Here is a 57,671-nt window from a genome sequence, read left to right as displayed (position 1 = left end):
AGAAGTTAGCTCTATTAGTAGCAACATCTTGAAAGCAACTCAAAACTGGTTTATTTCGCATCTTAATAATGAAGATGAGATTAAAGAATTGCGAAAATATTATGATTTTAGCGATTTTACTGAAAGCTTAATTCGCTTTAGCCAAAATACAGATAAGGGATTTGTGCGGATGAAAACTTACAGTAATCCATTTGTAATTCCTGTTCAAATCGACCGTTTTCCGCCAGAAGAAATATCAGCTACTTAATAGTATAAAAAGTGTATGGGCTATTCTAGTAAAAGTAACCGTCGTCCGTTTGAGGCTGCAAGTAAAGCATCTCATCATCACCTCATTAATGATTCAGAGGTGCAAGCATTGATGGAACGTATTTACATACCACCTCGTGCAGAAGATATTCCCTTATCAGATTTAATTTTTAACTTTACACCACCTGATAATAATCCGGTTGAAGCAATTATAGCCGTGGATGGAGGCTATACTGAAGCTATTTTAGATAAGGATTTCCCCTCTCGGAGTATCCATTTTTTACAATTTGGTGCATTATTTTTTAAACAGGAAGATTTAATTCAGATTGATTCTAGTGCTTTTATTGCGCCAGAAGACATGGTAAAACTCAAGAATATTAACAGGCTTAAACTAGCATTGCCTACTAAAAATATTCGTCTAAAAGATGAAAATACGCTTCAAGGAAGTGTTTTAAAAACTATTTTTGAATTTTTTACTAAAAATACATTAGATGAAAGTAAAAGTTTAATTGATACTTTAGCATGGTTTGTTTTTCGTCGTTATAAAGGAGGACAAAGAACTGAAGAAGATAAAAACTGGCTTTTAGCTACCAATCCTCTCAGCCCAACTGGTAATCCAGTTACTTTATCAGAGAAAAACATGAGTAAAGATTACACCTTCCCTTGTCCAGAGACAGGAGGAATAATTTATTTGACGGATATTTTTCGTTTAAATGAACTTATTGATGAGGAAACAGGGGCTGGTGGAATATTAGGTTATCTAGTAAATGTGATTGAACATATCATTATTATTCATTTGATTCGCCAGTTATTTAACACTCAGCCTGATATACTGAAAAAAATCTTTTTTATCAAAGACGGTTCAACAGGCTTTTTTGGTCAGACAGCTGGTTTACATAGACCAATGCGTGATCTAATAAACTGGCTTTTGAATAAACAGAATATTCTTCTTGCTGGTTTGGAAAAAAGTGGTGCATTTGTAGATCACGCTCATGAAATCCAAAAAACTTTAAACTTTGGCGAAGCTGTAATCTTAACAGATGAATACATATATCGATACATCTTACCCGGAGCAGGAGATCCCAGCCGTCCGTATGCCTCTACTAGCAACTACGGACATAAGGTTATTTTTAAAACTCGTGGTGGACAGATGCACATTGTTTCAGTACCAGTTAGAGAACTCAAAAAGACTCCTACTGAAAATGATTTACCAAATTTACAAGTAATATTGGCAAATGTAGAGGCTCTCCACTGTGATATGTATGACTCTGCACTTTTCCCTGTAGCTCTTGTCAATAAATTGGTCAGTCTCTCTGCTCATCCAAGTCAACGTATACTTCAAAAATTTGCTAGTCAAGCAATTGGTAAATAAAAATCATATCTTGCAAGTTAAAAAGTGAAAAGTAATGGCATACTGGCTATTTCAAGGCAACCCCAAGTATTACCGCATCATTGAAGGTATCCGCGACTTTGAGCAGATGCCGTGGCTGGCAACGCGCTATGCAAAGGACATGGTTGCTGGTGATGGAGTACTGATTTGGAAATCTGGGGATAAGGCTGGGATATATGCGATCGCAGAGATTACTGAATCCCCTAAGATTATCACTAACCCTCCTGACATTGGCTACTGGATAGATAGCAGCCGTATTGGTGTAACACCTTGTAGCAAGATTCGCTTTACTAGCAAGTTGATAGAAAAGCCACTGCTACGCGAAGACCTCAAGCTTGATCCTGTATTGAAAAATTTGATTGTAATTCGTCAGCCGAACGCCACAAATTACAAGATTACACAGCAAGAATGGCAACGTGTACACGAGTTGAAAGGATAGTTATTGTTTTAAATTATTAGCTAGAGAATAGATAATTAAGCATAATTTATATTTTTAATATGTATTAAAAATATAAATTATATATAAAAGTAAAGAATACAAATTAGTGACTCTAAATGAAGAAATCATAAAAATGATCATTGTTAGTATAATTGCTCTGTTTAATTTTCTACTTACTAAATTAATTTCATCATTTTGTTAATCATAACTATAATTTGGGAAATATAAGAAAGCAAGTATGTATCTACTTTACTACTGAACTATCATGAATGCTTTTCATACGAATTTGATTGAACTTGTCAATCAACAGGATGGGAAAAAGACTGCTCACAGTGTTCTTAAGTTTCTATCACGACATTTGTTTCTCATCCTAGTTTTGCTGTGGACACCCTTAATCCTAATGCAGACTTGGAATATACAACATTCTTGTTTTCCTTTGGTAAACTGGGGAGGAGATCGCTGCCCTATTGAGAAAGTCACTGTCAGCCCTAAAGAATTAAATTTAAAAGTAGGAAAGTCACTACAACTTAAAGCTGATGTACAACTCAAAAATGAACTTAGAAATGCAAGAGCAGTAGATCGAGGAGTAAAATGGATTTCAAGTAATGAAAAAGTTGCAGGGGTTAATTCTCTAGGACAAATTATTGCAGTTGCCCCTGGTACAGTAAGGATTACAGCAACTTCTAAAAAAGACAAAACTAAAAGTGACACTGTTAACTTTTTGGTGGAAGGTATTACCAATATTGAAATTCAACCTAAAAGTCTTGCACTTGAGGTAGGTCAAACTCGAACATTAATCTCTAAGGTTAATGGTTTTGGTAGCTTTGATACTAGGGTTAATTGGTCATCCGCTAACAAAGAAATTGCTACTGTTGATAACAGTGGTTTAGTTCAAGCTGTTGCCCAAGGTGAAACTACTATTCAAGCGGTTTCCAAAGAAGATAGTCACAAAAGTATAAGTACTAAACTTAAAATTTCTCATAATGTCATTATTGATGAAGTCATTATTAATGATAATGAACCAATCAATGATTGGAGAGTCGGAGAAATTAAGACAATATCTGCAACAGTTATAGGGTTAGGAAGTGATAGCGAAGATATTACTTGGTCTTCTAGCAATTCAGATGTAGCAATAATTCTTGGACACGGACACACAGCAGAATTAGAGGCAATGTCACCTGGCAGTGTCACGATTACAGCAATATCTAACCAAAATAATAGTAAAAAAGCACTAATTCAGTTAGAGGTTTTGCCAGCGATTGTTAATTATATTGCTGTGTATCCTAAACAACTTGAGCTTGACATTAACAATACAGCTAAATTGTGTTCGACAGTTAAAGGTATAGGCTCGATTGATAAGACTGTATATTGGTCTTCTAGTAATGACCAAATTGCAACTGTTGATAGCGACGGTTTTGTAACTGCAAAATCTAAAGGGGAAGTACAAATTATTGCTACTTCAACACAAAACTCTGACCAAAGCGCAAGTATTAAGCTCAAAATTCCTAGAGGAATAGATTGGCTTGCTATTAGTACTGGCTCAATTGTAACTGCTGGAGCAACATTAGTTGGTGTACCCTTACCAGCCGCTATAGCTTTAGGTTCAGCAACAGCTACAGGAATACATAATTGGCAAGCGGTAGACCCATTCTTTTGCCGTTGAGTATTATCTTGACTTTTCTCTTGACTTTTGAAATTTCATGTCGTTTAAGGCACAATCATGAACTCCCAAGACAATTCAAATCAAAACTCTCAATCAAGCTCTATTATTTCAACAGATTTAATTAGAATTATTGTGATTCTAGCTTTTGCAGCTAGTATTATCTACTTGATTAGCTCCCATTCTGATTGCTGGTTTAGTATTTCCTGCCAACCTGACATTCATAAAACTGGATACGAGCTTTCAACAATTATTGTTGGATTTTTAACAACTATTTCTCTGACAGCAGTTTTTGGTACTCCTTTGGCCCCAGCAGCAGTTGTAGGTGTACTTGCTTGGGTTGCTCTTAGATTTTGGCTCTAAAAAGTTTTTAGGATTATTACTCATGAATATCGTTGAACTTAAGAATGTTACTAAATCTTTTGAGGAAAGTGGAAAGCAGCGTAAAATTCTAGATAATGTTAACCTGTCTATCCAAGCTGGCGAATTCATTATCCTCAAAGGTGAAATGGGAGCAGGAAAAACAACTTTAATTAACCTAATATTAGGTTTACAAATGCCTGAATCAGGTACAGTTACAGTTTTTAATTACTCTCCTGAGCAACCAGAATCTAAGCTTAAGCTCGGTTTAATGTTACAAAAAACTAGAGCGCCAGAAAGTTTGAAAGTTGAGGAAACTATTAATCTTATTCGGAGTTTTTATCTAAAATCATATTCTGTTCAAGAACTGCTAACGAGAAGTAAATTAGAGCATAAACGCTATAGTTGGGCTTCTTCTGACAAGCTAAGTGGAGGAGAAGAAAGATCGCTTTATTTTGCACTAGCAATTGCAGGTAATCCTGAGTTGTTAATTTTAGACGAGCCAACTACAGGGCTAGATCCTCAAGCACGGGCTAGAGTTCTACAGCAAATACGAGATTTTACGAATGAAGGAAAAACTATTCTGCTAGTTAGTCATATTGAATCAGATGCAGATGCTATATCTGATTTAGCCACTCGAACTTTGACACTTAGTAATGGGCAGATTCAAGAAACTCGTACTGAAAGGTTTGAACAAATTCAACAGTCATCACTAGTAACTACAGATAATTGCTCTCATTTTGAAAACCCTGTTGCCAAAGCATTACATTTATTATCTATGTTGTTTGGTCAGACAAAGGTAGAGTTATTAAAATTAATTCGTCAACCTGGATTTTTGCTAAGTATGTTGGCATTATATAGCGTTATAGCACTTATCCCAAGAAATGATCCAAATGCTATATCTTATATGATAGGTCTTGCAACTATCACCCTGCTTATAGTTGCAATTCAAACGCTTAGTATACAAATTGCAAATGAGCGTAAACAAGGGTGGATTAAACTGCTCAGAATCACTCCTTTACCAGCTTGGATATATTTAACCTCAAAAGTTGTTATTGCTTTTATTATCTCTACTTTAGGCATAAGCTTAATGTTTAGCTTGGGAATATTCAAAGTTGGTATTAATCAACCTTTTTTAAACTGGGTAATATTATTCTTTAGCCTAATTTTAGGGATTATTCCTTTTGCCATCTTTGGTTTCTTTATTGGTTATATATTGGAGGCAAATATTATTTCTTTAGTCAGTGCATTTATTATTGGTCTGGCTATGTTTAGTTCTGGTAGTATACCATTACCTGGAATGCCAGAGTGGTTACAGAATTTAATCCCCTTCTCACCCTTTTATCACTACGCTCAAATTTTAATTTGGGCAGGGCATCTACAAGCTTCTGAATTTTACAATACTTATCTAGCGATACATCTAGAATGGTTTGCCTGGAGTATATGTATTACTAGTTTTCTGGCAATCTGGGCATATCAGCGCAATCGTGCAATCAGTTGATATGACATCAATAAATTCTCAGCGTCTTAGATTAATAAGTAATAAATATTGCAATTATACAATGCGTAAACAAATACCATAATGATTCTCACGCCTGCTGCGTAAACAATCTACATATAAATATGTGGCGGATACAAAAGTAACCAAATATACTGATTTAATGCCCTTAACTAGACCCATAAGTTATCTAATGGATATAACGACAAGCATCACCAACATTATTGAAAAGCGTAAACCTCTGGCTCAGAGAATTGAAAGAGTAGAAGGGAATTTAAAAATTATTTCTGCTGCGATACAACAACTTGATGAGCGCCGCAATTATCTTTTAACCCAAGTTGATGATTTGGCTGTAATTGGTAGACTTAAAGAAATTGATTTTTCTAAAATTCAATTAACTATTGCCTCTGAATTAGAAACTTTAACTAAGCTAAAAAATCGTTTTTCTCGTGATAGTCTAAATATCGGAGTTATAGGGCGTGCAAGACAAGGAAAAAGTCGTCTCCTACAAAGTCTAACTGGTTTAAGCCCAGCAGAAATTCCCGATGGAGACAGGCAGCATTGTACAGGAGTTCGGAGTACTATTCATCACAATCCAAATGTAGATACCTATGGCGAAGTATGGTTTCATAGTGAACTATCATTTTTAAATGAAGTAATTGCTCCTTACTATGAGAAACTTCGTTTAGGAGCGAAACCTCTTAGCATAGAGGAATTTGCAAGCAGCCCTTTACATCCATTGCCTGAAGATATCCCTGGTTATGCAGAGCCAGGAGCAATGTATGAACACCTGAAAAGATATCATTCTCACTTAAATAAATATCGTCATCTTTTAAAAGAAACTTCCCCTTTAACAATTAAAAAACATCAAATTCGAGAATATGTAGCTCAAGACACACCTGATGGACAAAGGGTTTTCTTTAATTATTTAGCGGTTAAAGAAGTTAAAATTACTTGCACATTTCCTAATTCTCATGTTGGTAAAATTGCTTTAGTAGATATGCCAGGATTAGGCGATACAGGACTTGGAGATGAGAATAGGCTAATTAAAGCATTAGGCAACGACATTGATTTTGTCTTGTTTGTTAGAATGCCTAAGTCTGCTGGAGACTATTGGGCAGATGTAGATGTTAAATTATATGATGCTGCTCGTTCAGCTTTAATAGATTTACCTATTAATTTATGGTCTTTTCTAGTACTTAATCAAACTCAGCCACAATCAAGTAATGGAGATAATTTGAAAAATTGTCAAGATTTGTTGGAGTCAATTACAGAAAAATATATTACAGTTGAGAAATCTTTAATTGTTAATTGCGCTAATGACCAAGAAACTAATCAACTATTAAATAAACTTCTAGAATATCTAACCCAAAATATTGATGTTCTAGATCAAAAATATTCTAGTGCTTGCCAAAAGCGTTTAGTAGAAATTTATGAATCTATTAATGCCGTCTTGAGCAAAGCAAAAATGGTTTTACCTAAAGACTCAGAAAACGATTATATAGAAGTGGAAGAGACTTTCAGCGAACTTTTTGGGAATGATAATAGTGGTTGGTGGAAGGATATAGCTTTAGGACTTCAAGAATTAAGAGTACATCTTTGGTATCAGCGTCAAGTACCTGATGAAGAATTACACGAAGGGGTTATCTCAGCTATTGAAAGTTGTGAAAAAGACAAAGGTATTTTGTCATCAGAATGTGCGTTACAAGAGATTAATAATCGCATTATGATCAGCAGCGCATTTAGAGCTTATCCCGATTATCAAGATGAACTCAGAGTGTTAATATCTCATAATTTTTTGTCTTTAGATGAAAATCTAACACGTACAGTTGAGTTAGTTAAAAATCAAGTTGTTGAAGTTTTAAAGTCAAAAGGAGGCTTAAGCGTTTTAAGTGAATCTGAAGGCTCAGATTTTTTTGTAGAAATAGCTAATATCATTCCCGAACGTTTAGAAAAATTAAAATCTGGCTTTCAAATTTTCGCAAATTTTAGACTATCTTATCGTGGCTTAATTCTTCCACGAATTCGTCAGCATTTAGATGGACTCACAAATATAACTCCTATGACAGGGCAGCATGAACAATTTTTAGAACAGCCCGATAAAACACTTGCTGTTTCAAAAGATACTACTGCCGAGGATATTTTAACAGCTTTGGAAATTGACTATGATAAAGCAATTAATACTATCAAACCCGCTTTAGAAGAGTTACTATGTGAACCAAATGAAGCTGTATATGCAATGATAGAGGAATTTATTGATAATGTTATTCGTCAAAAAGATATTCAGAAGGAATGGAGAAATTTTTTAAGAGGAGTTCGTGGAAAAATCTGGTCTGATGTATTTGGTAAACAAGAACAGGAGAGACAGATAAGAGAAGCATGGATGAAAGAAATTAATCAAGTTAGTCTAATTAATCAAATTGAATCTTTGCATTTTATTCAATAAAAACTCGTAGAAAATACTATGAATGAACCTGAAGAATTAAAAATTTTAATGGTTGCTTTAAGAGGAATTGGTAAAACCAGCCTTTTGGCTGCAATGCACGAAGAATTTAATAAAACCTTTGAACGTGCTAATCTTCAAACTTGGATGGATGATACCAACACCTTACGTGCAATAGAAGAATGTAAAGCTATTCTCAAAAATATAGATCCACGCTTAAAAAAACAAGTTACACCAACGCAACCTAAAGAAAACCCTTGGAATGATCAAGGTTTTTATTTTGAGCTTGGAAGTAACGGCAAAAAATTCATGAAATTGAGGTTTACAGACCCCTCTGGTGAATACTTTAATCCTCATGCAACTTCTGAACAAAAAAATTATATTAAACAACAGCTAAATCAATGCGATGCAATAGTTATTCCTATTGATGCTACTGCGCTTATGCAAAAAAAGACAGGTAAAGTAAGTTACGGAGAAATTGGAACATGGCATGAAGAGAAAAACAATTCTCAGCGTATTACTCAGCTATTAAAGGATGCCTTTTCTAAGGTGCAGTCACCTCGGTTAGTCATTCTAGCTCCAATGAAGTGCGAAACTTATACTAGAACAGCTAGAGATGCTGAAAGTTTATTATACCACCTCAAAATAGCCTACAGTGAGTTGCTTGATTTTTTAAAATCAGATTCTTTAATCAATAATGTTGCTGTTGTAGTAACTCCAGTACAAACTATTGGAAATGTAATATTTTCTCATTATAAAACTGATGAGAATAACTTTACTAAATTTTACTATCATAAAACACCAATTAATGCCCCATACGAGCCAAAAGATGGAGAACAGCCGCTTCGGTATATTTTACTATTTCTTATTAATGTTTATTTAGAAAACAAAAAGAATATTTTAGTAAAAGAAAAAGAAAATCTGGAAAAATTTGAAACGAACTTAGGTGTAGAAAAATATCATTTAGAAATTGCTAAACAGGAATTCGATAATAAGCAAAAGCTTTTAACTGAACGTAATAATATGTGGTGGTTGTTTAGAGAAGTTGCTAACTTATTTGATGACCGAGAAACTCCCTATCATACCGCAAAAAATCAAGTTGAACAAAAACAAGCTGGCGTGCAAGAAATCCAGAGTCGTGTACGCTCAAGTTTGCTTAAAGTAGAAGCGACTCAAGAACAGATTAACACTTTCAATAATGCCTTATTTAGATTTGCTATTGGCTCTAAAAATAATGATGGCTTTGCAATCATCCAAGGGCATAAATGGTTAGAAGTTCCCCAGCCGATTTTTTAAAAAATTATAAAGGTATTGAATGATGAGTAGCTTTGAAATTTATGTAAAAACTTCGGCTTTGGGCAAAACAGGTATTCACTGGCGTAAAATTGAGAGTGAAGAATATCAGCCTGTAGAAGTTCCTAGCTTAATTAAACGTCAAGTTATAAGTGACGAGAATAATCAAGCAGTTATCGTTAACGATTTAATTGATGAAGTAAAGCCGTCTCTTATTATTTTGAGAGATAATGAGGAAAATAAGCTTTTATTAGAAGTCACAGGTATTGAGTCACCCAATCGATCTAATAAGCTAGGAAGGAAGGTACTAAATTCTATAGTTTGGATAGCTGACGATTTAGAAGACAATGAAGAAGTTTTACGTAAAATTGCCTGTAGTGCAATTTCTAGCATTTTAGATAAAGATTTATCTTTTTGTAAAATGGTAGAAGAATCAATTGATTTTTTTGAAGTAGAAGAATTTAGAGCTAATTTAAATACGATTAATAAATTTACTCAGCAAATTGAAACAACCTTTAGCTCAGATAATAGCCATGTAAAATCTTATCAAGAATATTACATAGGAAACAAATCAACTTCTCATTTAGAGAAATTAGCCGAAGAAATACAAAACCATCCTTTACCTAAATGTTGGATTAGCTGGGATGGGCAAACAAAAACTGGTGGTGTTTTAGTTGTTGTAACAGAAAATTTAGAAAAACGAAATATTTTGTACAAAGCTGGTGTGTGGAGAGGCTTTGCATCCGTTGTAGAGGAACCAGTTAGAAACAAGCCTCTATTAACGGAAAAAAAAAAGGAAACAATATCCTCAGCCGAACCTCATCAACACAAGAAATCTCCTGCTCCTCGAAAGAACCAGAAGACTCGTTTCATAATAGTGTTATTGATAATAGCGATAACAATTGTGGTGATAGCAATCAGTTTCCAACTTCTGTTCCAACCCCAAACACAGCAGAAACCACAACCACAATCACAGGTAGAGCAGACTTCCAAGACTCAAGCGGAACAGACTTTGGAACTTCAAACACAACCAACTCCGACTTCAGAAGCTCAATCACAGGGAGAACAGACTCCAGAGATTCAAGCGAAACAGATTTTAGAACCTCAAACACAACCAACCCCAACTCCATAAATTCTATCTTTGATTCAGTCAAATCTCTAGTTTATGTTGCTAAAGATATGGTTTTCTCACTGACTGGAGAAACAATAACAAGTTTGATGCATCGGCTAGATTATGATAACAATTTAAATTTATTTTATATTATTAATTTTCTAGCTAATTACCATTTATCTAATATTGATCAATCACAAAAGCATTACCGAAAACTTATGAATAGTTATGGCAAGCTTATTGGTAGAATAAATTCTATTGATTATTATCAATGTAAAGTTGGTATTCTTCCTAAAGAATTTCGCGTTGAGCATACAGCTAACCTACCTGAGTATCTTCTGTTAGTTAATAATTTTAATGAATTACCTAATTACCAACAGAGAAACATAAGCAATCTAATTTGGTTTATTTTATATTGTAAAAAATATAAATTGGACTCACCACAATCGTATAATATTTGGAAGCATTACGCTAGATTAGCTGAAGAAATTAAATTTGTCTCTGAAGATTTTGAATAAAACAAAGATAAATTATAGTTTTAAAACTCAACATTTATATCAAAGAAGCTCTGTAAGTTTTGATAGAGATTCAACAGCAGTATCTGAAGACTTATCGGTATTGACAGAGATGAAACAAGCAAACTTTGCTGAGTATCCTCTAATAGGATTTGCATTTAGAGAAACTCTGACTTCAAGATTACACGAAATTGAAGCCCCGCTTATAAAAAATCTCACTTCAATTGTCTCCACACGCCAACCTTTAATGCTACTGCCATCTTTTGGGCATTCTCAAAAGCCAACTGATTCGGGCATTCCACATTGAATTGCCGTGTTATAGCCAAACCATGCTTGAGCAATTCCTCTTGAAAACTGACCTCAACACCACCCTTGCCATAAGCCATCACTTCTGCCATAGTCTTTCCATTGCTATCTTTTTGGACTGGAATGATCATCACTTGATTATCGTTAATGGCAACAAGCGATCGCAATTTCTCTTTGGCTTGATTACTTAATGCTTGCCCTGCTGCATCAATACCACAAAGTCGAACTGGCATTTGATGTCCATCGGTTTGTCGAACAGTCATGCTTTCGCCATCTGTCACTTCTATAACAACCCATTCTTCTGCGAAAGCGATAGGTGAGTTATTTTGTGAGTGGACAATCCAAATTATAGTGCTACCCAGGGCGATCACACTAAAAATAATTCCAGTTTTCCATAATAGGTTCATGTTACTGGGGCTGTGTAATGCAGGAAACCACAATCTTAACCGCAGTTTATTTGATGCACACGATCGCCTTGTATTTGTTCTGCTCTAGGTAACGATGTACACTGTTTGGGGCAACTGTACAGAAACTTATTTCTCCAAAATCGCTACTGGTTAACGATTGGGCTTGTCGTGTAAATATGTGTGTAGGCAATTGTATAGAAAGTATTGCCCCACTTGCCTTTCAGAAACCACATCAGATGAGTAATATATGTATACATGGTACAGAAAATTGTCTATACAGTAATAATTTATTCGCGTTAAGAACTTACTACGAATTTGTCTGTCGGTTCGCAGACTAATTGAAAATAACCTTGTGTAACCCTGATTCTTTAGCCCAAGAGCGATGGCTACGACAAGCAGAGCCAGAAAGCTGATGATTTCGTTGAATTTTTTCAATTACTCTGCGAACTGATATGACAAGTGCGTGTAGAGGAGTGTATAGAAAGTTTTGCCATTCCTGAAAAGAAGCTTCAGAGCCTAAAGTATAAGGTAAGCAAACATACTCACACATCAAACGTTAAAACTTTGCTTGGCTATAGCTGTAATGTAAGGGTTGAGCCAAAATAAGTTGAGCAGGCGTGCGAAGCCCAATCAACTTAGTCCTGCGGGATGCCAGTGGAGAGCGATCGCCTCCAGAAGGATTCACATCCTCATTGCTACAGAGATCGCAGTTGCCAATCGCGCCCGTAATTTTCATTACACTTTTTTTCTCTAAGACGTGTTTAGGAATACTGGATATTAAGCGGTAAAATAGTTAAAACTATTTATATAGTTTATTGTGTTTATATAGTTTTTATGATTTATAGAGTTTATTTCGTTTAAATTCAACCCAGACTGTAGCACTTACGCCTGAAAAAAAGAGCGATCGCCAGTTGGTTAAAACAGGCAAGATATAAGTTTAATAAAGTAGAATTTGTAGAATTGCGAGATGATTATCAACCGACCCCAATGGCAACTATCACTAATAGAATCCGACAACAGAATCAGTGCGGAGTTAGTGGTATTCGATGAGCAAATCTTCTCCAACATCTTAGCAGCAATCCAACATGATTGGCAACAGCAGGTTCAGGACTTTTACACTGCTGAAACAAGAAATTTCAACCAAAGCCCCTTATCGCCTAACTTTCCCTATCTATGCAACACTTCTCTCACTGTTTGGGCAGTCCAGTTAAAGTGCGCTGCTATCTTCTCTACATACCAACCATGTGCGCTCAATCTAATCACTTCGGCTCTATCTTTCACCTTTTATCGCTCGTTGTTGAGAAGAAGGCACAACGGCAACAGCCACGCAGACAAGAACTAGCTGGTGAACTCGCTGACATTTTGTTTGCTGTCATCTGTCTAGCTAATTCTCAAGGAATTGATTTGCAAGAAGCTTTTGAGCAGATGATTGCTAAATACAACACAAGAGATAGCGATCGGTACTAATAGAGGTATAGGTAAAACTGTTAAATTTTAGCCGACAATATTGGACACTCATAATAAACTAAAGCATTATTAAATCACAATAATCCAGTAGCGATCGCAACTACTCCCAATAGAATATGGCTAACAATGACGCTATATAAATTTATGAACCGAGTATAGTGATATCCCCAAATAAAACCGATTACTAGAGTGAACAGTAGAGTTGGTAAGTCCCAGTAAATTGCATGGACAAAACTATACAAAATAGAAGAAGTAACAAGAAAGTATTGAGAAAAACCAACTTTGGAGAAAAGATAAAATAAGTAACCTCTATATAAAAACTCTTGCAAAGGTGCAGACACAATAACAAAGAATAAATAGAAGTACCATTGGATAGCAGAATTATCAATTCGTATTCCTTTTATAAAATAATGAATTATTATTAATCCTGTCAATCCGAATGTTACGGGTAAAACACTCTTTATTGCAGGTATTGTGTTATTGTGTTTGAAACCTAATTCTTCTAAAAGAATTCCTGTATTTTTAGCATACAAAATTACTGAAATGGCAATGATTATTAATAATATAAACCGAAAATTAAATGGAATGATGCCGACGAGTATCAAGATTACTGGCAAAATATATATTAGGAGAACAATTAATATAAATTTAGCTTTCTCACTTCCTAATTCTGCCATTTTTATATTTCGGTTACTTTGTTGTCAATTAAGTAAATAACTAAAATAAATATAAAAACAAAAAAACTAATTGAACCAATCCAAGTAATAAAAGTACTATGACTACTAATTCCAAACATCTGATCAATTAGAAATGCGCTACCATGAATTATCATTAAATTAGTTAGTGCTACTATAGCAATAACAATAAGACTTAAAATGTGGCGGTATTTTGCTACTTTAATCTGACTCATGGTTACGACAAGTGTCATAACTAATAGAGAAAAAATGAATAAATAGACAAGTCCTGCAAGATTAGTTAACTCTGTATTTATATCAAATAATAATGACTTAATTTGGTCTGTATAGTAATAATAAAAGGGATACCACAACAGAAGCCCTGTATCACAGATAATCAAATAACTAATATACTTATGCTTCTTAAATACTGAATTAGGAGCAAGTAAGTTTTGCATCAGTAAAGCAAAAATTTCTGCTGCACAAAAAAAGATAATAAAGTAACTGAAAGCATAAAACCAACGACTGAATGAGAATTGTCCTTTCCAGATATGATACTTCAAGACATTTCTTAAAAAGCTATTATAGCCTTGATAGTTTCTGTTTTCTTGCTCCTGGCGTTGAGTACTAATAAATTTTTTTAGAGATTCTTCGATATTTTGCTTTTTGGCAGTAATATTACCTCGTGAATCAATTATTTGAGTAATATCTAATAAATCTTTAGGAATTGTTTTTAGATCATTTTTAAATACTCGCTGCTCGTTAAATTCTTGGGCAAATTTTTGTGGATATACAACTGTTGTGGCGTTCGGCTTTAATTCAAGTAATAAGGTGGGATCAGTATTTAAATCTAAAGCTAGAGCAATGCAGCTTAAAACAAATACTACTGCTGTAAAACCCCAAAATATCTTTGCTTTTTGCCGAATTAGGCATATTGCTCTGTATAGTCCATATAGTGATATCCAAAGAAATAAAGATGGATAAATGACAAGGTGTGGATAAAGTTGAGCATAAAGCTTTAAAGTATTAATATTCCCAAACTCTGCCCAAATGCTCAATGGTAGTCCTATGATTGCTATCAGCAAGATAGTAAAAAGAAGGAACTCCCATTTTCTATCTAATCGACGCTCGGTAAACATTCCATCCCATGTTAGAGGCCGAGCTTCTGGATTGGCTACAATTACAGGGAGCCAACTTTTACCAGGATGCTTACCTTCTTCGTCAAACTCCTTACGCAGAGACTCACGCGCTGTACGCATAGAAGCAAATAAAGATTTACCCTTAACAAAAGCAGTAAGCAAATGTCTCAATAGCCTACGAGCGAACAAGGATTCAACAGGCTCACGCATGACTATACAGTAAGGTAAGGATAAGGAAGTTAGCTGATTTGCTAAACCCAAACCATCACAAGAATTAAAAATAGCAAGCTGTAACTTATCTCGAATGAGCCTGTCCAGTTGAGTTGTAAGATTGTCAATTGAAATTTTTTCAGAAGGGTTAATTTCAATCCAGCCTATTTTACCGTTTTCGTCACTTCCACTATGACCAGCAAAGAAAAATATATGCCAACCTTTAGGTTCTTGTAATGCTTGCTCTAGAGTTAGTCTATCTGGCTGGTGTAAAAGTTTAATTAGTCCACCATATTTCTCTAAATTAACGATTAAAGTCTTTTCTTCATCTAAGCCTAGTTTTTCGTCTCCAAAAACGGCCAAAATTCTAATTCTTGCATCTAGCAAGAGAGTTTGCTGTTGCTCAGGACGTTTAAAATTAGTGGCACTAATTGATACTTCTGTATTAGAGTGATTAATAAAGAATTTTTGCAGTACGTCCCATTCTTGCCAAGGTAGTCCCCTTAATTCTCTATTTTCGGTTTGAAGAAAAATTTGTATTTCTTCTTTTTCTGAATAGTAGCTTTCTAAAACCTGCTTAATTTTAGTATCGTTATTTCCATATTCATTGAGCCATGCTTCTTCATTTAGCCATTGGTTAAGGTTAGTCTTGAAATTATTGGCTAGTTGCTCAAAGTTAATATTACTGTCATCAATTTCTAGATTATTATTTGGATTAATAGGTTCTAACTTGATACGCCTAACAGAATCATCATCAGGATGAGGAGCAATATATTTTTGCCATTTGCGAAATGAATTTCTGAGATTTTTAGGCAAGAGAGATAAATAATAACCAGAACCTAATTCTTGTAATAGTCCTGCATTATCGTAAACTGTTAGGGTAACGGGTAAAGCTGCTATGGGTACACGTTCTAATTGAACGGAGTAGCCAAACTTTAAATATATTCTTTTGACCATAACAAGTAATTACTCTGGAAAATATTCTTTAATAGTTTCATTTCCCAAAGTTAAGCTAACACTAAAACAATCATTTCGTTCACAAGTAAATCGCTGACCATAAGTAATATCAAGCATATTACTTTGATTATCAGTGGATTTTTCCAGAATAATTTCGTCATTTTCATCGAGAATACAAGCTTTTAGCCCTTCCGGTAAATATCCTTTACCTTCAGATGGACGAACTTTCAAAAATATCTGTATTTCTGTTTCATTTAACGGCGTTATTGTGACGATAAGTTCTACAGATTTTTCTTTAAAGTTAATTGTTTTAATACCTGTAGCAGATTGAATAGTTCTTACTACTGGTTGTAATCCTTTTCGCCAAAGATTATCTAACCAAATTCTGTATAAATCAAATTCTAATTCTTCTTTTGCAGATTCACTCAAAGATTGAGTAGCAATAGTCATCACTTGTTCAGATTCTAATTGATCAGCTTGAGCAGAAGAAATCATTTTGACATTTAAAACTTTTATACCTAGTAAGTTATCTAATTCCTCTAATTCAAAAAGAGCTACAATTCTTTCAAGTTCGTCTTGAGAGCCTTCTATAATAAAAGTTCGGCGTTTTTGCATAATTTGAGACTCAGATATTTGTTTAATGGTCAATTATTCGACTAATTTTGCTGTGGAAGCCATTTTTTTGTAAGAGAGATTGAAGTTCATCAGCACTGATATCACTTTCGAGTAACATCAGGTTAACTTGTTTTTCTGATGTACAAGTTTGAGCTATCTTATATCCACTTTTTTCTAAATATGCAATGATATCTTTCCATGATGGCAGACGTTTATTCTCATCTGTTAAGTTCATTAATCGCTTAATATATCTGTGTATTCGATTAGACATCTCAGCATTTAAGTTTTTTATTCGCCTTTCTATGTCTTCACAAGCTGCTAATTCTTGAATAGTTGGAATCTTATGTCTGTAAAAGTAATAAGCAATCTCTCCTTTACTATAGCGAGACAGCGAAAGGCATAAGTATTTAATTTCTTTGTCAGAAAGTTCTTGACTTTGTGGATAATATTCGCATTTGAACTTTGTAAGTTGCAATAATAAGCGTTTAACGTCTATACCGGAGATTTGTTGAGCTTTTAAGCACTCTGGACAGAGATTTTTGTCTGCATTTCCGTGACACATATATGTATCAAAAAATACTGCATTGATATTGGCTGTTCACAACACAGTCTGCAACTTAAGGAAAATTAAGAGTTTCAGTAGTTTTTACTGTGACATGAACAAACACATGATATCAGTATTTTGATACGTATAAGCAGGAAGTATAAACAGCCCAACTTATATTTAGTTGTTGTGTAGCTTGTTGTGTTGGTGGATCTGTAAGCTTGTTTAAGATTTATCCAAACTAAATTGATCAATTAAGTAAGAGATATTAAAGAATAAAAGTAATAAAAACTTTGTTGTATATTTTTCATATGAAAGTATTGAATTAATAATAGAGTCTAATTTATTTACATCTTTAATATTTATCTTAAATTAAATTATATCTTCATCGCAATTAACTTATTTCTTTGTAAAATTTTAGGAGTTTAAAATGGCGACTGAAAATCCTCAACTTTATTCTGAATTTGAACTATTAACTGTTGTTAGCCAGATGAAGACTATAAATGCAGTTAATAAAGTATTAAACCTTGAAAAATATGGTATTTCTGACAAAGTTATAGCTGGTTCTATCCTTGAAGAGTTTCATGATCGTAATGAAACTCTGCGAGATGCTTTTATTCAAGTGTATGCTGATATATTTGCCTCAGAAGCGACGCATTTTCATATTGAACAAACTTATACAATTTTGAAATCTGCTCCAAGTTTGTGGGAACAAATAAAAAATGATCCTTCTCTTAAAGAAACTTTCGTCGCTGCTATTGATGTTGGTCGTGGCAACATACAAATTTATACGGCTATAGATTTATTATACAAGTACAGTGAACAATACCCTCATAGTGATCCATTAAATTTAAAGCACTACAAGAATGATTATAAAAGATTAACTCATGATCTTATTGATAGTCAAAATCCAGCAACAGTAATATTTGCTGGCTTAATGGTACAAAATGCTGCTCAATGGTACCAAAAAAATGCGTCAAACTGGAACAATCTTACACAAGAAGAGAGAGAATCGCTAATTGTTTATTTTTATAATGTTGGCGAGATGGCAATGAATGAAAAGGCAGCAAAAGCAAAAGAAAATGGAGGTTTATATAATCCTGACCCCTATCAAACACCAATTGCTCAAGAATATTTGAAGAACCTATCAGAATTAAAAAAAGTAATTCAGTTATATGAATTGCATCAATTCTGCTTTACGGCAGAAACACCAATTTCAATGTCAGATGGTACATACAAACCTATCGAACAAATTAAAGCTGGCGATGAAGTAATGGCATTTGATGGGTTGGGAGAACTCCAGCCACGCAAAGTAACCCAAACATTTATCACACCAGATCAAGAAGTCGTTCAATTAGGCAATATTAAAGTCACTTTAGGACATCATTTTCTCCAACCCGATGGCAGTTTTAAAGCTTTAGGTGAAATCGGTACTCATGGCTTTTTAGTTGGGGTAACAGGTAAACTCATTCCTCACCCTGGTATTAAACCAGTAGCAGGTAAACATACAGTCTATAACTTTACTGTTGAGGAATTACATACTTATGTCGCAGGAGATTATCGGGTTCATAACGAGTCTCTGTCTCTCTATCAACCTGTGACACCAGGTGGTCTTATTGGTGCATCAGTTGGTAGTCAAATTGGCTCTTATTTTGCTGATGATAAATTCGCCAGTCAGCTTGTAGCCCAATCATTAGGTAAAACAGTTGGTAGTTGGGTTGGAGATGCTATAGTTTACGAGTTTGACTTATCGAATGATCCTGAATTTTTAGCACGCACCGAAAAATCCTTATCATTAGCAGCACTGTACAAACGATTACCCGCTAGTTTTATTTCAACAGGGATTGGTTTGGGGACATCCAAACTAGCTAATTCTTTAATTAACACTTTTAAGATTGAAGATCCACTAACTCAAATAGGAGTTAGTACAATCGTCAATAACAGCAGTTTATTTTTAATACAAAAATCTGTTGCGTCTTTTGATCCAATTATTTCTGTCAAATTCTTTGGTGCAACACCAATCTATGAGATTGATAAAATTACAGGAGAATTTATTCTTGACTCCCAAGGACAAAAAATTATAGCTAATGCAGATGTAAGTTTAGAATCTTTTGGCAGTAATCTCTTAAATGCAGGTGCATCTGCATTAGGTTCATTTTTAGGTTCACAGTTACACCAAGCAGCGATACAGAAGTGGAATATTTTAAGTGAAGATTTTAGTGTTGAAGGAGCAGGAATAGGCGCGTCAATAGGTAGCTTAGTAGCAAGTCTGGGAGGTGCTTATACTTTAGGTACTGGTGCTGCTGCAACTTCTGTCGCTTCCAGTGTAGGAGCTTGGTTTACTGCTGGCTCTTTTGCTGGCCCTATTGGTGTTATTGTATTAGGTGCTGTTGGAACACTATTAGGTAGTATCCTGGGTGGGACATTTGGAGATAGAGACTATCCCCGTGCAGGATATTACGTCACCATCGAAAATGGAATATTTGTTGCTAGATTTAGTTGGAGAGAGGATGACGGGAATGCAGACTTAGCTCGGCAAATGGGCGAGAATGCTAAAGACATTCTTAATTATTTTGCTGTATCAATTGGAGGAAAAGCATTAAGTTCAGAGTTGATTGGTTATGGTCATTTAGTCCAAGAGTATATCTATTATCCTGCTAGTAAATCTCCTGGCTATTTTGGTGGGCATTCAGGAACAGGAAGCGTCAGATTTAATAATCCTCAAGATGCGATTATTCAGGGGGTTATTTATCAGTTAACAAGCACTCAAATAGAAGGAGGTGACTTATATTTAAAACGATTGCTTAAAAGCATCCAACTTTATGATAATACTCGTCCCGTTAGCATTAACACGATTGACAAATTAAACGAGGATTTTCAAGTCGCCAGAGAATGGGGCATTTACAAAGATAACCCTGTTTTGTATGAAAAAAATATCAACTATCTCAAAGCAAATGCCATCAACGATGCAGACACCAAAATTTTAGACTTACGCTCTCGTCCTCAAGATGCTTTTACGCCTTCACAAAATCAAGTTGATCCTCAAGTTAAAGATTTCAATCTCAACTTTTTACCATCTCAAGTCACACTCTCGCTGCAAGGTAATGATTTAGTCATCAACGGCGAACGGCTAACTAATTGGGTAACGGCACAGCAACGAGTAGAAATTTTGCGCTTTGCTGATGGCAGCCGCTTTCAGATTGTTGTTAATAACGGTTTAGTCAAGTTAGAAGATGAACGAGTCGCCAATTGGCAGCAAATTCAGACTAGAGCAACCCAACTCAACCTTGATACTCCTAACGCTTCTGATAATTTTGTTAACAGCAATGCCAGTCGCATCATTTACGGTTCTTTTAATTATGCTCTAAAATTTGATGGCATAAATGACTATGTAAATCTCAACAATCCATCTCATCTGAATTTCACAGGAGCAATTACCCTAGAAGTTAAAGTAAAAATCAACGCTACTGATGGACTGCGGAACATTATCTCTCATGGGCATACTTTCAATCCCATCTCAGAAGTATTTTTAAGGATTAATAATGGTCGATATGAGATAGGTTCTGGCAATGGAACTGTTTATGCTACCAGCTATGCCATACCGCAAGAAGATATTGGCAATTGGGTTCATTTGACTGGAGTTTATGATAATCAGGCTAAGACATGGAGACTTTATCGTAACGGCATATTAGCTAGTTCTACTCCAGCAAATGTCGGAGCATTGCTAGTTAATGATAACTGGGCGATTGGTGCTAGAGGAAATGGCACAGAACGATTCTTCAATGGTGATATTGATGAAGTTCGCATTTGGAATAAAGCCAGAACTCAAGCAGAAATCCAAGCTGATGTGAATCGTCCCTTAACTGGTAATGAATCTGGTTTAGTTGGTTATTGGAATTTAGATGATAGAACAGGAATAGTAGCAAAAGACTTAACTGCAAATCAGACTCAAGGAACAATTCAAGGTGCAGAATGGACTCCTAGCAGAACAGGCAGCATTGGAGATGATATTTTAATCGCTACTGCTTCAGGACAAACTCTTGATGGAGATAAAGGCGATGATATTTATCGCTATAACCGAGGACAGGGAACCGTAAACATCAAAGATGCTGGTGGATTAGATGCTATTGAATTAGATGCAAGTATTCAAGCATCCGACTTATTATTTGAACAAAATGGCAACAATTTAATTATTGCTCTCAAAGATCCAGCTAACCCTACAGCAACTATTTCTAGTTTATCTAACAAGCTAATTCTCTCAGACTTTGCTACGAAGAAAATTGAACTACTGCGTCTAAATAATAATGAAGAATATTTAATTACGCCTACTGGATTAACACCGAATAAACCAACGGCTGAAGCAAATAATCCTGAAACTTTTTTAGGAACTTACGGAGCGGATATTCTAAGAATTGGGAATAAATTTGCTGGTGCTTTATCCTTTGATGGCATAAATGACTATGTAAATCTCAACAATCCATCTCACCTGAATTTCACAGGAGCAATTACCCTAGAAGCTAGAGTAAAACTAAGAGCTACTGATGGACTGCGAGATATTATCGCCCACGGTTATACTCTCAATCCCAATGCTCAAGTAGGTCTCAGGATTAACAATGGTCGATATGAAGTTGGTTCTTGGAATGGCACTGGTTACTTTACCAGCTACGCCATACCCAAGGAAGATATCGGCAATTGGGTTCATTTGAGTGGAGTGTATGATAGTCAAGCTAAGACATGGAGACTTTACCGTAATGGCGTATTAGCTAGTTCTACACCCAGCAATGTAGGGGGATTAACGGTTAATAGTAACTGGGCGATTGGTGCTAGAGGAAATGGAACAGAACGATTCTTCAGTGGTGACATTGATGAAGTTCGGATTTGGAATAAAGCCAGAACTCAAGCAGAAATCCAAACTGATGTGAATCGTCCTTTAACTGGTAATGAATCTGGTTTAGTTGCTTACCATACTTTTAATGAAGTAACAGGTACAACCATCAAAGATTTAACTAGTTATCAAAATAATGGCACAATTCAAGGTGCTATCAAAGCTCTAACTAAGCTAGACGGAAATGACATTGATGGTTTCTTATCATTTGATGGCACTAATGATTCTGTTCAGAATCCTGCTAAATTCGCTGACGTTAAAGATACATTTACTATCGAATTTTGGGTAAATCCTACCGCGACTAGAGACTCTACCACACAAAATACTTCTGGAGTTAATGATTTTAATCAACGTTATGCGATTGTTCCTTTAAACGGAGCTTCAGTCTTGGGTTCAGGTCATGCTTATGCTGGCGTATCCGTAGGAACTAATGGAATTAGCGTTTTTGAACACAGTAGTTTTACTAATACTACTACTACTGTTAAGTATCTACCTTCTTTATTAGTTCATGACACGAACTTATCAGGTTGGAATCATGTTGCAATTGTCTATAATAATAAAACTCCAAGCCTTTATCTGAATGGTCAATTGATCAAAACAGGTTTGACCAGCACATTAATCGTACATCCAAGTGCTGTTTTAGGAGGTTCTGGAGTTTCTGACTATTTTCAAGGTTTCCTTGATGAAGTTCGCATTTGGAATAAAGCCAAAACCCAAGCAGAAATTCAAGCTGACTTGAATCGTCCACTAACGGGACAGGAATCTGGGTTAGTTACTTACTATAACTTCAATGAAGGAACAGGTACAACTGTCAAAGATTTGACCAGTAACTACAACAATGGCACGATTCAAGGAGCAACACGAGATACTAAAGCTCTAACAAGATCAGATGGAAATGACACTTACATTTACAGTTTAGACGACACTACCAATCTCAGTATTTATGATATTGGTAACTATGAAGGAGTCACCAGAGATGGCGGCATTGATACTCTAGAGTTTGGTGCAGGAATCACACTTGATTCACTGAAATTAACTCTGCAAAATAATAACCTCATTGTCACAGTTAACAACACAGCCACTATTACCATACAAGAGTGGTTCAAACCCCAAAGCAGAATTGAAATCTTCCGTTTTGCAGACAGCAAAGAATATAACCCAGTTGTCAACTTTGACGGCACAGTATCTCTGCAACCCGCCTTTAACCCTGGAGATCCCAATTACAACTTAGCCGCAGCAAAACCTGATACTTATTCCGTTAGTCCTTATAAATTGCTGACATTTGATTTAGCAGGAGATGGATTACAACTTATTTCTGCTGAAGATTCTCTCACTCTGTTCAATATAGATAACGACGATTACCCAGAACAAATAGGATGGGTTGCCCCCTCAGACGGTTTTCTGGTGTTGGATAGAAATAATGACGGACTCATTACCAACCTCAATGAATTCTTCTCTCTAGAACAACAAAATCAAGTCAGTTTCTTGGGCAATTTAGATTCCAATCAAGACTCAATTATTGACTCGAAAGATACAAACTTTAATCAACTCCGCATTTGGACAGACACAAACCTAAATAGCGAAGTTGAACTCGGTGAATTAGCTGCCCTGTATCGCTACGGAATTAATTCAATTTCTGTAATCTCGCAAAGCAAAAACTACAACATTGCAGGTAACAAGATTACTGCCTCAGCTTACTTTACTCGCATTGGCTTTGAAACCAAGCCCTATAGCCAACTCTACGATGTTGCTTTTACCTATAACCCCAACGGTGCAAAACTAGAACAGCTAAGTTCAGGTGTATCTCGCTTTTATTACGAAAACAAACCTGACATTATCTTTGCTGATGACTCAGGCCAAAATATTAACTTAACTATCGACCCTGTTGAAGTTTATTCTGTAACAGGCGGCAAAGGCAATGATATTTTAATTGTGAAACCCGGTAGTACCAAAGGAGCGGTTCTCAGTGGTGGTGATGGAAATGATCAATTAGTTGGTTCTGATGGCAATGACATCCTTACGGGAGGAGCAGGAATTGACTCAATTGATGGTGGTGCAGGTGATGACCTGATTACCATTGATAAATTTGATAACCTCAACAATATCAAAGGTGGAGCAGGATTTGATGTTTTAGTGATTGAAGGGGATGGTGATGTTAGCTTTATCCTTGATAATCTTGGTGTTGAAGTTGTCAACGGAAATCAAGGTAACAACACTTTTACCGCACTTGGTTCTCAGGATGTAATTATTTCCGGTGGTGCAGGCAATGATACAATCACTGGCGGTCAAGGAAACGACAGGCTAGAAGGAAATGAAGGCAATGATATTCTCAATGGTGGATCGGGAAATGACATCTTAATTGGGGGTCAGGGCAATGACACCCTCAATGGTGGAGATGGTGAAGATACGGCTTACATAGATGGTTCACTTGATGAATATATTCGCATAGAGCGCGATGGTGTCCTGGAAATACGTCATGCTCAGAATGGTCGAGATATCACAACTTTGACTAATGTTGAGTTCGTGCAGTTTAGTGATGGTCAAAGAATCAGCACCAAAGACCTGCTTCTTTGGGAGAAGTTCTATCTTCTTATCCATCATGACGTTGCTTTTACCGTCTCCAATGGAGCTTTAGCTTCAGGAAGCAATCATTATGTCTACTGGGGCAAAGCAGAAGGGCGGAAAACCTTATTTGATTTTGATGAGTCTTTCTACCGCAAAGTTCACTCTGATGTAGATACTGCGATTAGAAATGGTACTGTTACCTCGGCAGTAGCTCACTATATTGAACGTGGCATCTCCGAAGGACGAGCCGCTAACCTCAATTTTGACGAAACTTGGTATCGCACCCGCTATCCTGATGCCAATCAACAAATTCAAGCAGGACAGTTTACTTCTGCGGCAGCGCATTATGCAGCAATCGGCTTCCAAGAGGGGCGTGAAGCCAAATTTAATTCTCTTTACTCTTACTGGCCTTTAGTTGGTACTGCCAATCCCGATCTGCTGTACGGTGGTAATGGTGACAATGTAAACTTGGCTGGCGGTGCTGGTAATGACCAACTTTATGGTGAGGGTGGTAATGATATTCTCTACGGTGGCGATGGCAATGATACCCTCAATGGTGGAGAGGGTAATGATATTCTCAATGGTGGGGATGGTGTAGATACTGCATACTTGAATGGAATATTGCAACAGTTCTCAATATCCTTTAATCAGGGATTTGTTCATGTTAGTTCCACTCAGAATAATAACGATACGGACACACTTACCAATGTTGAATATCTGCAATTTAATGATGGCTTAAAGATTCGCATTAAAGATAAACCTGACTTTGAAATTGCTAATTCTCAAACAGAATTTTCTGGGTTACAAGGAGATAAAAATTGGTATTACGGTTATTATGACGGGCCTTTCACTAGTTCTGATTTTCAACAAATGACCCAGTTTAGTGGTGCTTGGTTTGCTCAATACGGCACTTATTGGACTTTTATTTCGGGTAATGGTGGTCATCCTAATGGAGTCATTACAAGTGCTGACAGAACACCTGTGGAACAGTGGGCAGTACGTCGCTGGGTCAGCGAAATTGACGGAGAAATCCAAATTTACGGCAATTTAGCTAAAGCTGATTTAGGTGGAAATGGTGTTATTGGACATATTTTCGTTGATGGAGTAGAAGTATGGTCACAGTCACTTACTGGCACTGATGGCACAGGAGTTAACTATCAAATCACAACAAAAGTTAACCGTAACTCTGTAGTTGATTTTGCTATTGATCCAAAAGATGCAAACGATGGCGGTGATAGTACTAGCTTTACGGCGCGGATTAATGCTCTTAACCAAACTCCTACCAATCTCACCCTATCTAACAGCAACGTAGCCGAAAATCAGGTAATTGGTACAGTAATTGGCAATTTCAGCACCACCGACCCTGATACTGGAGCTACTTTTACCTATAATCTTGTTACAGGAATAGGTTCAACTGATAATGCTCTTTTTGCGATCGCAGACAACCAGTTAAAAACTAATGCAGTTTTCGACTTTGAAACAAAGAATAGCTACAGCATTCGAGTTCAGGTACAAGACCAGGGTGGTTTATCTTACGAAAAACAATTAATTATTGGTATTAATAACGTTGATATCAACACGATCACAGGAACAGCAAATAACGAAAGTTTCACCACCACGAACGACAAAGATATTATTGACGCAGGAGCAGGAAATGATACAGTTACTAGCATTTTTGCTAACCTGCAACAAAGTGACACCATCAATGGTAACGCAGGTACAGATACCCTAGTTATCACCGGGGGAACAAATGCAACGAGCCTGACTATTAATGCAGGTAACTCCACAAGTCAGATTACAAGTATTACAGGTACAAAAATCTTAGGATTTGAACGCTTTGATTTAAGCGGATTTATAGGTAAAACCAGCTTCTTAGGCACTACTGGTAATGATTGGATTCAAGCAGGTTCAGGAAACGATTACTTGGATGGCAGTACTGGTAACGATACCATGATTGGTGGTTTAGGTAACGATACTTATGTTGTTGACAGTACAGGTGATGTTGTAAATGAAACATCTACATTAGCCACTGAAATTGATACCGTTCAATCTTTTATCAGCTACACCTTGGGGGCAAACTTAGAAAATCTGATTCTCAAAGGTAATGCTGCTATCAACGGTACAGGAAATAGCCTCAACAACTCCATTACGGGTAATGCTGCTAATAACATCCTCAATGGTGGTGCTGGTAATGATACTCTTGATGGCGGCGCAGGTGACGATACATTAATCGGTGGTGCTGGCAATGATACTTATGTTGTCGATAGCATCGCAGATGTGATTACAGAGAACTTGAATGAAGGCGCTGATACGGTTCGAGCCTCTATCAGTTACACTTTGGGAGCCAATCTGGAAAACCTGACTTTAACAGGTACGGCAGCTATTAACGGCACAGGAAACAGTCTCAACAACTCCATCACAGGTAACTCTGGAAATAACATCCTCGATGGTGGTGCTGGTAATGATACCTTGACTGGTGGATTGGGTAACGATATCTACATTGTTGATAGTACAGGCGATGTTATCAAAGAAACATCTACCTTAGCCACTGAAATTGATACAGTTCAAACCTCTGTTACCTACACCTTGGGTGCAAACCTAGAAAATCTGATTCTCAAAGGTAATGCTGCTATCAACGGTACAGGAAATAGTCTCAACAATACAATTACGGGTAATGCTGCTAATAACATCCTTAATGGTGGTGCTGGTAGTGATACTCTCTCTGGGGGAGTTGGTGGAGATACTTTAACTGGCGGACTAGGTGCAGACCGCTTTGTTTACTCTAATTTTGGCGATTCGCTTTTAGCTGCACCTGATCGCATTACTGATTTTAATCCGGCTGAGGGCGATCGCATTGTCCTTAATTCTCCAAGTTCTCTGCCTACAGCAGTCTTTAATGCGGGTGTTTTCTCAACAGCAACTTATTCTACGTTGAGTGATGCTGCGATCGCGGCTTATGCAGATACTAATCCCAATCTTGCAGGAACGCAACCATTAGATGTTAACCAAGCTGTATTCTTTGGCTGGAATGGAGGCACTTATCTATCGGCTAATGGTAGTACTGCTTCCTTTAATCCTAACACTGACCTTTTAACTAACGTCACGGGTATAATTGGCACTCTAGCTACTGGTTCGTTAACTACAAACAACTACTTTTCTGTGTAACTACCTTGTTTGAAAGCATAAGGTAAGCCAGTTGCTCATTTTATGCTTTCAGTAATAACAGCAGCGATCGCCCTGTGAGACAAAATAAGATACCCTGAACAATTAGGAACTCAAATGATTGCCTTTATTCCGAGAGACAATATCGTGCAGCAAGCGGAATTTTATAGTCAGACGGTGATTGAGTATGCACCTGATTGCGAACAAGCACAGAATTATCGTCATCTAGCCAAAGCAATTGACCAAAACACCAATTTTGTCATTCCCAAACCTTTGTCTAATCAGCAGCTTGAAACATTATGGATAAAGTGGGGAGTTGTGAGTGCTGAGTGCTGTTAGCACGGCATTAGTAAGTTTTACCACACTAGACATTAACCTTGTTGGTGTCAAATTTATTCCGATAGTTTATTTAACATCTCACATAGTTCTTCCTTTTTCTGTTTGGTATGTTGAACGCTGGCTAAAGTTGTCAATACTCCACCTGATGCTGTGAGACTGGCTTCAGATACTTTTTTGAAATAGAAAAGTCCCACACCAAAGAGAGTCATCAAGGCAGATGCAGCAGTAATACTTAACGCAAGGTTGTAGCTTTTACGTGTCATGTGCAGTAATTCGCGGATGATTTCTTCTTTGATATCGCTGTTGTGATTGTTATTTTGTGGTTTGGCAAAAAATTTCAACTGCATTGTGACTCTCCGAAATGCTGTATTGTTGGGTTTTGATATTTTTATGTTATGTGTAATTATCTAGATTTTAGTTTGAGTGAGGTATAGACTTCGGTATAAGAGAAGTAAGTATAAGAAAAGTAGGAGCGAAGTATAAATAAAGTATACAGATGAAGAGTAAGTTATATTTTTATCGTATTATTTTTTATAATAAAATCATTCAATCCAATCATCATGTTTTAGCTATGGAATGGCAAGATTTCCTGAAAGAAGAAGCTCGTATACATCGTTTGTCTAATGATCAGGAGGAGACCTTATTAGCAGCATTGCCAAAAATTAACGAGCAAATTAATCAAGTTCAGCTTGCAGAGAAGCTACAAATATCAGAACCTACAGTAAAAAGTAGATTAAAAGGAATTTATGAAAAATTCCAAAATAGTTACGATGAACTTAAAGAGAAATCAGGAGCCGGCAAATTACAAATTATTCATAACTATTTTAGAAGCAAATATTATCAAAGAAATAATGAACAAAATAATGTTGTAAAAAATCACAAATTAAATGTTTCTCCTGCTTATCCATCAGAATTTGAACGGCTAATTTACGAAAAAACATATCTATTTTGTGGACGAAAATTTGTATTTGATGCGATTGATTATTTTTTACAAAAAAACGCAAATGGCTATTTCACTATTATTGGTGATGCGGGGATGGGGAAAAGTGCCATTGCGGCAAAGTATGTATTAGATAATCCAGAAACTATTTGCTTTTTTAATATTCGTGCAGAGGGGATGAACCGTCCCGAATTATTTCTCAAGAAAATTCGCCAGCAATTAATTGCTCGTTTTCAGCTACAAAACCTAGATGATGATGATTTATCAACATTATTGACGAAATTAAAGGAAAAATTAGCTACTGGGGAAAGATTAATTATTGTTGTTGACGCGCTGGACGAAGTTGACCAAGAAGGAACAGCAAATATATTATATTTACCAACGATTATCCCCGACGGTGTTTATTTTATCCTCACCAGAAGACCCTATAATCAAAATGGACAAAGGCTGAATCTTTCCCCCAGCACTCCCACTCAAGAGTTGGATTTAAGAGAGAAAAACCAAGAAAGTGTGCAGGATGTCAAGGAGTATATTCGGGAATTATTAAGCGATGGCAAATATCAGCAGGGTTTAGCTGCATGGATTCAAAATCAAAATCATATTTCCCATGAGTATTTTATTGAGACAATCGCTGTAAAAAGTGAAAATAACTTTATGTATTTGCGGTGTATTTTACCAGCCATCGCTGAAGGTTATTACAGCAATAAGCCTTTGGATGAATTACCTGTGGGTTTGCAAGGATATTACCAAAACCACTGGCATATTATGGGGATGACTGCTAACCCTTTACCGAAAAATAAAATCAAAATTGTTTATGTCATGTGTGCTTTGCGTAGTGCTGCTTCCCGTGAAGTGATTGCTAAATATTCCAAGCAGAATGCATTGACTGTGCAAGAAGTTCTGGATGGATGGGCGCAATTTTTACAGAAGCAAGAAAGCTATCAACCACCACGTTACCGATTTTATCATGAGAGTTTTCGGGATTTTTTGCACCGTCGGGATATTGTCCAAGCTGCGGAGGTGAATTTACCTGATATTAGCACTGAAGTTGCTAAAAATATGACTGAGGGGCTAATTTTATGAGTAATCTACGGGATTGGTTAGCAGAAAGATCATCGGAACAAACAGAGCATTTTCTCGGTGAAATTCCGCGCTTATGTTTAGATGGTGGGGAGATTGATAAATATTGTGATTTATTAAGTAATTATGATTTCATACAAGCAAAAGCTAATCATCCTCTATTTGGAGTACAAGCACTGATTGAAGATTATCAAGTAATCGAGAATGACGAATTAGCAAATCAACGAGAAGATCATCTCGAAATTATCAAGGATTTAAAATTAATTAAAGAAGCATTGCGACTATCGGCGCATGTTTTAAGTCAAGATAGAAACCAGTTAGTCGTACAATTAACAGGGCGTTTATTACCCTTTAAAGAAAAAGCAAAAATTCAAAACTTATTACAACAAATATCCCAAACTAAAATACCCTGGTTGCGTCCTCTCACTTGTAGCTTAATCCCTCCCGGTAACGGCTTAGTTCGCACCCTGACTGGTCATACTAGTTATGTTAGTGTAGTTGCCCTCAGCAGCGATGGTAAATATGTGGTTTCTGGTTCCTGGGACGATACAGCCAAAATCTGGGAATTAGCAACAGGAAAGGAAATTCGTACCCTCACTGGTCATAGTGATAGGGTTTATGCGATCGCGCTTACCAGAGATGATAAATATGTGGTTTCTGGTTCTTGTGACAATACAGTCAAAATCTGGGAATTAGCAACAGGAGAGGAAATTCGCACCCTCACTGGTCATAGTGATAAGGTTGATGCGATCGCGCTTACCAGAGATGATAAATATGTGGTTTCTGGTTCTTGTGACAATACAGTCAAAATCTGGGAATTAGCAACAGGAAAGGAAATTCGCACCCTCACTGGTCATAGTGATAGGGTTTATGCGATCGCCATCAGCAGGGATGCTAAATACATCGTTTCTGGTTCTGAGGATCAAACAATCAAAATTTGGGAATTAGCAACAGGAGAGGAAATTCGCACCCTCACTGGTCATAGTGATGAGGTTGATGCGATCTCCCTCAGCAGCGATGGTAAATATATAGTTTCTGCTTCTGGAGACAAAACAGTAAAAATCTGGGAATTGTCCACAGGTAATGTTATTCGCACCCTGACTGGTCATGATAGTAGGGTTAATGCAGTTGCCCTCAGTAGCGATACTAAGTACATCGTTTCTGGTTCCTGGGATAAAACAGTAAAAATCTGGGAATTAGCAACAGGTAAGCAAATTCACACCCTGACCGATCATAGTGATTTGGTTCATGCTGTTGCCCTCAGCAGAGATGGAAAATATGTGGTTTCTGGTTCCTGGGATAAAACAGTCAAAATCTGGGAATTAGTAACAGGGAAGGAAATTCGCACCCTGGCTGGTCATAGTGATTTGGTTCGTGCTGTTGCCCTCAGCAGAGATGGAAAATATGTGGTTTCTGGTTCCTGGGATAAAACAGTCAAAATCTGGGAATTAGTAACAGGAAAAGAAATTCGCACCCTCACTGGTCATTATAGTAGGGTTAATGCAGTTGCCCTCAGTAGTGATGGAAAATATGTGGTTTCTGGCTACTGGGATAGCACAATCAAAGTCTGGGAATTGTTAACAGGAAAAGAAATTCGCACCCTCACTGGTCATTATAGTAGGGTTAATGCGATCGCCATCAGCAGGGATGCTAAATACATCGTTTCTGGTTCTAAGGATCAAACAATCATAATTTGGGAGTTGTCTACAGGTCAGCAAATTCGTACTTTTACCACCGATCATACTGATTTGATTCATGCGATCGCCCTCAGCAGTGATGGCAAATATGTGGTTTATGGTTGCGAGGACAGAACAGTCAAAATCTTGGAATTGGCTACAGGGAAGAAAATTTGCACCCTGACTGGTCATATTAGTGATGTTAATGCGATCGCCCTCAGCAGTGATGATAAATATGTGGTTTCTGGCTCCTCGGACAAAACAGTCAAAATCTGGGATTTGGCTACAGGAGAGGAAATTCGCGCTCTGACTGGTCATAGTGATTGGGTTAATGCGATCTCCCTCAGCAGCGATGGTAAATATGTGGTTTCTGGTTCCAATGACAATACAGTCAAAATCTGGGAATTAGAAACAGGAAAGGAAATCGCCACATTTACAGGGGAAGGTAGTATAGGTTGCTGTACTATTACTCCTGATGGTGCAACAATTATCGCAGGTGATGCATCGGGAAAGGTGCATTTCATCCGTTTAGAAAATGTTGAGGTACAGTCATGAACACCCCACCTCAATTAGATTGCCAATTCCAACAAATAATTTTAGAAAAAAGCCAAAATTTTACTAATTGCGAATTTATCTTTACCGCGATTGATGATTTTATCCACAAATATAACCGGGGTTATTTCACTATCGTTGGTTCTCCCGGTAGCGGTAAAAGTGCCATCCTCGCTCAATTTTTTGCTAGTTATAATTCTCATCCAGATATTAAAATTATCTATTACAATGCCCAAATAAAAGGCAAAAACACCGCAGAAGATTTTCTCAAATACGTTTGTAGTCAATTAATTAGAAAAAAACAAGAAATCCCCGATAATGCAACGGAAGGAAGTTGGTTTTTGTCCCTATTACTCCAACAAATTAGCGACGAAATTGCACCCAACCAAAAACTAATAATTGCCATTGACGCACTAGATACAATTAACCCCAACAAGCAACCCCTAGGAACAAACCTGTTATATCTCCCCCGATATCTTCCCCCAGGGATTTATTTTCTCCTTACCCGTCGTCCCTTCAAACCCGAAAAATCTGGTTTACTCATCGAAGCACCATCCCAAATTCTCGATTTATCCCCACATAACTTAAAAAACTGGGATACTGACTCAGCATTTACCCAACATTGGCAGCAAATGCAAGGTGAGGGTTTCTCTGATATTGCCATAAAAATATTGCAGATTCTCGCAACTGCCGAAAATGAAGGTATATCAGCAAGTACCATACTGCAAAGGATTCACCGAACAAACCCACCAACTCTTGATGCAGATATATTCGATGTGGAAGAAGTTTTGGAAAATTGGTTTGAGTTTTTACAACAGCATCAAATAAACAACCAAATCCGATACAGCTTGTATCATGCTAACTTCCGTGAATGGTTGGCAGAAAAATTGAGTTAGGATAAATCTTTCCCTGTGGATTCAATACCGTTACCAGAATAAGAGCATGAAGAGGTAGGGTGTTTCGTCGTAGAGTTATTGTCTCTTAGTCTCATGTCGAGCTTGTCAACTCCTACTGGGGTAAACCCGAAAAACTTCTACAGTATTTTGTAATTTACGCTCCTCATCAACTGTTGGCTTCAATCAGTGCTTACAAGGAAACTTTTAGAAGTGTCGCTGAGGATCTGGGAATAGCCAATGCGATTTGTATGAACGCTACACGCATTATCCGCGATCGCTGTTCCACATTAAAACAAAAAACTACCTTAACTTCTACTCTAGATGAGCGAACTGTTGACTTTCTATACTGTTTCTATATTTTTTTCTATACTCAGAATTTGCCAGACAAGATAGCTTCTATACTATTTCTATACGATTGTGTAGAAATAGTGTACATCTGGCTCATAACTGGAGGTTGCTGTCAGTTATGGATTCACGCCTAATACCATTTCACTAAAAAAATGATAGAAATAGTTAAGTCAGAAATATGAGCAGAAGTTCATGGCTGGAGTCACTAAAGTAAAAATAGAAGAGTCAGCAGAGGAATTACGTGAACTGCTGAAAAAACAGAAAACAGCATTAGGAAAAGAACGTATTCAAGCATTGTATTTACTGAAAATAGGTCAGGTAAGGACAATACAAGATTTAGCGGTAGTGTTGGGAAGAGGAAGTGCCACAGTACAAAGGTGGTTAAAGGCTTATACAGAATTGGGAATCGCCAGTCTAGTATCAAGAAAGAAGGGTTCAGGGCAACCGCCAATTATAAAGTCAGATGTAAGAGAGCAACTTTCAAAAGAATTAGAAGACCCCCAGGGATTCAAAAGTTATGAAGAAATAAGAACATGGTTAAAAGCAGTGGAAGGAGTAGAAGCTTCATACAAGGTAGTACATGATACAGTGCGTTATCAATCTGATTGCAAAGCTAAAAGTACCGCGTGCAGTAGGGATAAAACACCAGCCAGAAGCGGAAGAAGAGTTTAAAAAAAACTGCCACAATACCTAGAAGTAATTAAGAAATATGTCATATCACCAATAGATAAACAAAGAAAAATTAGATATTGGTGTGAGGATGAAAGCCGTGTGGGGTTAAAGACTGAAGCGGGTAGATTAATTACCAACTTTGGGACTAAGCCTATCGGTATCATGCAATGGAAACGAGATAATTTTTATTTATATGGATTAGTAGAACCGTTAACGGGTGAGTATTTCATCTGGGAATTTTCTCATTTAAATGCAGCTTGTTTTCAGGTTTTCTTAGAAAAGTTTTCTGCCACTTATGCCCAAGATATCCATATTATTCAGTTAGATAATGGAGCTTTTCATTTTAGCCAGCATCTTCAAATACCAGAAAATATCATTTTATTATTTCAACCTCCACACACACCCCAAGTTAATCCAATTGAGCGATTATGGGAGGAAGTTAAAAGACATTTAGCTTGGGAAAGCTTTGGAACTTTAGATGAGTTAAGACAATTTATCTGGAGGCGTTTGGAGAAATTAAACACATCAATCGTTGCTTCTATTACAGGTTGGGATTTTATTCTTGATGCTTTATTTGAATCAGATTTTTCGTGAATTGGTATAAGATAAAACTTGAACAACCCATCGTTGGCATACAGGTTGCAGTAAATAGTCAATCCACAGATAATGTGTGTGAAATTTTATGACTTGACTTTGATTCAACGAAAGTCCAAATGCTCTTAAAGTCGCATCTCTAAGTGTTGCCGATGTACCCTGCCATTCGAGCGTTCGCTTACTTTACAACTTGAAACTTAACTGAGTTAAAACCTGAAAATACAATCATAAATGCTGAAGTGAAATAAATCAGACATTAAAATCTCAGAAATCTATGGTAAATCCTCGTTTTTGGAGCGTAGCTGCTTTACTGGGGCTGTTAATTGGGTGTTCACCAGTTCAATCTCAACTACCACCATCAACCGAACTTTCCCCATCAATAAGTGTGCATTTGCTTTTGGGAAATCCTAGCAGTGCAACGCCAACGAGTCTTACACCTGACAACTACTTAATGGTCAAGTATCAGTATGCCCTCTCTTACAATAACAGTAAGGGAACTGCAAACTGGGTAGCTTGGCAGCTTAATTCTTCATGGCTAGGAAACGCCGAACGCCAAGATAACTTCCGTCCAGATCAAACATTGCCGAATGGTTGGTTACGGGTAACTCCTTCTATGTATTCTGGTTCTGGTTATGACCGCGGTCACATCGCACCTTCAGCAGACCGCACTAAAACAACAGAGGATAATGCTGCTACGTTTCTGATGACAAATATGATGCCTCAGACCCCTGATAATAATAGAAATACATGGGGCAATTTAGAAGACTATTGTCGAGAACTCGTCCGTCAAGGTCAGGAGCTTTACATCATTGCAGGGCCTAGTGGTAGTCGAGATCAACCACTCAAAGGTAAGGTGGTTATTCCTCAATCAACTTGGAAGATTGTTGTCGTACTAGATAATCCTGGTTCTGGAATTAATGGTATTACTGCTAATACTCGTGTCATTGCAGTCAATATTCCCAATGAGCCAGAATTAAATAATGACTGGAGGGCTTATAAAGTCAGTGTTGATCAAATAGAACAACTCACTGGCTATGATTTTCTGTCTAATGTTTCTCCAAATATTCAGGAAGTAATTGAAGGCAAAGTAGATAACAGTAACAAGTAAAGCAATCTAGTGGTCTGCATCATACACATTCATTGTCTCCCAGCAGGACATGAGATATGATTTTGGCGCTCGCTCGAAGGGCAGGGCTTGTAATTCACTCATTTAATACTTAATCAACTGGGTAATACAGCTTGTCTTTCTCATTAAACCGCCAAGAACGTTTGGTAAAGTCGCGGTCTTGTGTCCACCTCTCAAAATCTTTCTGGCTTGATGTTGCACGTTTTTCTTCGATGGTAGATGCTGTAGTGCCTAACCGCTTTGCTAAGTCTTCTGCATTGTGGGGTTGAAGCTTGACTGGCGCACTCGTCTGATAAGAGTAGCCGCCTGATTTGTTACGTGACCTTGATGTATTGATACTATTGTGCATCTGTATCAATGCCCCTTCAAATCGTGAAAGTTTGTGAGCTAGTTCTTCGAGTTTACCTTCGAGATTAGTTAATCTTTTTTCTTGCTGGTCGTTGCTACTTTCCCTCTCACTTTCCTGGAAACGAAAAAACTCTTCTTCCAGTTGATACAAGCGAATTTCTACACTTTCTTCTGTACCCGGTACGTCTCCTAAAATATGGTGTAGCCCTTGGATAACCAAATCTGTGGCAGTGGTTTTCCGTTCTCTTGCTGCTAGGCGAAGTGCATTTGCTAATACTTTGGGGAGTTTGAAGTTAATTGATTCGCGTTCAGCTCTTGCCATTTCTACACACAGTACATACCTTGGTATAGACAAAGTTTACCACTTTAGAACGAGCTAATCTTGAGCAAGCCAGAGTGCTGCTAGTAGTTCACCAACCCAAAATTGCCGTGTAGAACTAGCTCTTGTGCAGGGGGCAGGGCGCAAGGGGGAGAATCTTTCCCCTCCGCTCCCTGCTCCCTGCCCCGAAGCCAGCCACCACGCAAAGTTCTCTTGGCAGACTACTAGTGGGAGATACAAAGCAGTTATCATCTGTAGAAGCAAGCAGTCCAGATCACGCTCGTAACTTTGATTACACCTTTTCTTTCAGAAATCCGGGATAGCATTGCCAGTAGCGAAAAGCATTGCAACATAACTTAACAATCTTCTGTCTTGACGTATCCCTTGGGGTAGGGAGAATCCGCGTCAAACAAAGATGTAGAATGGTGAGTAAGATGTCCGGGAACAGAGATTATCGGACATTTATCGGACATATATTTGTGCGCTGGTGCTGTGTGTAAATTTATTGAGGTGAATGGTGATGGACTTGGCACAAGTCGAGACAGTAGGGCATACCCAACTGAGCGATGCCATAGCGCAGTTGTCACCGGAGCAGTTAGCTTTTATTCAGGCGACGGTTGATGCTGTTGTACGGGCTACGGTTCCGCCAAAAATCACCAGTGCTTCTAACACGAGCGAGTTGTTTTCTAGTTGGTTGGGTTCTCGTGAATCTGTGCAAACTGAGCGGGCTTATCGCAACGATGTCATGCACTTTGTGCAGTACAAATTGGGTACTGATTACCCCGACCTTGACGATTTAAATTTGCACACCGTTACTAAAGAAGATGTAGATGGATACAAAGCTTTTTTGCTAAAGCAAGAAAATCTTGGGCAAATTGCCCGTGCCAGCGTTAGGCGGCGGCTGGCTTCGCTCAAAAGTTTTTTGCGCTATGGATGTGATGTTGGATATTTGCGAACCAACAGTGCAATGCTCCTCAAAGTTCCTGCCGAACGTAAAAAAATCAAGGAGCGGACGCTGAGTGAAACTGAAATCGAGATGATGAGCGATGCGGCGCTACTTGCAGTCAGTCAAGCGAAAACACAACACAAGAAAATTCTGGCTCAACGCAATCAATTAGTATTTGAACTTTTTTATTGTGGTGGATTTCGGGTTGGGGAAGTGGCAACACTCACATGGAGTAGTGTTTACCTTAACCAGTCGGGATTACCTTATATCAAGGTAGTCGGGAAAGGGGATAAGGAACGCGACGTACTACTTCCCACCGAACTGTATCAATATTTACTCGCTAACCGACAGCGCCCCAAGGATAAAACTGAACCTGTATTTATTAGTCAAAAAACCAATAAGCCAGTAGGTGAGCGTCATATCCGCCGAATTATTAAATCCATTGCCCAGGGTGCTGGGTTATCACGCATTCCCTCCCCCCACTGGCTACGCCATTCTCACGCTACCCACGCCGCCAAACATACCCCGATTCATGTCATTACAAAAACACTAGGACATTCCAGTGGCAAAATTACGCTTGATAACTACTTACACGCAGGTGAAGATGAAGCGAGTTCCCTGAATCTCAGACACTACCGTCGCTGATAGTTTTATCAGTAGATATATCCGATTAAAAGGATTCTTTTACCGGGTGATAAAGTTCAGTCCTAGCATCCCATTCCCACCCCACACTCATAGGGTCACGGTTACGCGACCAACTGATAAATTCTTTGGCACTTAATTTTTCTCTTTCTACAATTAGGTTTTTGGGACTAACAGCCAGTCTTGGGGCTAAATCTTCGTTGCTTCTGGGTTTGTGTTCAACTTGGGGTTGTTCGTATGGATCAGGCTGTCTGCGCGGTCTGGTGTTGTTGTATTTACCGGAAGCGATCGCCCACTTCAAAAGTTGTGTTCTTTAAACTCATTTCTTGCACCAACCATAATCCCCCTTAGATAGCAAAGAAACCGGTGCCCAAAAGTAACAAGAGTTAAATAGAATCAACTAAATATGTTTAGTATCAAAAACAACTCAAACTTTGCTATTAATACAGGGGATGCAAGATGAGGGAATGCAGAGACTGTTTGGCCTCAAACATGGATAGTGATTGCATCTCAATCTCAAAATATGAGAGAAAAGGCGTGAAATATTGAAATGTTATAAAGCAAGAACAATGCTTGCCCACGCCCAAGAACTAGTTTACAGCCTAAAAGAATTGATGCCGACGCAGTACCAGAAAGATAACCTAGAGGCTATGTTGACGCTATTCCTAGAGGCACAAGGACACCCATTACCGGAACATAGTAAAATAAAATCCCCAAGTTCATTAAGCCGATTTTTAAATATTAACCCTTGGTCTACTAGGGAAGTAATTCGTGTTATTCGCTCCGGTGCATTACAGACCGTTGAAAATATACTAGCGTCATCTACTCCAGGACGAAAACCATTTTTACAAGTAATAATTGACCTAACGACTTTAGAAAAACGTGGCAAATTCAAAGCTTTTGAAGACCTAATTAGAGTTTATAACGGTAAGCGAGGTTTACATCTAGTAGTTGCTTATTTAGTCATAGGAAGATGTCGCATTCCTTGGAATTTTCGGGTTTGGAGAGGTAAAGGAACACCATCACCTGCACAGCTTGGACTAAAACTTGTTAAACGCTTACCTCAATTTTTAACTAACCGTTTCCAGACAGTTATTTTAGCTGATACAGCTTTTGGCAGTATTGAATTTCTTGAAGGTATACGTAAACTTAAATATCATGCTATTACTGGTGTTGCTATTAGTCGTAAGTTAGCTGATGGTAGACTTTTAAGACGTTTACATCAGCAGGGTCAACAGGTTTATCTGTTTGGTTTAAGCTTTCCTGTTACTGTTTCTTGGTATTACTTAAAGCGCAATAATGGCAAACTAGAAAAACGTTTTGTTTTATCTACTCGCCCGATTAAAGCTTCTACTCTTAAATGGTGGGGTAAGCGTCGATGGCAGATTGAGGGATGGTTCAAAACCGCAAAGCACCGTTTTGGTTTACATCGCTTTGGGCAAGGAACTCTGCTGGGTATGTATCGTTGGCTGATCCTTTCTCTCACCGCTTATCTCATAGCCCATTGGAGTTATCTGCATTCTCAGCCAGCATCACCACCTGATTGGGGTCAAGCTGCACAACTAGCTCTTGAATCTATTTTCCCACAAATAGTTGTGTATCTTCTTTTACTTAATATTGAACGCATCACCCCTCTTGCACGTAGTTTTGGTTTTGACATTCATATTTCGAGGTGCAAGAAGTGAGTAAAGAATTATTTGACCAATTGATAAATTCTTTGGCACTTAATTCTTCTCTCAAATAGCTAAGTCAGTTTAAATCAATTATTAAATTTCATTATTTTTTAAAGCGGGTATGATTGTGTTTAATATATAACTTGCTGCATAAAGCAGTAATTGGGAAGCAGCTTAGGAGTTAAAGCACAAACATTTTAATTACTAAAGGTCAAAGCATTTTAATTTTTTATGTATAGCAATGAACTTAACTTTGCACAAAATGCGATCGCTAGACATACCAATGGCTCTATTTTAGTGCTTGCCCCAGTTGGTACAGGCAAAACCCGTGTTTTGGCAGAGCGAGTTCTATGTGCAATAAATAGGGGCATCCCGCCTCAAAAGATTCTCTGCCTAACGTTTACAAACCGAGCCGCTAAGGAAATGAGTGAGCGGCTCTCTCAGTATTGTCCAAATCAATTACGTGATTTGACAATTAAAACTTTTCACGGTCTGTGTACCTTTATGCTGCGGATCGAGGCTCGTCAGCTTGGATTACCAGCAGATTTTGTAATCTACGATGATGCCGACTGTATTGAACTAATCAAGGAAGTTTTCAAGCTATCGAGTGATAAAGATGCCCAACGGTTGTTTTTTGACTTGGCTAACTGCAAAACTTTGGCTAGTGATCGCCAATTATCCCTGAATTATCCACTAGAAAAACTATATGCCTCATTAGGCTCGAACGATGCAAAACGTGCTGCTCAGTATCAATCTGCCTTACAAAAACGCCACGCTTTAGACTTTGCTGATCTCGTGTTTTATGTCCGGGTGATGTTACAGCATGACCAGGAGATTAGCCAACGTTGGGCAGATAAGTTTGATTTTGTTCAGGTTGATGAAGTTCAAGATACTCATCTTTCAGAGTACGGCATCGTTAAGCATCTGGCAGCTAACAGTGGCAATCTGGCAATGATTGGAGATTTAGATCAGACCATCTACGAATGGCGAGGATCTGAGCCTGATAAAGTGATTGAGCAATTCAAGTATGACTTTAAACCCGCAGAGTATTCCCTAACCTGGAACTATCGAGCAACAAAAACACTGCTAAACGCGGCTTCTGGGTTTGCAGATTCATTTGAACACCGGAAAACAAAGATTACACCTGCTCCTGATTGTGAAGTAGGAGAACTGATTCAAGTTCATTCAGCGAAAAATGAGCAAGCAGAGGCAGAGTGGATTGGTAGAGAAATCCAGCAACTAGCAGCCAATCAAAAGGATTTTGTCTACAGCCGAGTAGCAATTCTTGCCCGTAGTCATAAACGCACAGAAGTTGTTAGCCAGATGTTAGAGCGCATGGGTATTCCTTGTGTCACAGTAGAGAGATTCCAATTTTTTATGCGGCAGGAAGTTAAAGATGCTCTTGCTTATCTGCGTTTTATTTTGAACCCTTTTGATGCAGGTTCAATGCGTCGAATATTGCTTCGCCCCAGTCGTGGAATTGGTGAGGCAACCATAACACAAGTAATTGAGCAAGGAAAGGAATGCGGCTTTAGTTTGACTGATATGGCATCGAGCCGGACATTTATTAACGGTGATCCATTTAGTGAACTCTTAAGAATCTATTCATTTAGTACAGTAATTGTTTTTGATGTAGAGACAACAGGATTTTCGGTCAGCAAGGATGAAGTTGTAGAAATTGCTGCAATTCGTCTAGTTCAAGGGAAACCACAAGCTGAGTTTCATGCTTACATTGCTAATACTGTCAGTGTTGGTGATTCAGAACGTATACATGGACATAGCGATCGCTTTCTAGCAGAACACGGTAGACCAGCTAAAGATGTTTTTTGTAAGTTCTTCGAGTTTGTCGGGAATTCTATGTTAGTTGGGCATAATGTGGGTTTTGACATCAAGATGGTGACTGCCCAAGCCCAAAAAGCTGGTATCACTGCTTCAAAACTGCAATGGGAAGACACGCTAGACATAGCAAATCGTTTTATAGAATCTGACCATTACAACCTAAAAGCATTAGCAAAACATTTGAATCTTGAACATTTGCCTAGTCATAAGGCAATGGATGATGTGCGAACGACAATTGACTTACTAGCAGTGCTAATTCCACTTATTGAGCATAAAGCCGATTACCGTCAGGCATTGGTGTATCGCTATGGAGAAGCGTTTGAAGGATTGGCCGAACAGATGGATAAGTGGCGCAATGCTAGTCAAACACTACGACCCTCCATTTTACTGGATAAATTGCTTGTGGAATGTGGACTCTACAGTTACTACCAAGCAGAAGACAAACGCCTCAAAAATCTTCTCCATCTTGTACGAATTTTTCAGGAACGGGATGAGCCAGATTTGCACCCTGATACTTCTTTACGTAACATCCTTGAATTTACTGCCCTTGCCAAAAATTTAGATCAAGTCTCTCATGACGATAACCAAGTTCCTATTATTACCATTCACCAGTCCAAAGGTCTGGAGTTTGACAGTGTTTTCATCGCAGGTGCTACCGAGGGTGAGTTCCCCAGTTTTTTCAGTGTTCGTGACAATAATTTAGAGGAAGAAAGGCGGTTATTTTATGTTGCAATGACGAGAGCAAAGCAAAGGTTATTTATATCAGCCTACTCAACAGACTCCAAAAATTATCAGAACAAAATGAGTAGATTTATAAGCAATATACCAAATAACTTCATACATTTGAGTAAATTAATTAATCTACCAAAAACACCGTAAGTGTATAAACTTATGTTTAAAAATTGCTATTTTAAAAATAAATTTTTACTCTAAGTTATTGAGAAAATTAGCAATTATTAGCTCATAGATAATAATTTTTAACAAAAATAGGTAGCCATGCAAATTCTAAACATTCACATCCAAAATTATAGAAATCTAGATGGTCGCAATTTAAAATTTTATCCAGGAACTAACTTCATTATTGGCGAAAATAATGTAGGTAAATCAAATTTTTTAGATTTACTAAACATACTTTTTAATAAAAACAGTTTTGAAGAAGATGATTTCTGTGACACTTCTAACTTTATAGAAATCCTACTAACTTTTAAATTATCAGAAATTGAACAAGGGATATTTAAGGATTTGTTTGATCCCAGTAATAATAATTTAATCAACATTGTAGCAATTCAAGAATCTGTAGATGATACTATTAAATTTAAGCATAAAGAATCGGAAACACCAATTCAAAGTAATGTTGTTAAATGTGTTAATTATATAAATTATGATTCTTCAAGAAATCCACTTTCTGACCTAAATTTTACTAAAAACCGAGGGGTTAGTAGAATTTTGAATCATATTATAATAAAAACTTTAGAAGAAAATGAAGATATTAGTTTCCTTGAAAAGGAAAAAATTAATGAACTTTTAGTGCCAATCAATCAAACTATACAAAGAATTAAATCATTTAAAGATTTTTCCATACAAGCAATTCATGAAAATAATCCAAAAGATTTGCTAGCAAAATTAATTCTTTTGGTTGATGATAAAGAGCAAAGCTTGTCAAGGCTGGGCTACGGTGTGCAATTTTTCTCACTTATTACACTTTCTATACTAGAGAAAATATTAAACATAGTTCAAAAAAAGGTAAATAAAAGCCTTGTTCAAGATATATCGACATCAGAAAAATGTATTCCTATTTTAATAGGATTAGATGAGCCAGAAATCCATTTAAATCCTTATATACAACGAGCATTAGTAAGATATCTTGAAAAAATAATAAAAAATGAAGATAATGATTTCAAATTTTTATTGAAAAACTTATTTTCAATAGATAAATTAATTGGACAAATTTTAATTGTTTCACATTCACCAAGTATATTGCTAAATAATTACAAACAGATTGTCAGGTTTTATAAAGATGAAAATGGAAATGTAGGTGTTAAAAGTGGATATGAAATTAGTCTTGACTCATCTATTGAGAAACAACTGCTCAAAAATTTGCCTTATGTTAAAGAAGCATTCTTTTGTAGAGTGGTTATTTTAGTAGAAGGTGATACTGAACTGAGTGCTTTAAACGTATTTAGTGAAAGAATGAAAGTAAATCTAGATGAATTAGGAATTAGTATAATTCAAGCTGGTGGCGCAGATTCAATACCAGGATTAATGAGTTTATTGAATGAGTTTTCTATTCAAAATATAGGTGTAATGGATAGGGACAAACAAGAAAGATATAACGGCAAAGAAAATTTATTTTTTACTCAAGGTATAGATTTTGAAGAAGATATATATGATTGTTTGGATATTATAACATACGTAGAATATATTGAGAATGAGTTACCTAACGAGAGTGAAAATATACGTGGAAAGCTAATTGGAACTGCTAAAAGCCTAAATATAACTCTTGAACCACGAGAACCTATTATTTTTCAATTAAATAATTTAATTCAAGAAGATATTCAAAAATTGCATAGTAAATTAAAAATAGACATTACCAAGAAATGGAGAAAAGATAAAAGTGTTTTGACTGGGCAGTATTTAGCTAGTTCTGTTAATTTTATACCACAAGTTTATCAAAATATAATTAATAAATCAGTGGAGTTTTCAAGAAATGCAAAATGAATCATTGATAGAGGAGTTAAAAGAGAGGCTACACTCTCTACATTGTGGCGATCAAAAGCAACTTGATGTTATTTTTTCCCAATCAAAGAAACTTCTTGTTGAAGCCCCAGCAGGTTATGGGAAAACGAAAACAATGATTAGTAAAATTGCATATTTGCTGGCTAGTAATCAGGTCGCAGATCCAAAAAAAATTCTTGCCTTAACATTTGGTGTAAATGCAGCATATAAAGTCAAGAAGGATGTTTCTGAACAATTACCTAAACTAATGCAAATCAAAGGACTTAATCCTCTGAGCTTAAATGAAAAACTATTTATATCAAATTATCATGGTTTTTGTAGACATATACTTAAATTGTATGGTTATTTATTACATCCAAATCTTAAAAATATAGATGCTCTTATATCAGTTGATGATTCTAAACCAAAGGTTTTAACTAGTGATTTTAATGTACCATCTGATGCTGCGTTCTTTTTTTCAGATTATAATAACGCTGTTAAAACTAATAATAGAGGACACTTAAATAAGTATACAGAAAATTATGTTAATGGGATTACAGAAATATTTTTACCAAAAAACTTTATTCCCTATAATGCTATAATTATTTTAGTATTGCAACTTTTAGCTAAATATCCTGAAATTCTTAATTTCTATCAAAAATATTTTCCTGTAATTATTGTTGATGAATTTCAAGATACTAACGTATTGAGTTGGACATTACTAAAACAGTTAATAACTGAAGAAACACTATTAATTTTAATGGGAGATGCTTTACAAAGGATATACGGCTTCATAGGTGCGATACCAGACCTAATAATTGAAGCACAAGAAAAATATAGCATGGATATTATTAAACTAGAAAAGAATTATAGATTTAAAGATAATCTACAAATGCTTCTAATTGATAAAAATATTAGATTAAATGCAGAAAATCCAATAAAACCAAATATTATTAATGATGTGATTATTGAACTATGTTACAAAGAAAATCAGCAAGAAGAAGCAGATGCAGTTGTAGAAAAAATTAAATGTATAACTGAAAAGAGTATTTCTAACAACAAAATTGCAATTTTAATTAATAAAAGAGGCAATAATGTCAATAAAATTATAGAAGCTATATCACAAGCTAATATTTCATATTTCTATGGATTATTTAAAGAAGAAGACTCTGATTATTTAAATTTTCATAATAAATGTGCATCTTATTTTATGCAACTTTTAGCACAAGATTTTAGTCCATCGAAATTAAGCTTAAACAAATTTTATTCTTATATAGAAACCGTATTTATATCTCATAAAGACAAACCTACAGTTATGTCTTTGCTAGAATTACTAAATATCTTCTTCAAAAGAATAGTAAATGATTATTCATGGCTAAGTATTGAAGATAAAATTATGCTTATCAAGGATACTTTTGAAGACAAAACATTAAAACAAAATATGGAATATGTTGATCAAAATATAATTATGTCTACTATTCATGGCGCGAAAGGTCTTGAATGGGATTATGTATTTATACCAGATATGGAGATGTATTCTATACCCAGTTGGAATCTATGTGACCCTTGTAAATATAAACGAAATTGTAATTTTATATTGAATGAAAGCAACATGAAAAAATTCTTAGAAGAATTGAGTGTCTTTTATGTAGGTGTAACAAGAGCAAGAAAGCAAGTTTTTTTCTCTGCTAGTAAATCATCTTTAGATAAATATGGCAATGCAACTAACTCAAATATTAGTTGTTTCTTAAAATTACCTGGATTCACTCTAAATTGGGATTAACAGTATATAACTGCGTGCAAGCAGCAATACAATTAAAGTGTACGAAGAAAAGCGATCGCAGTTGATGAATTGAACGCATTGTTAGCCTACGGTAGTAACTAACCAATCGCACATCACAGATTTACACCCATTTACAAAATTAACAGCCACCTGCCACTGCCCCAAGTATCCATTCCAAAACGGCTCACCCTCAGCCACGCCGACACTCTCTCCGATTTTGTCAACTAGCTGTTGATAAAATTCTCCTGCATCTTCTAGACCTTGCTGTAATTTCAGCTTTAACCCAGTCCACAGCTTTGATTGATTGCCTGTCTGTATTTCGTTATTATGAAGCGACTCATGATTGTTAGGCTTGATTGGGTGTTCCATACCCAAGTTATTTTTATATATATAAGAAATACTATGAGGGTGTGGAACGCTATCAAATGCTGATGGTAACACAGTTGAGAGAATTTCTGGAGTTGGTGCTGTTTGGGCAGGTGTCAGATGTTCTTGATGTAAATCACTGTTTTGAACAGCTGCTGCAAGTGCTTTTTCTATGACTCCTGCCAAAGTTGGCGTTGGGGCCAGCTTGTCTATGTGAGCCATGATTGCTTGTAGCATTTCCCAATGCTGGCGATTTAGCTGATAAACATGACCTCTTTTGCGAGTTTTTGTACTTTCGCGCTCAATACATAGGGTATCCAGAATTAACCCAAGTATTGCACTATTACTGACTTTAAACGCTCCATTCTCGCTTTTCTCTAACGAAACTGTAAATCCTAGTAGACGTTTAATACTGTTTCTATGCTCTCGTGCTAGGTCTGCCACTGCCACAACTTCCGAAGAATTATTGGTGTACCTCCATCCTTGAACCAGTTTCTCGATGATTTCAGGAATACCTAACTCATGAAGTAATTGCCGCTTTGCTGCATAAAAGCTCTGGTCGCCGATATCTGGGTTATATTGGCGATCTGTGAGGTCGTAAGCTACAGCTGTCTGCTCGTCACCAAGCAAGATTTTGAGCATTTTTGCACCGCGTGTCAGGTTCTTAGTACGTTGCAATTTGACAATATCCTCTGTAATCTCCAGCCCAGTGTCCCGGTGCAGCCGTGTTTTTTCCAGTCGGTTACGTTCTGCGCGGTTGAGGTTGCCATTGTTGATCATGGCTTTCATAAATTCTGCCTCACTCATTAGTTCTGCCTGGGCGATCGCCTGATCTTGGGCTGATTTTATTTGTTGTTTCTGTTCTAGATAACAGTTACCCTCATTAGTAGTCAAAGGTTTGTCATTTGATTCAATTTTCAAGGTAAAACCAGCATTAACCAATAAATCATGTAACGTAGAGGAGGGATTTGCAATACTTGCATTCGCACGAGCAATAATGCCTAGCTTGTGTTGAATCCAGGGTAAATCATCAGGGCTAATGTCACCTTTAGTAGTTGGTAAAATTCCCTGTTCTATTAAGGGGCCTATTTGGTCAATTGATACGATTAATTTATCGGTATCTTGCACATTTTTCAATAAATCTGAAAGTAAAATATCCTGATTAATTTCTAATCTTCTACGTTTGGGATTTATCCAAACTGTTATTTCACATTCGAGACGATAACGAAAAAGCATTTGAGCTTGATCTGAAGCACTCAAAACATCACCAGAGAAGAAAGCATAACATTTTTCAAAGTGGGACTTTTCAAAACTTAATGCTGTTCCCATCGTCATCGTGTAACCTAGTATTTGATAATCTGGATAAATTTCATCAGCTTTTTGAATCAATTCCTTAATTCCCGGCTCATTACTGTTATCACCATGAGCAAAAAACATAGAATTATCCGGTATTCCTGCTGACAATAATTGCTGTTCAATGGCTAATAAATCGGTTTTATTCTCACAAGGTATGATGATGTTATGACCAGCTTTGGCAGCATTAATTAATCGAGTTAGCACTTCATCTTTATATTTATTACAGTTAAAAACTATTGGTTGACGATTAATTCCTTTTTTACCTTTGTGATAAATAATAAAAGCCGGATGACTATCACCGCGTACTTGTTCAATATAGTTTAAAGTTTCATCACATAAATCACGGTCACTACCAATGACATAAACAGCATTTTTTATCAGCCATTCTAGCTTAACTCGCGCTTTTACTCTTAGTGTACCTTTCAGGTTGCTATTAGTTTGAATTGACCTTAATACCTGCTCGATTTCATCCAGAATTAAGATAAATGGTTCATCTTTAGTCCATCTTTGGGGGTCAAACATGGCAGCTAAAGAGATATCTGTAATAGCTAATCTAGGAGCAGATGTTACACCTAATTGTAAATCTTTTAATTCGTGATGATGGAAACAATCAAACTTAGGAGCAGTGTTAGAAAGTAAGGCATTTAAATGAGCGACTTGGATAATTTTATGTGGCCACTGCCGACACCAAGCACTTAGTAAAAAGCTTTTACCTATACCCCAGTCACCTTTTATACCAATGATTCCCGGCGGTATACTTTTAAGTTGAATTGAAGGGAGAAACCCATTTTCAATGCTGATTTGAGCAGTCCGCGTCAAGTTAAATTTAGCAACATGCTGACGTTGAATTTCGTATTGGGCTTTCGGGTCTTTTTGCCAAAAATCTTCTGTTTCTTGAGCAACTTCATTTGTAACTACTACGGTATCCCGGCAAAGTGCTATTTCAGTGTTGAGTGCTTGAAGTAATTCATTAACTCGCTGCGCGAGGGAGGCAGAGGGCAGGAGGCAGGAGGCAGGAGTTTGCTTTATTGGTTGAGTAGCCCTATTGCCTTCCTCGCATTTGGGTTTAAGACCCCCGCTAAACTTTGTTTTAGCGGATACGAATTGCTGGTGGGTTAGAATCCCCCTGCAATCCTCCCTTCTGCCTTCTGCCTTCTGCCTCCTGCCTTCTTCAATTGGTATTACTTTTGCTGCAACCCAATCAGCAATGTCACCACCAGGAGGACACTGCGGCCATAATCTTAATGGGTCAATTTCAATAAAAGGAAGCTGAATCTTAGCTGCTGCAATTGCCAACTTTTGAGCCTTTTTCCGCCCTGGCTCGTCATTGTCGGGGAAATATACAACCCCAAGAACGCCACAATCTTTAATTTCTTGCAGCCCCAGCAACAGCAATTCATCAGACCAGCTACCACCCTGGAAAGTGAAACTTACTAATTGAAGAACCGAACGAGTAATGTCAACGCACTTCTCACCCTCATTCCCTAATATCCATTTGCCTGTGCCAAAGGAGCGTATTTCATCAATGCGGTAAGGATGCCAAGTTTCATCTCCCTTGCCTTTTGCTACTTCACCATCAGCAGTGCGGTGGTGAGGAATTGTTATTTTACTGCCGTCTGACTTTTCAATTCTCAGCACCCACTGATTAGGAGAATATGGGTAGGTGATTTCAAAATTTCTACCTCTGGCCACTTTCTTCGGTGGGCTAACTGAATGCGGTAACGTGGAGAGTGCGATCTCACCTTTTGGTATTGGTGCAGCAGCTGGTAATTTTGGCGTTTGTTCTACACGCTGAAGTTTTTTATTGATATAAGGAGGGTGTAGAACAGTTCCACCTATTACTTCTGCCCAAGGGCGAATAGCTTCTCTAATATCAGAACTCGCGCATTCCTGCCCCCAACAGTGATACTTGCCGCTTTTGGGGTCAATTGTCAAGCTGCCTTCGCACACCGGACACACATAACGGTGCTTACCTTTTTTGGGGGTCAGCCGATCTATAAAATTTCTAATGTCGAACTGCTCTAAGGAGGTCATAGTTTGACCCCCTTTGTTGCGATCGCTCTAACTTCTAAGCACTCGTTACCATTAATTTCAATTGTTTTCTCTTGTAGCACTTTCGTAAACTCCGATAATGTTTGCGTTCATCGGAGCTACCCAGTTTTATCGGGTGTTGGGTCTGATACTAATTCGCAATTCGCAATTACGAAAGTCTAACAGCATCCAGGTTTTTAGCCTTGAATCTGTTGCCCAATTTTAGAGAATTAGTATAATTTGCAATTAAGAAAATTAGGTATTACAAGAGTTTTAGCCCTTGTAAGAGTCACATTCTTTTCTTGATTTGGGATGACAACTTATTCTGATTCTCCAAAACTAAGCGACAGATGGAAGCTCTTAAAGTCTTGCTAAATCTAAGTTTTCCAATTGCGTTAGCGTAGCGGGGCGTTAGCCCATTGCAAATTGCGAATTGCGAATTGGTATTACTCCCATTACCCGGATTTCGGGCGAAACTAGCTCTTGCTAAAACCAATGAGGTTTTAACTATGCTAATTTGCCCACACTATGCAGACATTGTTACACTCAAATTGCTATAATATTCGGTTTCCTGCTTTTTAGGCAGATGATGTCTGCTTATGGGTAGCTAACCGATTTCCTGTTTTCTCTTTTGATTTTCAAAATGCAACTGGCCGTCAGATATATTTGCAGATGACGGCGATTTTGCTGTGTTATTAATTCCTAAAAATTCTTGTACGAATCCCCATACTTGACTTTGGGTAGTTCCGATAGACTTTTGATGCCAAGCATGAGTTAAAAAGGCCGGAGAGTAGGAAAGAATTTTCTGCAAGTTATTTTCCCTTTGCAACTCTGCATCTTCGTGTTCTTCTGGCCTGTTGCTTCTGGGGTTAATGGAAGTGAGTATTAACTTATCTTTATAAGTCAAAGAACTATCTTTAAATTTACTTATGAAGATAGTTAGATTTGTGAAATTTAGCATTGGTAAATGACCACATTGAGGGAATTTTGTAACAATTTGATGCACTTTTTTTTGAGAACACAAAAAAAAAGGGCATAGTTGACCGCCCCTTGTGGTAACATTGCCTCAAGGGTGGAGTCATGGTGGAGCATGGTGGAGTCCAGTAAAGTCCTCTAGATTCGTAAGCCTTTATTAGCCATCAAGATTAGGTTTCATGACCCTCGCAAAGTCTTTTCGCCTATCTTTTTGTCTAACGGCCCCCTTAAATTTGATTGCCTGAATATTATTGTTTGCCTAGCTCATCCTCCATTTGATATAGGTTGGTATCAGCTTGGTAAAAAACCGATGTAAATAGGTTATCACTCTTCATATCTCTGTCCAAAAAAATTTTTCGATACATTGTCGCTTGTTTCCTTCGATTCTTCACTCTTGCCAATGGAATCGGCGTGTAACCGAGTAGCCTTTGGCTGATAAAGTTGGATTGGGTATTTTTTATCATCACAAGCCACTGCCACCGTTGCGATCGCACCAAGAGTGAGGATTTCCGTTTTTGGTCAGCTTGGTGAGGATTTTCAGCATTTTTACTTACCAGCCTCCAACATCTTAGCGACTGTCTCTGAGTCAAATTGATTTAGGGCTTCCACTAATTCCTGAAACCGTCGATATTTGTCCTCTGCCCATTGGTCGGGGGTGTACCCAATACCGTTCGGTTAAGATATCTCTTCGTTGAAGCAGCAGGGGAGTGGAGGAGCAGAGGGGCAGGGGAGAGGTTACTGTCAATTCTCCCTTGCACCCCTGCACCCCTGCTCCCTTGCTTACCTTGACGAGTAAGTTCCTTATCCGAACCGTATTGGGGGTGTACCCTAAAACCTCACAGAATTTGATGTAATCTGTGCGCCAATGAAAATTTCCTAAAAGAGTCTTAAAAGAGTCAGCAATACCCAAGGATTCTAAGCTAAGGTTTGATTGCTGCTTGGTAGTGTTATCCTGTAAATTTTCCATATTAAGAATTGCGATCGCGTGAGTTTACAAATGTTGACCGAATCAAGAACAAGTAAGAAATGGAATGCGTAAAAATTAGTTACATAAGCTGGGAGCAAGGGTAGTAGGAGCCATTACTGTTTACACTCTTGTGTGCAGTCGAACCTATGTTAGTGGGCTGGCAGATTGAAAAATCTGTTCTGCGGTCAGAGCCAATTCGGGAAAAGTTAAAGATTCGATGTGATCACTGCCTCTAAATTGAGTAACTTGGTACTCACCATCGATTAATTGATAAATGGAGATAGTAGGCAGTTTAGGATTGCCGATAAACTTTCTAGCGCCTATAGCAGCGTAATCTATAATCCAATATTCAGGAATACCTATAGCTTCGTAATCAGCTAATTTTTTGTAGTAATCATCTCGCCAATTACTGCTAACAACTTCAACAACTAATGGAATAGATGCAGACTGAGATACAGTCGATTCCTTTTTCCATAAAGGCTCATTCACCAAATTTGGTCGATTGATGATTAATATGTCTGGTGAATAAGCTGATTCACCTTCAGGTGGTTTGACTAATACAGTTTTTGGGATGTAATAAGGTAAATTTAAACGCTTGATATCAGCAGATATTTCTAGTGCTAAAAAACCCACAACATCTTCATGGTCGCCCGTTGGTTGTGCCATTTCAACAATCACGCCGTCATGTAATTCATATCTTGTGCCTTCAGGCCGCCACGCTGCAAAATCTTCAAAGGTTACTAGTTTACGTAAGGCTTGAATCATAATTTATTGCCTTTAGTAGTCGTTTTGCTCATACCGTCTTTTCGTTCTCCTGTTTCATCTTCCTGCTTCAATTATTTTGGCGATCAGCGATCGCAGTGAAAATTAGGATAAATTTACGAATCGGTATCAGTGTTGTTGCCTTAATCATCAAGCGCGATCGCCTGTCTTGATATTTAGTTACATTAGGTGGTAGTAGAGGATGCGGTAGCCATTACTGTTCACCATAGATGCGCGGTCGAGTCTAATTTTGTGGCTCAATTCTGGTTAGCTGTAATAAAATTGCCCCAAGCTGGTTTAACGCCGCGTTAGTAGTGCGCTGATTCTCATCAAAATTTAGTTGATGTTGTTCAAAATTTCTTTGTAGCACTTCTGTATTTTCTCGTAATTCAAGTAACACATCATTGAGAATTGCATCTCTAGTAAAAATATTCTGTGCTGTACTGAGTAAACTATCTAGCTGTTCTTGGGTGTTGTTTTGCCGTTGGGCTAATTCTGCCAAAATCACATTAGTAGTTGCTTGTTGATTTGCAATACGCTCTAGCGTGGATTCAATACGGTCTAGGCGGCTTGGTTGTTCTGGTGTGTTGGTCATACTGTTTCTTTGCTCTGACTGGATTCACGTTCAGCTACATAGTAAAGCTGAGTAAAACATCTTCATGTTTTTCCCTTCCCTGGTTACGACAAGTAAGAAAGATGGTGAGTAACATTTAGTTACATTAGGTGGTATTAGAGGATGTGGTAGCCATTACTGTTCACCCTAGATGCACGGTTGAACCTCATAACCCACTGCCACCATTGCGATCTCGCAGTATCCGCAAGATTTCACGAACATCATTTTTTAGTTCTGCTAAATCTGCCGTATGAGCATTCAATATTTGGGTGTGTTCTGCCTGGACAGTGAGAATTTGAGCGATCGCCACTTGGCTAGTGCCGATTGTACCTGTAAGTAATTCCAGGCTGCTGACCCTTTGAGCTAGGGCATCTAGGCGTGAGTTGATATCGTCGATTTGGGCTTGTGTCATGCTGGTTTTTTGTTCTCCTGTTTCAATCAACCACAGTCTTGACAGTAAAACCTTTGCTACATTTTTGAATCAAAAACCATCTTTTTGACTCTTTATCTAACGCTGGTAAGATGCGGAAATTAAAAACATCTGCCCAATTTTCGATACCGTGGCTATTGGCAAACTCTACTTCTAGCTGTTTAAACCCTTCCCAATCACGGTCTGAAATGGCTGCAAGTATAGGAATTACTGCACTTAGGGGTATTTGGGTTGATGTTTCAGTCATTAAGTAATATCCTCAAAAATACGAACTATTGGTAAAACACCTTCTTGTGTGTCGATAACTTCTATTAGTCGCCTAAGAGTGTTTTTAGCAATTCGTTGGCAATATTCTTCAGATGCGGCTATGAGGATGCGGTAGCCATTACTGTTTACCCTAGATGCTCAGTAGAGCCTAATTCTGTGGGTCAATTCTGGTTAGCTGCAAGCAATAATATTGCATTCATCTGATTCAGTGCGGCGTTGGTAGTGCGCTGATTTTCTAAAAAATCTCGCTTCAATTCCTCATGGCTGTCCCTCATTTCCAGCAGTACATCATTTAGAATTGCGTCCCTAGCCAGCACAGAGTTTACATTACTGGTCAAATCATCAATGTTGGCTGTTAAGTCAGCGATAGCTTCCGTATTGCTGGCTTGCTGGGTAGCTACTCTTTCTAAAATTGCTTCTATTCGGTCAAGTCGGTTTGGCTGTTGCGGTGTTTCCGTCATTTCCCTACCTCAATCATCAAAGCGATCGCTTCTTTATCAAAGCGCCCCAAATAATTAATTAACTCTTGAAACTGCTTATATTCGCTTTCTGCCCAATCATCTGGGGTATAGTCTAGTACCTTCCAAAACTTTATATAGTCAGTTCGCCAATTGAAATTATTCAGTGCAGTGATAAAGCCGAAAGCTTTATCTAGTGCTTGTGGTGTTACTTCTGGATTATCAGCTTCATAGCTTCCAGGGGTATTAGTCATACTGTTCCTTTGCCTTCGCTGGATTCACGTTCAGCTACATAGTCTTTAATAAAACTGAGTAAAACATCTTTCATGTTTTTTCCTTCCCTAGCTACGACTGACTTAAACTGATTTCTCAGTTCGTCAGGCATTTCCACTCGAATAGCAACAAGTTTAGTTTCATCCATATAACAACTTTAAGCCTGTAGTGCCTATATTTTTGCACTTCATACCTTAATACTGCTATTGGATAAAGTGGATTTATTTGCTTTATATGCACTTTATGCTATATTGCAAATTAATGCAACCAATCGATCAGCAACCAGCTACTAATTAGTGTCCGACGAGTACCCCAAAGAAAAGTACTGCAAGGGGTTTAGCGATTTGACGCTATATTGTGCTGCTTAATTTATCGATGATTAGCTAATTAACTATCAATTCATGTTTATTGCTGTATGACCCATGAAACCTAGACGCTGTAAGCATTCCACCGATTTAGATTTATTCATTGAATTTCCAGCGACCAAAACACATTTGGCCAATTTGTTGGGTGTAGCTCGTTCCACCCTTTGCACTTGGGAAAACATAGCATTCTGGCGTATTGAGTCATTTCGTAATGCTTACCCCAAAGCCTATGACGGAACTATTGACAGAGAATCGCCCCTAAGCCCTTACCAAGCCTGGGTTTTAAGTCGTGTAGGGCGGCTTATGGCACAGCTTAGACGTTCTGAACGGGTAAAAGGGTACATCTTGAAAAATCAGCACGATTTTAGTCGCTATCGCTATCAACAGGCATTCCAGCAAATCCAATTAAAAAAGGGAGCGTAAATCATGCCACGCACAGCTAAATCAAAGCCCACACCAGTACAAAACACAATTAGCATTCAAGATGCTGTTAACCAATTAGGAACCAATGAACAAGACCTAAGACTGGCATTGATAGACATTCGCCCGGATGACTTCGACACAGTGAAAGCCTTACCAAGGCAGGATTTTGATGCAGTTGCTAAGAAAATCGAAACTTCCATACAGCCACAGTTGCCAGCACATAGCGAAAATTTAGAAAGCCCTGAAACGCCTATGGTGCAAGCATCACAAACAGCCACAGAAAAGCCACAAAATACCCTATATGTACCCCGTCCCCCACAGCAACAAATAACCAATCCTAGCCAATGCCCAATACCCAATACTGGCTTATCTCTAGTTGAGCAGTTAGCCAAACAAGCCAGTGAGGAGATAGCGGCTGTAGATGCGATCTCTCAAGTTAAAAATCAGTTGATCATTAATAACTTGGCTATTCGCCAAAGCGAGTTAACAGAAGCCATCAACCAAAACTGGCAGTATCAAAAACAAGAGTATCTGGGAGCGATTAGAGATTTAACCAGCTTGCGTAAACAACCTGTAGAAGTCACACCAGATGAAACCAACCTACACCAAGAAATTGATGAGATTATCAACGAACTGGGAAAGAACCTTATTGTATGACGACCAATGTCTTACTGTTGCCCTTTGACCTTTTGAACGGACTACTAGAGAAAATTTTTAAGTTTATTTATTGAGTGCAACATGAATACTCAACCACTGCCAGAACTGATTGCACAGTCACAGCAACTACTCACTCAAATTCGACAACACCCACAGTTTAAAATTTTGCGCTTTGACTGTGATGTGACTATTGGAGATGTTTGTCAATTTTTCAATACGCTCCAATACTCGACTACTGACTTAGATGTATCCAGACTCGAAGGTTTTAACGAATAGATATCAGGGTTTAAGCTCTCAAAAAAATTGAGAGCTTGAGCATCAGATACACCTCAATCTTAACCATGAATGATGACTTAAATCGCCAAATTGAAAACGCTAAAACTGATGAGGGTGAACTCAACGAAGTATTAGAAAAATACGACTTAGATGAGCAATTAGCGCAGGAATTTAGCGACATAGACAAAGCATTTCGCCAACTAGAAATTCGCTATCAATCACTAATTAACGCGAGAAAGTTCTTGAACAATGGCTAAAATCGACACCACTAAAGCAGCTGCTCAAGCCGTAGCTGAAAAACTTGCTAGAGGCAAAAGCACAACGGGTGCAACCACTACTAGCCCGAATACCGTTGCTGTGACCATAGATAGCCGCATCCCTGGTTTACTGACTGTTACCCCTGAAATGCTCCCAGCGATGATTCCAGCATTTCACCCAAGCAACTATCACATCGCTGACCCGCTTAATCCTCCTGAGAGTCTACCCCAAGCCACAGAAGCCCAATTAGATAAGGGGATGAAAATTTACGAGGGCGCGACACGAGCGTTAAAACTCACCGGGGCAGCATTCGACCTCACACGCGAGAAGTTTACCGTAGTGGGTAAACACGCTAAAGCTTTCGGTGCTGGCATCCAGGCAGCTACAGAGCTTGAGAAAGTTAAGGGTAATTACCTTGATTATCTTAATCAAAAAGAGGTCACTGACCAAAAATCTGTGACTTTAGATGTGTCTAAGGTTCGTACAGTTACAGAAACTAACATCGCAGTTCATAGCAAGGATGAACTCAGTCAAAAACTAAAACAGGCAGAAATCAAAGCTGAAGAATCAAGATTAAAAACTGTTGAAACCGAAGGTAAATTATCTAGTTTTAAAGCTCAATTAGGCGATTATCTAGAGGTTAAGAAATGAAGAAAAATACTAACAAATATCTTGAGTATTTGTTGCCAGATGAGATTAATTAAAACGTATCGGCTCAATAATCAGGGGTATGCGGAGGAAAATAAGGTGAGCGAGGTAGACACAGTGTCATAAAATATGACACATGACGCAAAAGCTTCTTTCGAGTGACAAGTCAGTA

At 37.5% G+C, this 57,671-nt stretch carries 46 protein-coding genes and 2 pseudogenes (1 of these 48 running past the window's edge); 29 read left to right on the top strand and 19 right to left on the bottom strand.

Annotated features, from left to right (window positions below; genetic code table 11):
* The 10 genes from H6G74_RS17030 to H6G74_RS16985 all read left to right on the top strand — a co-directional run.
* Positions 1-247, top strand: the 3' portion of a protein-coding gene (locus tag H6G74_RS17030) for an ATP-binding protein (protein ID WP_190968791.1). 1,781 nt of this gene lie to the left of the window's left edge; 247 of the gene's 2,028 nt are visible here — the last part of the coding sequence; its start codon lies beyond the left edge, outside the window; its stop codon occupies positions 245-247.
* Positions 248-262: 15 nt separating this feature from the next.
* A complete protein-coding gene (locus H6G74_RS17025) occupies positions 263-1,618 on the top strand; it encodes a NurA domain-containing protein (RefSeq protein ID WP_190968790.1) in 1,356 nt (451 codons plus the stop codon).
* A 34-nt stretch (positions 1,619-1,652) separates the two neighbouring features.
* Entirely contained in the window at positions 1,653-2,075 is a 423-nt protein-coding gene (locus H6G74_RS17020; protein ID WP_190968789.1) for an EVE domain-containing protein, read from the top strand.
* A 400-nt stretch (positions 2,076-2,475) separates the two neighbouring features.
* Positions 2,476-3,738, top strand: coding sequence for an Ig-like domain-containing protein (locus tag H6G74_RS17015; protein ID WP_206756990.1), 1,263 nt, complete (start codon positions 2,476-2,478; stop codon positions 3,736-3,738).
* Positions 3,739-3,795: 57 nt separating this feature from the next.
* Positions 3,796-4,098 carry a hypothetical protein gene (locus H6G74_RS17010; protein ID WP_190968787.1) on the top strand — a complete coding sequence of 101 codons (303 nt, stop codon included), beginning with the start codon at positions 3,796-3,798 and terminating at the stop codon, positions 4,096-4,098.
* Between the two features lie 22 nt (positions 4,099-4,120).
* Positions 4,121-5,596: an ABC transporter ATP-binding protein/permease gene (locus H6G74_RS17005; protein ID WP_190968786.1), complete on the top strand. Its 1,476-nt coding sequence runs from the start codon at positions 4,121-4,123 to the stop codon at positions 5,594-5,596.
* 124 nt (positions 5,597-5,720) lie between these two features.
* Complete coding sequence (locus H6G74_RS17000; RefSeq protein ID WP_313888489.1) at positions 5,721-8,039, top strand: hypothetical protein; 2,319 nt, start codon at positions 5,721-5,723, stop codon at positions 8,037-8,039.
* Positions 8,040-8,057: 18 nt separating this feature from the next.
* Positions 8,058-9,332: a TRAFAC clade GTPase domain-containing protein gene (locus H6G74_RS16995; protein WP_190968785.1), complete on the top strand. Its 1,275-nt coding sequence runs from the start codon at positions 8,058-8,060 to the stop codon at positions 9,330-9,332.
* 22 nt (positions 9,333-9,354) lie between these two features.
* Complete coding sequence (locus H6G74_RS16990) at positions 9,355-10,461, top strand: hypothetical protein (protein WP_190968784.1); 1,107 nt, start codon at positions 9,355-9,357, stop codon at positions 10,459-10,461.
* 47 nt (positions 10,462-10,508) lie between these two features.
* A complete protein-coding gene (locus H6G74_RS16985; protein WP_190968783.1) occupies positions 10,509-10,958 on the top strand; it encodes a hypothetical protein in 450 nt (149 codons plus the stop codon).
* A 212-nt stretch (positions 10,959-11,170) separates the two neighbouring features.
* On the opposite strand, the gene H6G74_RS16980 is transcribed toward H6G74_RS16985, so the two are convergent.
* The 3 genes and pseudogenes from H6G74_RS16980 to H6G74_RS31835 form a co-directional block, all read right to left on the bottom strand.
* A complete protein-coding gene (locus tag H6G74_RS16980; protein ID WP_190968782.1) occupies positions 11,171-11,668 on the bottom strand; it encodes a thermonuclease family protein in 498 nt (165 codons plus the stop codon).
* Positions 11,669-12,224: 556 nt separating this feature from the next.
* Positions 12,225-12,404: a hypothetical protein gene (locus tag H6G74_RS16975; protein ID WP_190968781.1), complete on the bottom strand. Its 180-nt coding sequence runs from the start codon at positions 12,402-12,404 to the stop codon at positions 12,225-12,227.
* A 434-nt stretch (positions 12,405-12,838) separates the two neighbouring features.
* Positions 12,839-12,952: pseudogene (locus tag H6G74_RS31835) on the bottom strand (helix-turn-helix domain-containing protein); the annotation flags it as partial.
* Between H6G74_RS31835 and H6G74_RS16970 the strand changes: the two are divergent.
* Complete coding sequence (locus H6G74_RS16970) at positions 12,911-13,135, top strand: MazG nucleotide pyrophosphohydrolase domain-containing protein (protein ID WP_199341035.1); 225 nt, start codon at positions 12,911-12,913, stop codon at positions 13,133-13,135. The pseudogene H6G74_RS31835 and the gene H6G74_RS16970 sit on opposite strands and share 42 nt — an antisense overlap.
* A 74-nt stretch (positions 13,136-13,209) precedes the next feature.
* Here H6G74_RS16970 and H6G74_RS16965 read toward each other — a convergent pair whose 3' ends face one another.
* From H6G74_RS16965 to H6G74_RS16950, 4 genes are read right to left on the bottom strand one after another with little or no spacing between them, the layout of a single operon-like run.
* Positions 13,210-13,812: a CPBP family intramembrane glutamic endopeptidase gene (locus tag H6G74_RS16965; protein ID WP_190968779.1), complete on the bottom strand. Its 603-nt coding sequence runs from the start codon at positions 13,810-13,812 to the stop codon at positions 13,210-13,212.
* Between the two features lie 2 nt (positions 13,813-13,814).
* On the bottom strand, positions 13,815-16,115 hold the full coding sequence (locus H6G74_RS16960) for a CHAT domain-containing protein (protein WP_190968778.1): 2,301 nt from the start codon (positions 16,113-16,115) through the stop codon (positions 13,815-13,817).
* A 9-nt stretch (positions 16,116-16,124) separates the two neighbouring features.
* Complete coding sequence (locus H6G74_RS16955) at positions 16,125-16,730, bottom strand: DUF1822 family protein (protein WP_190968777.1); 606 nt, start codon at positions 16,728-16,730, stop codon at positions 16,125-16,127.
* Positions 16,731-16,752: 22 nt separating this feature from the next.
* Positions 16,753-17,292 (bottom strand): hypothetical protein, encoded by a 540-nt coding sequence (locus H6G74_RS16950; RefSeq protein ID WP_190968776.1) that lies wholly within the window; start codon positions 17,290-17,292, stop codon positions 16,753-16,755.
* Positions 17,293-17,704: 412 nt separating this feature from the next.
* Here H6G74_RS16950 and H6G74_RS31220 point away from each other — a divergent pair, with 412 nt between their 5' ends.
* The gene (locus H6G74_RS31220; RefSeq protein ID WP_242051256.1) at positions 17,705-27,889 is read left to right on the top strand and encodes a LamG-like jellyroll fold domain-containing protein; all 10,185 of its coding nucleotides are present in this window, start codon (positions 17,705-17,707) and stop codon (positions 27,887-27,889) included.
* An 84-nt stretch (positions 27,890-27,973) separates the two neighbouring features.
* The gene (locus tag H6G74_RS16925; protein WP_313888490.1) at positions 27,974-28,225 is read left to right on the top strand and encodes a hypothetical protein; all 252 of its coding nucleotides are present in this window, start codon (positions 27,974-27,976) and stop codon (positions 28,223-28,225) included.
* 53 nt (positions 28,226-28,278) lie between these two features.
* On the opposite strand, the gene H6G74_RS16920 is transcribed toward H6G74_RS16925, so the two are convergent.
* Positions 28,279-28,572 carry a TRADD-N-associated membrane domain-containing protein gene (locus tag H6G74_RS16920; protein ID WP_190968774.1) on the bottom strand — a complete coding sequence of 98 codons (294 nt, stop codon included), beginning with the start codon at positions 28,570-28,572 and terminating at the stop codon, positions 28,279-28,281.
* A 224-nt stretch (positions 28,573-28,796) separates the two neighbouring features.
* On the opposite strand from H6G74_RS16920, the gene H6G74_RS16915 reads away from it, so the two are divergent.
* The 6 genes from H6G74_RS16915 to H6G74_RS16885 all read left to right on the top strand — a co-directional run bounded on the left by H6G74_RS16915 (position 28,797) and on the right by H6G74_RS16885 (position 36,091).
* Complete coding sequence (locus H6G74_RS16915) at positions 28,797-30,248, top strand: hypothetical protein (protein ID WP_242051255.1); 1,452 nt, start codon at positions 28,797-28,799, stop codon at positions 30,246-30,248.
* The gene (locus tag H6G74_RS16910) at positions 30,245-32,476 is read left to right on the top strand and encodes a cytochrome D1 domain-containing protein (protein ID WP_190968773.1); all 2,232 of its coding nucleotides are present in this window, start codon (positions 30,245-30,247) and stop codon (positions 32,474-32,476) included. Before H6G74_RS16915 ends, H6G74_RS16910 begins: the two co-directional genes overlap by 4 nt.
* Positions 32,473-33,369, top strand: coding sequence for an ATP-binding protein (locus tag H6G74_RS16905; RefSeq protein ID WP_190968772.1), 897 nt, complete (start codon positions 32,473-32,475; stop codon positions 33,367-33,369). Before H6G74_RS16910 ends, H6G74_RS16905 begins: the two co-directional genes overlap by 4 nt.
* Positions 33,370-33,909: 540 nt before the next feature.
* Positions 33,910-34,389, top strand: a complete 480-nt coding sequence (locus tag H6G74_RS16895) for a helix-turn-helix domain-containing protein (protein WP_190968770.1) — start codon at positions 33,910-33,912, stop codon at positions 34,387-34,389.
* Between the two features lie 6 nt (positions 34,390-34,395).
* Complete coding sequence (locus H6G74_RS16890; protein ID WP_199341038.1) at positions 34,396-34,983, top strand: IS630 family transposase; 588 nt, start codon at positions 34,396-34,398, stop codon at positions 34,981-34,983.
* A gap of 274 nt (positions 34,984-35,257) precedes the next feature.
* Complete coding sequence (locus H6G74_RS16885) at positions 35,258-36,091, top strand: DNA/RNA non-specific endonuclease (protein WP_190968769.1); 834 nt, start codon at positions 35,258-35,260, stop codon at positions 36,089-36,091.
* Between the two features lie 109 nt (positions 36,092-36,200).
* On the opposite strand, the gene H6G74_RS16880 is transcribed toward H6G74_RS16885, so the two are convergent.
* Entirely contained in the window at positions 36,201-36,779 is a 579-nt protein-coding gene (locus tag H6G74_RS16880) for a hypothetical protein (protein WP_190968768.1), read from the bottom strand.
* A gap of 517 nt (positions 36,780-37,296) precedes the next feature.
* Between H6G74_RS16880 and H6G74_RS16875 the strand changes: the two genes are divergently transcribed.
* Positions 37,297-38,367, top strand: a complete 1,071-nt coding sequence (locus H6G74_RS16875) for a tyrosine-type recombinase/integrase (RefSeq protein WP_190968767.1) — start codon at positions 37,297-37,299, stop codon at positions 38,365-38,367.
* Positions 38,368-38,392: 25 nt separating this feature from the next.
* Here the strand turns inward: H6G74_RS16875 and H6G74_RS16870 are convergent, their stop codons facing one another.
* Positions 38,393-38,665, bottom strand: a complete 273-nt coding sequence (locus H6G74_RS16870; protein ID WP_242051254.1) for a hypothetical protein — start codon at positions 38,663-38,665, stop codon at positions 38,393-38,395.
* 268 nt (positions 38,666-38,933) lie between these two features.
* On the opposite strand from H6G74_RS16870, the pseudogene H6G74_RS16865 reads away from it, so the two are divergent.
* The 4 genes and pseudogenes from H6G74_RS16865 to H6G74_RS16850 form a co-directional block, all read left to right on the top strand.
* Positions 38,934-39,992 (top strand): annotated as a pseudogene (locus H6G74_RS16865) (transposase); the annotation flags it as partial.
* A gap of 276 nt (positions 39,993-40,268) precedes the next feature.
* Positions 40,269-42,755 carry a 3'-5' exonuclease gene (locus H6G74_RS16860; protein ID WP_190968766.1) on the top strand — a complete coding sequence of 829 codons (2,487 nt, stop codon included), beginning with the start codon at positions 40,269-40,271 and terminating at the stop codon, positions 42,753-42,755.
* Between the two features lie 117 nt (positions 42,756-42,872).
* Entirely contained in the window at positions 42,873-44,594 is a 1,722-nt protein-coding gene (locus H6G74_RS16855) for an ATP-dependent nuclease (protein WP_190968765.1), read from the top strand.
* Positions 44,584-46,374, top strand: a complete 1,791-nt coding sequence (locus H6G74_RS16850) for a UvrD-helicase domain-containing protein (protein ID WP_190968764.1) — start codon at positions 44,584-44,586, stop codon at positions 46,372-46,374. Before H6G74_RS16855 ends, H6G74_RS16850 begins: the two co-directional genes overlap by 11 nt.
* Before the next feature lie 81 nt (positions 46,375-46,455).
* Here H6G74_RS16850 and H6G74_RS16845 read toward each other — a convergent pair whose 3' ends face one another.
* The 9 genes from H6G74_RS16845 to H6G74_RS16805 all read right to left on the bottom strand — a co-directional run bounded on the left by H6G74_RS16845 (position 46,456) and on the right by H6G74_RS16805 (position 55,020).
* On the bottom strand, positions 46,456-50,130 hold the full coding sequence (locus H6G74_RS16845; protein ID WP_190968763.1) for a plasmid replication protein, CyRepA1 family: 3,675 nt from the start codon (positions 50,128-50,130) through the stop codon (positions 46,456-46,458).
* A gap of 604 nt (positions 50,131-50,734) precedes the next feature.
* Positions 50,735-51,088, bottom strand: a complete 354-nt coding sequence (locus tag H6G74_RS16840) for a hypothetical protein (protein WP_190968762.1) — start codon at positions 51,086-51,088, stop codon at positions 50,735-50,737.
* Between the two features lie 1,125 nt (positions 51,089-52,213).
* Positions 52,214-52,834: a Uma2 family endonuclease gene (locus tag H6G74_RS16835; protein ID WP_190968761.1), complete on the bottom strand. Its 621-nt coding sequence runs from the start codon at positions 52,832-52,834 to the stop codon at positions 52,214-52,216.
* Positions 52,835-53,075: 241 nt separating this feature from the next.
* Entirely contained in the window at positions 53,076-53,426 is a 351-nt protein-coding gene (locus H6G74_RS16830; protein ID WP_190968760.1) for a hypothetical protein, read from the bottom strand.
* Positions 53,427-53,610: 184 nt separating this feature from the next.
* Positions 53,611-53,856, bottom strand: a complete 246-nt coding sequence (locus H6G74_RS16825; RefSeq protein ID WP_190968759.1) for a hypothetical protein — start codon at positions 53,854-53,856, stop codon at positions 53,611-53,613.
* A gap of 22 nt (positions 53,857-53,878) precedes the next feature.
* Positions 53,879-54,121, bottom strand: a complete 243-nt coding sequence (locus tag H6G74_RS16820; RefSeq protein ID WP_190968758.1) for a hypothetical protein — start codon at positions 54,119-54,121, stop codon at positions 53,879-53,881.
* A 181-nt stretch (positions 54,122-54,302) separates the two neighbouring features.
* Positions 54,303-54,602, bottom strand: a complete 300-nt coding sequence (locus H6G74_RS16815) for a hypothetical protein (RefSeq protein ID WP_190968757.1) — start codon at positions 54,600-54,602, stop codon at positions 54,303-54,305.
* Positions 54,599-54,853, bottom strand: a complete 255-nt coding sequence (locus H6G74_RS16810) for a hypothetical protein (RefSeq protein ID WP_190968756.1) — start codon at positions 54,851-54,853, stop codon at positions 54,599-54,601. Before H6G74_RS16810 ends, H6G74_RS16815 begins: the two co-directional genes overlap by 4 nt.
* Positions 54,850-55,020 (bottom strand): copy number control protein, encoded by a 171-nt coding sequence (locus H6G74_RS16805; protein ID WP_190968755.1) that lies wholly within the window; start codon positions 55,018-55,020, stop codon positions 54,850-54,852. The genes H6G74_RS16810 and H6G74_RS16805 overlap by 4 nt, the downstream gene beginning before the upstream one ends.
* Positions 55,021-55,294: 274 nt before the next feature.
* Between H6G74_RS16805 and H6G74_RS16800 the strand changes: the two genes are divergently transcribed.
* From H6G74_RS16800 to H6G74_RS16780, 5 genes are all read left to right on the top strand, one after another.
* Complete coding sequence (locus tag H6G74_RS16800; protein ID WP_190675761.1) at positions 55,295-55,660, top strand: hypothetical protein; 366 nt, start codon at positions 55,295-55,297, stop codon at positions 55,658-55,660.
* 3 nt (positions 55,661-55,663) lie between these two features.
* Positions 55,664-56,317, top strand: coding sequence for a hypothetical protein (locus tag H6G74_RS16795; RefSeq protein WP_190968754.1), 654 nt, complete (start codon positions 55,664-55,666; stop codon positions 56,315-56,317).
* 81 nt (positions 56,318-56,398) lie between these two features.
* Entirely contained in the window at positions 56,399-56,593 is a 195-nt protein-coding gene (locus tag H6G74_RS16790) for a hypothetical protein (RefSeq protein WP_190675757.1), read from the top strand.
* A 65-nt stretch (positions 56,594-56,658) separates the two neighbouring features.
* Positions 56,659-56,850: a hypothetical protein gene (locus tag H6G74_RS16785; RefSeq protein WP_190675755.1), complete on the top strand. Its 192-nt coding sequence runs from the start codon at positions 56,659-56,661 to the stop codon at positions 56,848-56,850.
* Positions 56,843-57,502 (top strand): hypothetical protein, encoded by a 660-nt coding sequence (locus tag H6G74_RS16780; protein ID WP_190968753.1) that lies wholly within the window; start codon positions 56,843-56,845, stop codon positions 57,500-57,502. Before H6G74_RS16785 ends, H6G74_RS16780 begins: the two co-directional genes overlap by 8 nt.
* Positions 57,503-57,671 lie beyond the last annotated feature (169 nt).

It is taken from the genome of Nostoc spongiaeforme FACHB-130, assembly GCF_014698475.1.
In the GTDB taxonomy this organism is placed as follows: domain Bacteria; phylum Cyanobacteriota; class Cyanobacteriia; order Cyanobacteriales; family Nostocaceae; genus Nostoc_B; species Nostoc_B spongiaeforme.
The sequence above is the reverse complement of the archived record's forward strand: the minus strand, read 5'-3'. Positions and strand labels throughout refer to the sequence as shown.

Bases quoted from the DNA above. Each gene is read 5' to 3' on its own strand.
- H6G74_RS17025 (WP_190968790.1), top strand. From the start codon at position 263: ATGGGCTATTCTAGTAAAAGTAACCGTCGTCCGTTTGAGGCTGCAAGT.
- H6G74_RS17020 (WP_190968789.1), top strand. From the start codon at position 1,653: ATGGCATACTGGCTATTTCAAGGCAACCCCAAGTATTACCGCATCATT.
- H6G74_RS17015 (WP_206756990.1), top strand. From the start codon at position 2,476: ATGCAGACTTGGAATATACAACATTCTTGTTTTCCTTTGGTAAACTGG.
- H6G74_RS17010 (WP_190968787.1), top strand. From the start codon at position 3,796: ATGAACTCCCAAGACAATTCAAATCAAAACTCTCAATCAAGCTCTATT.
- H6G74_RS17005 (WP_190968786.1), top strand. From the start codon at position 4,121: ATGAATATCGTTGAACTTAAGAATGTTACTAAATCTTTTGAGGAAAGT.
- H6G74_RS16995 (WP_190968785.1), top strand. From the start codon at position 8,058: ATGAATGAACCTGAAGAATTAAAAATTTTAATGGTTGCTTTAAGAGGA.
- H6G74_RS16990 (WP_190968784.1), top strand. From the start codon at position 9,355: ATGAGTAGCTTTGAAATTTATGTAAAAACTTCGGCTTTGGGCAAAACA.
- H6G74_RS16985 (WP_190968783.1), top strand. From the start codon at position 10,509: ATGGTTTTCTCACTGACTGGAGAAACAATAACAAGTTTGATGCATCGG.
- H6G74_RS16980 (WP_190968782.1), bottom strand. From the start codon at position 11,668: ATGAACCTATTATGGAAAACTGGAATTATTTTTAGTGTGATCGCCCTG.
- H6G74_RS16975 (WP_190968781.1), bottom strand. From the start codon at position 12,404: ATGAAAATTACGGGCGCGATTGGCAACTGCGATCTCTGTAGCAATGAG.
- H6G74_RS16970 (WP_199341035.1), top strand. From the start codon at position 12,911: ATGTGCGCTCAATCTAATCACTTCGGCTCTATCTTTCACCTTTTATCG.
- H6G74_RS16965 (WP_190968779.1), bottom strand. From the start codon at position 13,812: ATGGCAGAATTAGGAAGTGAGAAAGCTAAATTTATATTAATTGTTCTC.
- H6G74_RS16960 (WP_190968778.1), bottom strand. From the start codon at position 16,115: ATGGTCAAAAGAATATATTTAAAGTTTGGCTACTCCGTTCAATTAGAA.
- H6G74_RS16955 (WP_190968777.1), bottom strand. From the start codon at position 16,730: ATGCAAAAACGCCGAACTTTTATTATAGAAGGCTCTCAAGACGAACTT.
- H6G74_RS16950 (WP_190968776.1), bottom strand. From the start codon at position 17,292: ATGTGTCACGGAAATGCAGACAAAAATCTCTGTCCAGAGTGCTTAAAA.
- H6G74_RS31220 (WP_242051256.1), top strand. From the start codon at position 17,705: ATGGCGACTGAAAATCCTCAACTTTATTCTGAATTTGAACTATTAACT.
- H6G74_RS16920 (WP_190968774.1), bottom strand. From the start codon at position 28,572: ATGCAGTTGAAATTTTTTGCCAAACCACAAAATAACAATCACAACAGC.
- H6G74_RS16915 (WP_242051255.1), top strand. From the start codon at position 28,797: ATGGAATGGCAAGATTTCCTGAAAGAAGAAGCTCGTATACATCGTTTG.
- H6G74_RS16910 (WP_190968773.1), top strand. From the start codon at position 30,245: ATGAGTAATCTACGGGATTGGTTAGCAGAAAGATCATCGGAACAAACA.
- H6G74_RS16905 (WP_190968772.1), top strand. From the start codon at position 32,473: ATGAACACCCCACCTCAATTAGATTGCCAATTCCAACAAATAATTTTA.
- H6G74_RS16895 (WP_190968770.1), top strand. From the start codon at position 33,910: ATGGCTGGAGTCACTAAAGTAAAAATAGAAGAGTCAGCAGAGGAATTA.
- H6G74_RS16885 (WP_190968769.1), top strand. From the start codon at position 35,258: ATGGTAAATCCTCGTTTTTGGAGCGTAGCTGCTTTACTGGGGCTGTTA.
- H6G74_RS16880 (WP_190968768.1), bottom strand. From the start codon at position 36,779: ATGGCAAGAGCTGAACGCGAATCAATTAACTTCAAACTCCCCAAAGTA.
- H6G74_RS16875 (WP_190968767.1), top strand. From the start codon at position 37,297: ATGGACTTGGCACAAGTCGAGACAGTAGGGCATACCCAACTGAGCGAT.
- H6G74_RS16860 (WP_190968766.1), top strand. From the start codon at position 40,269: ATGTATAGCAATGAACTTAACTTTGCACAAAATGCGATCGCTAGACAT.
- H6G74_RS16855 (WP_190968765.1), top strand. From the start codon at position 42,873: ATGCAAATTCTAAACATTCACATCCAAAATTATAGAAATCTAGATGGT.
- H6G74_RS16850 (WP_190968764.1), top strand. From the start codon at position 44,584: ATGCAAAATGAATCATTGATAGAGGAGTTAAAAGAGAGGCTACACTCT.
- H6G74_RS16845 (WP_190968763.1), bottom strand. From the start codon at position 50,130: ATGACCTCCTTAGAGCAGTTCGACATTAGAAATTTTATAGATCGGCTG.
- H6G74_RS16840 (WP_190968762.1), bottom strand. From the start codon at position 51,088: ATGCTAAATTTCACAAATCTAACTATCTTCATAAGTAAATTTAAAGAT.
- H6G74_RS16835 (WP_190968761.1), bottom strand. From the start codon at position 52,834: ATGATTCAAGCCTTACGTAAACTAGTAACCTTTGAAGATTTTGCAGCG.
- H6G74_RS16830 (WP_190968760.1), bottom strand. From the start codon at position 53,426: ATGACCAACACACCAGAACAACCAAGCCGCCTAGACCGTATTGAATCC.
- H6G74_RS16825 (WP_190968759.1), bottom strand. From the start codon at position 53,856: ATGACACAAGCCCAAATCGACGATATCAACTCACGCCTAGATGCCCTA.
- H6G74_RS16820 (WP_190968758.1), bottom strand. From the start codon at position 54,121: ATGACTGAAACATCAACCCAAATACCCCTAAGTGCAGTAATTCCTATA.
- H6G74_RS16815 (WP_190968757.1), bottom strand. From the start codon at position 54,602: ATGACGGAAACACCGCAACAGCCAAACCGACTTGACCGAATAGAAGCA.
- H6G74_RS16810 (WP_190968756.1), bottom strand. From the start codon at position 54,853: ATGACTAATACCCCTGGAAGCTATGAAGCTGATAATCCAGAAGTAACA.
- H6G74_RS16805 (WP_190968755.1), bottom strand. From the start codon at position 55,020: ATGGATGAAACTAAACTTGTTGCTATTCGAGTGGAAATGCCTGACGAA.
- H6G74_RS16800 (WP_190675761.1), top strand. From the start codon at position 55,295: ATGAAACCTAGACGCTGTAAGCATTCCACCGATTTAGATTTATTCATT.
- H6G74_RS16795 (WP_190968754.1), top strand. From the start codon at position 55,664: ATGCCACGCACAGCTAAATCAAAGCCCACACCAGTACAAAACACAATT.
- H6G74_RS16790 (WP_190675757.1), top strand. From the start codon at position 56,399: ATGAATACTCAACCACTGCCAGAACTGATTGCACAGTCACAGCAACTA.
- H6G74_RS16785 (WP_190675755.1), top strand. From the start codon at position 56,659: ATGAATGATGACTTAAATCGCCAAATTGAAAACGCTAAAACTGATGAG.
- H6G74_RS16780 (WP_190968753.1), top strand. From the start codon at position 56,843: ATGGCTAAAATCGACACCACTAAAGCAGCTGCTCAAGCCGTAGCTGAA.